Source organism: Streptomyces sp. NPDC048650 (assembly GCF_043199095.1).
Classification (GTDB): Bacteria; Actinomycetota; Actinomycetes; order Streptomycetales; family Streptomycetaceae; genus Streptomyces.
On the sequence record NZ_JBICVM010000005.1, the window covers coordinates 399,318 to 455,598 of the forward strand.

51 protein-coding genes and 3 pseudogenes (2 of these 54 only partly in view) are annotated in these 56,281 nt (G+C 69.9%); 26 read left to right on the top strand and 28 right to left on the bottom strand.

The window, feature by feature from the left end:
- From ACGFML_RS17010 to ACGFML_RS17040, 7 genes are all read left to right on the top strand, one after another.
- A protein-coding gene (locus tag ACGFML_RS17010; RefSeq protein WP_393544409.1) for an ABC transporter ATP-binding protein crosses the window boundary here: on the top strand, positions 1 to 806 show its 3' portion. 67 nt of this gene lie to the left of the window's left edge; only the last 806 of its 873 coding nucleotides appear in the window; its start codon lies beyond the left edge, outside the window; it ends in the stop codon at positions 804 to 806.
- Positions 803 to 1,789 carry an ABC transporter permease gene (locus tag ACGFML_RS17015; protein ID WP_393544411.1) on the top strand — a complete coding sequence of 329 codons (987 nt, stop codon included), beginning with the start codon at positions 803 to 805 and terminating at the stop codon, positions 1,787 to 1,789. The genes ACGFML_RS17010 and ACGFML_RS17015 overlap by 4 nt, the downstream gene beginning before the upstream one ends.
- A 43-nt stretch (positions 1,790 to 1,832) precedes the next feature.
- The gene (locus ACGFML_RS17020; protein WP_393544413.1) at positions 1,833 to 3,191 is read left to right on the top strand and encodes an LLM class flavin-dependent oxidoreductase; all 1,359 of its coding nucleotides are present in this window, start codon (positions 1,833 to 1,835) and stop codon (positions 3,189 to 3,191) included.
- Entirely contained in the window at positions 3,188 to 4,780 is a 1,593-nt protein-coding gene (locus ACGFML_RS17025; RefSeq protein WP_393544415.1) for an FAD-binding protein, read from the top strand. The genes ACGFML_RS17020 and ACGFML_RS17025 overlap by 4 nt, the downstream gene beginning before the upstream one ends.
- Positions 4,777 to 5,145 carry a 4Fe-4S dicluster domain-containing protein gene (locus ACGFML_RS17030; RefSeq protein WP_393544417.1) on the top strand — a complete coding sequence of 123 codons (369 nt, stop codon included), beginning with the start codon at positions 4,777 to 4,779 and terminating at the stop codon, positions 5,143 to 5,145. The genes ACGFML_RS17025 and ACGFML_RS17030 overlap by 4 nt, the downstream gene beginning before the upstream one ends.
- A 52-nt stretch (positions 5,146 to 5,197) precedes the next feature.
- Complete coding sequence (locus ACGFML_RS17035) at positions 5,198 to 6,097, top strand: TauD/TfdA dioxygenase family protein (RefSeq protein ID WP_393544419.1); 900 nt, start codon at positions 5,198 to 5,200, stop codon at positions 6,095 to 6,097.
- A gap of 311 nt (positions 6,098 to 6,408) precedes the next feature.
- A complete protein-coding gene (locus tag ACGFML_RS17040; protein ID WP_393544421.1) occupies positions 6,409 to 6,642 on the top strand; it encodes a hypothetical protein in 234 nt (77 codons plus the stop codon).
- Between the two features lie 33 nt (positions 6,643 to 6,675).
- Here the strand turns inward: ACGFML_RS17040 and ACGFML_RS17045 are convergent, their stop codons facing one another.
- Positions 6,676 to 7,827, bottom strand: a complete 1,152-nt coding sequence (locus ACGFML_RS17045) for an agmatine deiminase family protein (RefSeq protein ID WP_393544423.1) — start codon at positions 7,825 to 7,827, stop codon at positions 6,676 to 6,678.
- Positions 7,828 to 7,920: 93 nt separating this feature from the next.
- On the opposite strand from ACGFML_RS17045, the gene ACGFML_RS17050 reads away from it, so the two are divergent.
- Positions 7,921 to 8,496, top strand: a complete 576-nt coding sequence (locus ACGFML_RS17050) for a TetR/AcrR family transcriptional regulator (RefSeq protein ID WP_393544425.1) — start codon at positions 7,921 to 7,923, stop codon at positions 8,494 to 8,496.
- Positions 8,497 to 8,614: 118 nt separating this feature from the next.
- Here ACGFML_RS17050 and ACGFML_RS17055 read toward each other — a convergent pair whose 3' ends face one another.
- From ACGFML_RS17055 to ACGFML_RS17065, 3 genes are all read right to left on the bottom strand, one after another.
- Positions 8,615 to 10,702 carry a SpoIIE family protein phosphatase gene (locus ACGFML_RS17055; protein WP_393544427.1) on the bottom strand — a complete coding sequence of 696 codons (2,088 nt, stop codon included), beginning with the start codon at positions 10,700 to 10,702 and terminating at the stop codon, positions 8,615 to 8,617.
- Between the two features lie 481 nt (positions 10,703 to 11,183).
- Entirely contained in the window at positions 11,184 to 11,849 is a 666-nt protein-coding gene (locus ACGFML_RS17060; protein WP_393544429.1) for a TetR/AcrR family transcriptional regulator, read from the bottom strand.
- Positions 11,850 to 11,876: 27 nt separating this feature from the next.
- A complete protein-coding gene (locus tag ACGFML_RS17065) occupies positions 11,877 to 13,265 on the bottom strand; it encodes an MFS transporter (RefSeq protein ID WP_393544431.1) in 1,389 nt (462 codons plus the stop codon).
- Between the two features lie 571 nt (positions 13,266 to 13,836).
- Between ACGFML_RS17065 and ACGFML_RS17070 the strand changes: the two genes are divergently transcribed.
- A complete protein-coding gene (locus tag ACGFML_RS17070; RefSeq protein WP_393544433.1) occupies positions 13,837 to 14,433 on the top strand; it encodes a dihydrofolate reductase family protein in 597 nt (198 codons plus the stop codon).
- A gap of 516 nt (positions 14,434 to 14,949) precedes the next feature.
- Positions 14,950 to 15,369: a molybdopterin-binding protein gene (locus ACGFML_RS17075; protein ID WP_393544435.1), complete on the top strand. Its 420-nt coding sequence runs from the start codon at positions 14,950 to 14,952 to the stop codon at positions 15,367 to 15,369.
- A gap of 87 nt (positions 15,370 to 15,456) precedes the next feature.
- Here ACGFML_RS17075 and ACGFML_RS17080 read toward each other — a convergent pair whose 3' ends face one another.
- The 8 genes from ACGFML_RS17080 to ACGFML_RS17115 form a co-directional block, all read right to left on the bottom strand.
- Positions 15,457 to 16,095 (bottom strand): molybdopterin-dependent oxidoreductase, encoded by a 639-nt coding sequence (locus ACGFML_RS17080; protein ID WP_393544437.1) that lies wholly within the window; start codon positions 16,093 to 16,095, stop codon positions 15,457 to 15,459.
- A gap of 712 nt (positions 16,096 to 16,807) precedes the next feature.
- Positions 16,808 to 17,263: a hypothetical protein gene (locus ACGFML_RS17085; RefSeq protein WP_393544439.1), complete on the bottom strand. Its 456-nt coding sequence runs from the start codon at positions 17,261 to 17,263 to the stop codon at positions 16,808 to 16,810.
- A 167-nt stretch (positions 17,264 to 17,430) separates the two neighbouring features.
- Entirely contained in the window at positions 17,431 to 18,414 is a 984-nt protein-coding gene (locus ACGFML_RS17090) for a GNAT family N-acetyltransferase (protein WP_393544441.1), read from the bottom strand.
- A 69-nt stretch (positions 18,415 to 18,483) separates the two neighbouring features.
- A complete protein-coding gene (locus tag ACGFML_RS17095; RefSeq protein WP_393544443.1) occupies positions 18,484 to 18,831 on the bottom strand; it encodes a YciI family protein in 348 nt (115 codons plus the stop codon).
- Positions 18,832 to 18,938: 107 nt separating this feature from the next.
- Positions 18,939 to 19,832 (bottom strand): virginiamycin B lyase, encoded by an 894-nt coding sequence (locus ACGFML_RS17100; protein WP_393544444.1) that lies wholly within the window; start codon positions 19,830 to 19,832, stop codon positions 18,939 to 18,941.
- The gene (locus ACGFML_RS17105) at positions 19,832 to 20,488 is read right to left on the bottom strand and encodes a CatB-related O-acetyltransferase (RefSeq protein WP_393544446.1); all 657 of its coding nucleotides are present in this window, start codon (positions 20,486 to 20,488) and stop codon (positions 19,832 to 19,834) included. The genes ACGFML_RS17100 and ACGFML_RS17105 overlap by 1 nt, the downstream gene beginning before the upstream one ends.
- A 424-nt stretch (positions 20,489 to 20,912) precedes the next feature.
- A complete protein-coding gene (locus ACGFML_RS17110; RefSeq protein ID WP_393544448.1) occupies positions 20,913 to 21,797 on the bottom strand; it encodes a PhzF family phenazine biosynthesis protein in 885 nt (294 codons plus the stop codon).
- A 208-nt stretch (positions 21,798 to 22,005) separates the two neighbouring features.
- Positions 22,006 to 23,469 (bottom strand): MFS transporter, encoded by a 1,464-nt coding sequence (locus ACGFML_RS17115; RefSeq protein ID WP_393544450.1) that lies wholly within the window; start codon positions 23,467 to 23,469, stop codon positions 22,006 to 22,008.
- 64 nt (positions 23,470 to 23,533) lie between these two features.
- Here ACGFML_RS17115 and ACGFML_RS17120 point away from each other — a divergent pair, with 64 nt between their 5' ends.
- Positions 23,534 to 24,382, top strand: a complete 849-nt coding sequence (locus ACGFML_RS17120; protein ID WP_393544452.1) for an ArsR/SmtB family transcription factor — start codon at positions 23,534 to 23,536, stop codon at positions 24,380 to 24,382.
- 164 nt (positions 24,383 to 24,546) lie between these two features.
- Here ACGFML_RS17120 and ACGFML_RS17125 read toward each other — a convergent pair whose 3' ends face one another.
- Both ACGFML_RS17125 and ACGFML_RS17130 read right to left on the bottom strand, forming a co-directional pair.
- Positions 24,547 to 27,243, bottom strand: a complete 2,697-nt coding sequence (locus ACGFML_RS17125; RefSeq protein ID WP_393544453.1) for an ATP-binding protein — start codon at positions 27,241 to 27,243, stop codon at positions 24,547 to 24,549.
- A 325-nt stretch (positions 27,244 to 27,568) separates the two neighbouring features.
- Positions 27,569 to 28,312, bottom strand: a complete 744-nt coding sequence (locus ACGFML_RS17130; protein ID WP_393544455.1) for a hemolysin III family protein — start codon at positions 28,310 to 28,312, stop codon at positions 27,569 to 27,571.
- A 369-nt stretch (positions 28,313 to 28,681) separates the two neighbouring features.
- Between ACGFML_RS17130 and ACGFML_RS17135 the strand changes: the two genes are divergently transcribed.
- The 7 genes from ACGFML_RS17135 to ACGFML_RS17165 all read left to right on the top strand — a co-directional run bounded on the left by ACGFML_RS17135 (position 28,682) and on the right by ACGFML_RS17165 (position 35,853).
- Positions 28,682 to 29,920, top strand: a complete 1,239-nt coding sequence (locus ACGFML_RS17135) for a PP2C family protein-serine/threonine phosphatase (protein ID WP_393544457.1) — start codon at positions 28,682 to 28,684, stop codon at positions 29,918 to 29,920.
- Positions 29,921 to 30,271: 351 nt separating this feature from the next.
- Positions 30,272 to 31,027: a (5-formylfuran-3-yl)methyl phosphate synthase gene (locus ACGFML_RS17140; RefSeq protein ID WP_393544459.1), complete on the top strand. Its 756-nt coding sequence runs from the start codon at positions 30,272 to 30,274 to the stop codon at positions 31,025 to 31,027.
- Positions 31,028 to 31,035: 8 nt separating this feature from the next.
- On the top strand, positions 31,036 to 31,845 hold the full coding sequence (locus tag ACGFML_RS17145) for an aldehyde dehydrogenase family protein (protein ID WP_393544461.1): 810 nt from the start codon (positions 31,036 to 31,038) through the stop codon (positions 31,843 to 31,845).
- 2 nt (positions 31,846 to 31,847) lie between these two features.
- Positions 31,848 to 32,951, top strand: a complete 1,104-nt coding sequence (locus ACGFML_RS17150) for an NAD(P)-dependent alcohol dehydrogenase (protein WP_393544463.1) — start codon at positions 31,848 to 31,850, stop codon at positions 32,949 to 32,951.
- Between the two features lie 119 nt (positions 32,952 to 33,070).
- Complete coding sequence (locus ACGFML_RS17155) at positions 33,071 to 33,976, top strand: class I SAM-dependent methyltransferase (protein ID WP_393544464.1); 906 nt, start codon at positions 33,071 to 33,073, stop codon at positions 33,974 to 33,976.
- Between the two features lie 393 nt (positions 33,977 to 34,369).
- The gene (locus ACGFML_RS17160) at positions 34,370 to 35,182 is read left to right on the top strand and encodes a hypothetical protein (protein ID WP_393544466.1); all 813 of its coding nucleotides are present in this window, start codon (positions 34,370 to 34,372) and stop codon (positions 35,180 to 35,182) included.
- Between the two features lie 47 nt (positions 35,183 to 35,229).
- On the top strand, positions 35,230 to 35,853 hold the full coding sequence (locus ACGFML_RS17165; protein WP_393544468.1) for a class F sortase: 624 nt from the start codon (positions 35,230 to 35,232) through the stop codon (positions 35,851 to 35,853).
- Positions 35,854 to 36,217: 364 nt separating this feature from the next.
- On the opposite strand, the gene ACGFML_RS17170 is transcribed toward ACGFML_RS17165, so the two are convergent.
- From ACGFML_RS17170 to ACGFML_RS17190, 5 genes and pseudogenes are all read right to left on the bottom strand, one after another.
- Entirely contained in the window at positions 36,218 to 36,568 is a 351-nt protein-coding gene (locus tag ACGFML_RS17170; RefSeq protein WP_393544695.1) for a UBP-type zinc finger domain-containing protein, read from the bottom strand.
- Between the two features lie 12 nt (positions 36,569 to 36,580).
- Positions 36,581 to 38,023 (bottom strand): annotated as a pseudogene (locus ACGFML_RS17175) (ATP-binding protein); the annotation flags it as partial.
- Positions 38,020 to 39,696 carry an FAD-dependent oxidoreductase gene (locus ACGFML_RS17180; protein ID WP_393544470.1) on the bottom strand — a complete coding sequence of 559 codons (1,677 nt, stop codon included), beginning with the start codon at positions 39,694 to 39,696 and terminating at the stop codon, positions 38,020 to 38,022. The gene ACGFML_RS17180 and the pseudogene ACGFML_RS17175, both read right to left, overlap by 4 nt.
- A gap of 262 nt (positions 39,697 to 39,958) precedes the next feature.
- On the bottom strand, positions 39,959 to 40,708 hold the full coding sequence (locus ACGFML_RS17185; RefSeq protein ID WP_393544472.1) for an SOS response-associated peptidase: 750 nt from the start codon (positions 40,706 to 40,708) through the stop codon (positions 39,959 to 39,961).
- Between the two features lie 31 nt (positions 40,709 to 40,739).
- Positions 40,740 to 41,405, bottom strand: coding sequence for a TetR/AcrR family transcriptional regulator (locus tag ACGFML_RS17190; protein ID WP_393544697.1), 666 nt, complete (start codon positions 41,403 to 41,405; stop codon positions 40,740 to 40,742).
- A 110-nt stretch (positions 41,406 to 41,515) separates the two neighbouring features.
- Here ACGFML_RS17190 and ACGFML_RS17195 point away from each other — a divergent pair, with 110 nt between their 5' ends.
- The 5 genes from ACGFML_RS17195 (at position 41,516) to ACGFML_RS17215 (ending at position 49,385) form a co-directional block, all read left to right on the top strand.
- Positions 41,516 to 42,736 (top strand): cytochrome P450, encoded by a 1,221-nt coding sequence (locus ACGFML_RS17195; RefSeq protein ID WP_393544474.1) that lies wholly within the window; start codon positions 41,516 to 41,518, stop codon positions 42,734 to 42,736.
- 20 nt (positions 42,737 to 42,756) lie between these two features.
- The gene (locus tag ACGFML_RS17200; RefSeq protein WP_393544475.1) at positions 42,757 to 42,948 is read left to right on the top strand and encodes a ferredoxin; all 192 of its coding nucleotides are present in this window, start codon (positions 42,757 to 42,759) and stop codon (positions 42,946 to 42,948) included.
- A 362-nt stretch (positions 42,949 to 43,310) separates the two neighbouring features.
- Positions 43,311 to 46,685 carry a pyruvate carboxylase gene (locus ACGFML_RS17205; protein ID WP_393544477.1) on the top strand — a complete coding sequence of 1,125 codons (3,375 nt, stop codon included), beginning with the start codon at positions 43,311 to 43,313 and terminating at the stop codon, positions 46,683 to 46,685.
- Between the two features lie 691 nt (positions 46,686 to 47,376).
- On the top strand, positions 47,377 to 48,285 hold the full coding sequence (locus ACGFML_RS17210) for an SAM-dependent methyltransferase (protein WP_393544479.1): 909 nt from the start codon (positions 47,377 to 47,379) through the stop codon (positions 48,283 to 48,285).
- A 2-nt stretch (positions 48,286 to 48,287) separates the two neighbouring features.
- The gene (locus ACGFML_RS17215; RefSeq protein WP_393544481.1) at positions 48,288 to 49,385 is read left to right on the top strand and encodes a hypothetical protein; all 1,098 of its coding nucleotides are present in this window, start codon (positions 48,288 to 48,290) and stop codon (positions 49,383 to 49,385) included.
- A gap of 132 nt (positions 49,386 to 49,517) precedes the next feature.
- On the opposite strand, the gene ACGFML_RS17220 is transcribed toward ACGFML_RS17215, so the two are convergent.
- The 4 genes and pseudogenes from ACGFML_RS17220 to ACGFML_RS17235 form a co-directional block, all read right to left on the bottom strand.
- Complete coding sequence (locus ACGFML_RS17220; RefSeq protein ID WP_393544482.1) at positions 49,518 to 50,246, bottom strand: SDR family oxidoreductase; 729 nt, start codon at positions 50,244 to 50,246, stop codon at positions 49,518 to 49,520.
- A gap of 212 nt (positions 50,247 to 50,458) precedes the next feature.
- Positions 50,459 to 50,797: a hypothetical protein gene (locus ACGFML_RS17225; protein ID WP_393544709.1), complete on the bottom strand. Its 339-nt coding sequence runs from the start codon at positions 50,795 to 50,797 to the stop codon at positions 50,459 to 50,461.
- Positions 50,798 to 50,846: 49 nt separating this feature from the next.
- Positions 50,847 to 50,984, bottom strand: a pseudogene (locus ACGFML_RS17230) (SDR family NAD(P)-dependent oxidoreductase); the annotation flags it as partial.
- A 25-nt stretch (positions 50,985 to 51,009) separates the two neighbouring features.
- The gene (locus tag ACGFML_RS17235; protein ID WP_393544484.1) at positions 51,010 to 51,423 is read right to left on the bottom strand and encodes a PPOX class F420-dependent oxidoreductase; all 414 of its coding nucleotides are present in this window, start codon (positions 51,421 to 51,423) and stop codon (positions 51,010 to 51,012) included.
- 148 nt (positions 51,424 to 51,571) lie between these two features.
- Between ACGFML_RS17235 and ACGFML_RS17240 the strand changes: the two genes are divergently transcribed.
- A complete protein-coding gene (locus ACGFML_RS17240) occupies positions 51,572 to 52,111 on the top strand; it encodes a TetR family transcriptional regulator (RefSeq protein WP_393544486.1) in 540 nt (179 codons plus the stop codon).
- Positions 52,112 to 52,493: 382 nt separating this feature from the next.
- Here ACGFML_RS17240 and ACGFML_RS17245 read toward each other — a convergent pair whose 3' ends face one another.
- Positions 52,494 to 52,919, bottom strand: coding sequence for a DUF4267 domain-containing protein (locus tag ACGFML_RS17245; protein WP_393544488.1), 426 nt, complete (start codon positions 52,917 to 52,919; stop codon positions 52,494 to 52,496).
- Between the two features lie 62 nt (positions 52,920 to 52,981).
- Positions 52,982 to 53,272: a hypothetical protein gene (locus ACGFML_RS17250; RefSeq protein ID WP_393544490.1), complete on the bottom strand. Its 291-nt coding sequence runs from the start codon at positions 53,270 to 53,272 to the stop codon at positions 52,982 to 52,984.
- 159 nt (positions 53,273 to 53,431) lie between these two features.
- Between ACGFML_RS17250 and ACGFML_RS17255 the strand changes: the two are divergent.
- A pseudogene (locus ACGFML_RS17255) lies at positions 53,432 to 53,670 on the top strand (transposase); the annotation flags it as partial.
- Between the two features lie 103 nt (positions 53,671 to 53,773).
- Here the strand turns inward: ACGFML_RS17255 and ACGFML_RS17260 are convergent.
- Together ACGFML_RS17260 and ACGFML_RS17265 are read right to left on the bottom strand one after the other, a co-directional pair.
- Positions 53,774 to 54,124 (bottom strand): antibiotic biosynthesis monooxygenase family protein, encoded by a 351-nt coding sequence (locus ACGFML_RS17260; RefSeq protein WP_393544491.1) that lies wholly within the window; start codon positions 54,122 to 54,124, stop codon positions 53,774 to 53,776.
- A gap of 181 nt (positions 54,125 to 54,305) precedes the next feature.
- On the bottom strand, positions 54,306 to 54,752 hold the full coding sequence (locus ACGFML_RS17265) for an anthrone oxygenase family protein (RefSeq protein ID WP_393544493.1): 447 nt from the start codon (positions 54,750 to 54,752) through the stop codon (positions 54,306 to 54,308).
- Between the two features lie 91 nt (positions 54,753 to 54,843).
- Here ACGFML_RS17265 and ACGFML_RS17270 point away from each other — a divergent pair, with 91 nt between their 5' ends.
- A complete protein-coding gene (locus ACGFML_RS17270; protein ID WP_393544495.1) occupies positions 54,844 to 55,422 on the top strand; it encodes a TetR/AcrR family transcriptional regulator in 579 nt (192 codons plus the stop codon).
- A gap of 159 nt (positions 55,423 to 55,581) precedes the next feature.
- Here the strand turns inward: ACGFML_RS17270 and ACGFML_RS17275 are convergent, their stop codons facing one another.
- Positions 55,582 to 56,281 carry the 3' portion of a serine hydrolase domain-containing protein gene (locus ACGFML_RS17275; protein ID WP_393544497.1) on the bottom strand. It continues 419 nt past the right edge of the window, so only the last 700 of its 1,119 coding nucleotides appear in the window; the start codon falls outside the window, past its right edge — the gene reads right to left on this strand; the stop codon is at positions 55,582 to 55,584.

The window sequence follows — 56,281 nt, forward strand, 5'->3', positions numbered from 1 at the left end:
CCAAGAGTCCCGCCAAGAGGGGGAGGGCCCAGGGCCGCGGCTCGGCGCACGGCGACGGCGAGTTCACCGCCCTGGACGGTGTCGACCTGCGGATCGACGCGGGGGAGTTCGTCGTCGTGGTCGGTCCCAGCGGATGCGGCAAGTCCACGCTCCTGGACCTGCTGGGCGGACTCACCCGCCCGACCGGCGGGCGGATCCTTCTGGACGGGGAACCCGTGACCGGGCCCGGCCTGGACCGCGGAATCGTCTTCCAGCAGTACGCCCTGCTGCCCTGGCGCACCGCCCTGGGCAACGTCGAGTTCGGCCTGGAGGCGACCGGCGTGCCACGACGTGAGCGGGCCGCGCGTGCCCGCGAATACCTGGACCTGGTCGGGCTCACCGGATTCGAGAACCGTCACCCGCACGAGCTGTCGGGCGGCATGCGCCAGCGCGTGGCCATCGCCCGCTCTCTCGCCTACGACCCCGACGTCCTGCTGATGGACGAGCCGTTCGCCGCGCTGGACGCCCAGACCAGGGAGTCGCTCCAGGACGAGCTGCTGGGTATCTGGCAGCGCACCGGCAAGACCGTCGTCTTCATCACCCACGGCATCGAGGAGGCCGTCTATCTGGGCCGGCGGGTGGCCGTCATGACCTCCAGGCCCGGTCGCATCAAGCAGGTCGTGCCGATCGGCCTCGACTCCCGCACGGCGACGGACGACCTACGGTCCAGCCCCGAGTTCGCACGGTACCGACACGAGATCTGGACGCTGCTGCACGACGAGGTGACCAGAACCCAACTGCTGGAGAAGGAGGAGGTCTCCGTATGAGCCTCGCAAGCGGTCCGAGCACTCGACGCAAGACCCCGGACAATCTCAAGGACCGGGAGGAACCAAAGGCCCAGGAGGAACCCTCCGCGCCGACCACCGGCACGCCGTCGGCGCCCGTAGTGGAGGCCGCAGAGGGAGCCGCAGAGGGAGCCGCGACCGTCCTGCCGATCGCGCTGAGCAGGCCGCGGCTCCACCGCCCTCCCGCGCTGCCCCGCATCCTGCGCGCGGTACTGACCGGCGCCACCAAGTCGGTCGCGATCGTCGCCCTGCTGCTCGCGTGGGAGCTGGCGCCCCGCTTCGGCCTGGTGGACGGGACCTTCCTGCCGCCGTTCAGTGAGGTGGCCCGGGCATGGTGGGAGCTCGTCGCCAACGGCCAGCTCGCCGACAACGCGCAGGCGAGCCTGGTCCGTTCGTTCACCGGATTCGGCATAGCCGTCGCCGTGTCCGTACCGCTGGGCCTGCTCATCGGTTGGTACCGGCCCCTCGCCGATATCCTCAACCCGTTGCTTCAGGTCTTCCTCAACACCGCCGCCCTGGCCCTGCTGCCGGTGTTCGTACTGCTCCTCGGCATCGGCGAGACGTCGAAGATCTCCATCGTGGTGTACGCGTGCGCGTGGCCGATCCTGTTCAACACCATCAGCGCGGTACGCACCGTCGACCCCACGCTGCTGAGGCTGGCGAAGTCCATGGACCTGTGCGCCCCAAGGCTGTTCCAGAAGGTCATCCTGCCGGCCTCGGTGCCGACGATCTTCACCGGAATCCGGCTGGCCGGGGCGGTGTCCATCGTCGTCCTGGTCGCCGCCGAGATGATCGGCGCCAAGGCCGGTCTCGGCTATCTGATCAACGCCTCCCAGTACAACTTCGCCATTCCGCAGATGTATGCGGGCATCGTCACCATCTCCGTCATCGGCGTGGCCTTCAACCAGCTGCTGGTGGCCGTGGAGAAGCGGCTCAGCTCGTGGCGCGTCCCTGCGACGAGCTGACGCTCGCGTCCGCCCCTGCGCAACGAACCCAGAGGAGTCCTCCATGCCCGCAGCCGGCCCCCGCCGCCTCCATCTCAACGCCTTCCTGATGAACGCCGGTCACCACGACGCCGCCTGGCGCCATCCGCGTACCCGGCCCGAACACGTCACCGACCGGCACTACTTCCAGCACCTCGCCCAGACCGCCGAACGCGGCAAGCTCGACTCCATCTTCTTCGCCGACGGCTTGGCCCTACGGGGCCAGGCCACACACAACGCGCTCGGCGGTTTCGAACCGCTCACGCTGCTGTCCGCCCTGGCGACGGTGACCGAGCACATCGGCCTGATCGCCACCGTCTCCACCACCTTCAACGAGCCCTTCCACACCGCTCGGAAGTTCGCCTCCCTCGACCACCTCAGCGGCGGGCGCGCCGGCTGGAACATCGTCACCTCCGGCACCGTGGACGAGGCCCGCAACTTCGGGCACGACGAGCACCTCGAACACGGCCTGCGCTACGACCGGGCGCGGGAGTTCGTGGACGTCGCCACCAAGCTCTGGGACAGCTGGGAGGACGACGCGGTCCTGCTCGACCGCCAGCGCGGGATCTACGTGGACGCCGGCAAGGTGCAGCCCATCGACCACCGCGGGGAGCACTTCGCCGTACAGGGCCCACTGAACGTGCAGCGCAGCCCGCAGGGGCACCCGCTGCTGGTGCAGGCCGGTTCGTCCGAGGACGGCAAGGAGTTCGCCGCCCAGTACGCCGAGGCCGTGTTCACCGCGCAGCAGACCCTCGCCGACGGGCAGGGCTTCTACAAGGACGTCAAGAACCGCCTCGCCCGCTACGGACGTGCCGAGAACGACCTGAAGATCCTTCCCGGGATCTGCCCGGTCATCGGCGCGACGGAGGCGGAGGCCCACGCTCTGGAGCAGGAGCTGACCGATCTCCAGGTGCCGGAGTACGGACTCGCCCAGCTGTCGGGCATGCTCGGCACCGACCTGACCGGACTGCCGCTGGACGGCCCGCTGCCCGCGCTGCCCGAGGAGCGGGACATCAACGGCAACAAGAGCCGCTTCACGCTGGTCGCCGAACTGGCCCGGCGCGACGGACTGACGCTGCGCGAGCTCATCGCGCGCCTCGGCGGCGGGCGCGGCCACCGGGTCTTCGCCGGGACGCCGGAGCAGATAGCCGACCAGCTCGAAGAGTGGTTCACCCAGGGAGCCGCCGACGGCTTCAACGTCATGCCGCCGCATCTGCCCGGCGGCCTGGAGGACTTCGTCGACCACGTCGTGCCGATCCTCCAAGGCCGGGGCCTCTTCCGCACCGAGTACACCGGTCGCACCCTGCGCGAGCATTACGGCCTGCCCCGCCCCGCAGGCCGGCTCGCCCCCTCCGTCACCGCCGCCGAGGGACAGCCGGCATGACCGGGCTCGACCTCACCACGGACGTCCTGGTGGTGGGCGGCGGCCCCGCCGCCACCTGGGCAGCGCTCAAGTCGGCCCAGGCCGGTGCGGAGGTGATCCTCGCCGACAAGGGCTACTGCGGCACCAGCGGCGCGACCGCGTCGAGCGGCACCGGGGTCTGGTACGTCCCGCCGGAGCCCGCCGCACGGGAGGCGGCCATGGCGAGCCGGGAGAAGCTCGGCGGACATCTCGACGACCGACGCTGGAAGGAACGCGTCCTGGACCAGACGTACGCGGGCATGAACGAGCTGGCCGCGGCGGGCCGGTACCCCTTCCCCACCGGGCCGGACGGGACACCGCTCAGAAACGGCCTGCAAGGGCCCGAGTACATGCGCCGGATGCGTATCCGCGTCCAGCGGGCCGGGGCGCGCATCCTCGACCACAGTCCGGTCACCGAGCTGTTGACGGACCCGTCCGGGGTGGTCGCCGGGGCCCGCGGCTACCGGCGGCAGGCGGGTGGGGCGTACCGGGTGCGCGCGGGGGCGGTGGTCCTGGCGACCGGCGGCTGTGCGTTCCTCAGCGGAGCGCTCGGCTGCAACGTCAACACCGGAGACGGCGCCCTGTTCGCCGCCGAGACGGGTGCCGAGCTGTCCGGCATGGAGTTCTCCAACGCCTACGGCATCGCGCCCGAGGGCACCTCGGTCACCAAGTCTGCGTTCTACTCGTTCGCGACCTTCTCCCACGAGGACGGAACTCTCCTGGAAGGCGCGGCGAGCCAGGGCGGCCGGTCGGTGATCGCCCGCGCCCTGCTGCACGAGAAGGTGTACTGCCGTCTCGACCGCGCCGACCCCTCGGCCCGGCGGGCGATGCGGCTGGCCCAGCCGAACTTCTTCCTCACCTTCGACCGGCTCGGCATCGACCCGTTCACCCAACGGTTCGCGATCACGCTGCTCGCCGAGGGCACGGTGCGGGGCACCGGCGGCATCCGCATCACCGGTGACGACTGCGCCACCACGGTCCCCGGGCTGTACGCGGCCGGGGACGCCGCCACCCGCGAGCTGATCTGCGGCGGCTTCACCGGGGGCGGCAGCCACAACGCCGCCTGGGCCATCTCGTCGGGCACCTGGGCGGGCCAGGGTGCGGCCCGGTACGCCCTGTCCTTCGGGCGCCGGGCCGCCGGCCGCCGACTGGCACCGACGGGCGGGGCGGGCCTCCGGCCGACCCGGGCACCGGGCCCGCCAGGTGCCCACCGTGACGTGATCGCGGCGGTTCAGGGCGAGGTCCTGCCGTACGAGAAGAACTACCTGCGCCACGGCGCGGTTCTCACCACCTCGCTGGCAGCCCTCGACGCCACCTGGGACGAGGCCCGCGCCGCACTGCTCGGCAGCGGGCCGGATGTCGTAGGGGCCCGCGAGGCCGCGGCGATGACCGCACACGCCCGCTGGATGTACGCCGCCGCGCTCGCGCGCACCGAGAGCCGCGGCATGGCACGACGCCTCGACTTCCCCGATCGGGACCCCGCGCAGCGCCACCGCATCGTCACCGGCGGACTCGACGAGGTGTGGACCCGGCCCGAGCCCGTGGCCGCACTCCTGGAGGCAGCCTCGTGATCGAGTTCGTCTCCGCGGAGCGGTGCATCGCCTGCGACAAGTGCATCACGGTCTGCCCGACCAACGTCTTCGACCGAGGCGAGGACGGCATTCCGGTCCTGGCCCGCCACACGGACTGCCAGACCTGCTTCCAGTGCGAGGCGAACTGCCCCGCCGACGCCCTCTATGTCGCCCCGCAGACACATCCCCTGCCCGACGAACCCACCGTCCGGGACGCGGCCGGTCTCGACCGAGCCGGCCTGCTCGGTGGCTACCGCCGCCGCATCGGCTGGGGGCGAGGCCGCACCCCCGGCGCCCGTCTGGCCATAGGACCGCACCTCAACCCACCCGACCCCAACGGAACCTCCCTGCCCATCACCTCCTGAGAGTGACGCACCACCTCCTGAGATCGCCGAAACTCCCGAAAGGAACACGCACATGAGCACCAGCACAGGCTTCGACATCCGCCGGATCGGCGGACGCATCGGTGCCGAGATCGTCGGCGTCGACCTCTCCACCGACCTCGACCCGGCGATCGTCGCCGAGATCAACGCGGCACTGCTGGAACACAAGGCGCTGGTCTTCCGCGGCCAGCAGCTGGACGACGCCGGGCAATTGCGCTTCGCCGCCCTCTTCGGCGACCTCACCACCGCCCACCCCACCGTCCCGTCCGTGGACGGGCAGCCCAACATCCTGCCCGTCGACGGGGACGAGGGCATCCGCGCCAACCACTGGCACACCGACGTCACCTTCGTCCGCACACCCCCGAAGGCATCGACCCTGCGCAGCATCGTCGTCCCGCCCTACGGCGGTAACACCCTGATCGCCAACTCGGCCGGGGCCTACCAGGATCTGCCCGAGCCGCTGCGCGAGCTGGCGGACAAGCTGTGGGCGGTGCACACCAACGACTACGACTACGCCGCCCCGAAGAACGACAAGGCGGCCGAGCACCGCAAGCGCTTCGTCTCGCGCAAGTACCGCACCGCCCACCCGGTGGTACGCGTGCACCCCGAGACGGGGGAGCGCGGCCTGTTCATCGGCGGCTTCGCGCAGACCGTCGAGGGCCTCGGCCCCTCCGAGTCCCGGGACCTGCTGCGCATCTTCCAGTCGTACGTGACGCGGCCGGAGAACATCCTCCGGGTGGCCTGGACACCGGGTGACCTCGTCCTGTTCGACAACCGCATCACCCAGCACTACGCCCCCGACGACTACGGCGACCTTCCGCGCCTGCTGCATCGGGTGACCGTGGCCGGGGACGCTCCGGTGGGCATCGACGGCACCGCCAGCCGGGTCATCGAAGGCGGTGACACCGACCACTACACACCCGCCGTGGCCTGACGCCCACGGGACCTTCGGCCGCCGGGCCCCTCTGGATCGCCTCCTGGGGCACCCCCCAGGAGGCGCTCGGAGTACGCCGGCCGTGCCGAGCCGAAGGAGATCATCCCTGTCGTATGTCGCGAGACCCATGGCGACCTCATGCGCCGCAAGCCGGTGGCCGCTCTCACCGCGGCCGCCGCCCCGGCCGACGGCGGCGGTCTGCACCGCAGGGTCGGCACCCCGGCATCGGGTGAATTATCACCTTGTTCCCAATTGGGTGGTTGCGTGTACTGTCCTCAGAGGTAGTTCCCCACGCGATGGAGCTGGGAGTCATGATGAAGAAGATCATCGCGATAGCGTTCGTGACCGCACTGATCGGCGCCGGAAGCGCCGGCATCGCCTCCGCGGCCACCGCGTTGCCGGGGTCCCCGCCGGGCCGTGACACCGTCACCACGACGTTCCACTGCCCCGCCCCGCGCGGCACCTTCACGATCACGTCGGACCCGTGGGTGATGGGTCAGTACGAGCGGTATTACGGCGAGCAAGGCTGCACGTACGCCTCGTAGCCGGCGGCGCCATGGTGTTCATGGCCGGTGGCCTCACCGACGTGCTCGCCCCGCGGTCTTGGGGAGTTGCTGGGTGGAGCAGTGGATGCCGCCCCCTCCCTCGCCGAGGGTGTCGACGGGCAGTTGCACGACCTTCCGCCCCGGGTACAGCTCGCGCACGATGGACCTGGCATCGCTGTCGGCCTTCTTGTCGCCGAAGCCGGGCAGGATGACCGCACCGTTGACCACGTAGTAGTTCACGTAACTGGCCAGGAATCCGTCCCCGCGGCGGCCGATGTCGACCGGTTCGGGCAGCTCGACGACTTCGAGCCGTTTGCCCCGGGCGTCCACGGCCCTGTCCAGGACCTTCCGGGCCTGGTCGTAGGCGTCGGTCCAGAGGTCCTGCGGGGCCTCCTCGTCCGGTGTGCTCATGACCACGACGCCGGGTTCGGAAAACCGAGCCAGCGCATCGACGTGGTAGTCCGTGATGTCCTTGCCCCTGACGCCGTCCACCCAGATCACCGCGGTGATGCCGAACAGAGCCTTGAGCGCCCGCTCGATCTCGTCGCGGGATTTTCCGGCATTGCGATTCCCGTTGACCAGGGAACTCTCGGTCGCCAACAGGGTGCCCTTGCCGTCGACCTCGATCGAGCCGCCCTCACCGATGATCGGCGCCTTGATCCTGGTGATGCGCTCGTCGTCCAGGATCGCCGCTGCGACCTGACCGTCGCGGCCGTGCGTCTGCTTGCCACCCCAGCCGTTGAAGTTGAGGTCCACTCCGGCGATGCCGTCGGGCCCGAGCACGAAGGCCGGCCCGATGTCGCGCATCCACAGGTCGTCCACCGGAATCGGTACGACCTCCACCCCGGAGCCGCAGGCCCGCCGAGCCGCCTTCACATCCTTGTCATTGGCCAGGAGGGCCACCGGCTCGAACTCGGCGATGGTCCGCGCGATCCGCGCGATGTCCTCACGCACGCCGTAGATGTCCGACTTCCAGATCTGCCGGGTGGGCCATGACATATAGGTCAGCTCGTGGGGGTGGGCCTCGTCGGGCATCCGCCACCCACCGGCCGGCGTCGCCCCCACGGAAGCACCGCCGCCGCCCTGTGCCGGCCGGCTGCTCTCCTGGGTGCTGCAGGCACTCAGCGCCGCACCGAAGGCGGCCAGGGCCCCGGCCTGCAGGGTCTGGCGTCTGGATATGCGCACGATCGACCTCCTGACTGAAAATTTAGTCAACACGATGGTACGGCATGATCGGACCCAGCCACATGTTGATCCTCCAGGCAGTGGGAGCACTCGATGCCGGACAGGCCCGCCCAGATCCTCGAAGCCGCAGCCCGGTTGATCGCCCGACGCGGCGTGCGCGGGCTGCGCGTCGAGGAGGTCTCCGCGGAGGCCGGCGTCTCGACGGCACTGATCTACTACCACTTCAAGGACCGCGCCGGGCTGCTGCGCCGCACGCTGGAGTTCATCAACCAACGCGCCGTGCGCTACACCGACGCCGCCATGGGCCTCTCCGACGATCCGCGTACCCAACTCACCGAACTGCTGCTCCTGGAACTGCAGGACACCCCCCAGATCAGGGAGAACAGCGCCGCCTGGGGCGAGTTCCGCGCCACCGCAGTCTTCGACCCGGACCTGAGGGAACAGCTCGCCACCTCGACCAGGGAGTGGGTCGAGGACCTCACACACCTGGTGCGCCAGGCCCAGGCCGCCGGCCTGGCCGGCCCCGAGGTCATCCCGAGTGCCGCTGCCGAACGCCTCACCGCCCTGGTCGAGGGCCTGAGCGAACGATGGCTGAGCGGGACCACACCACTCGATCGCGCCCACGAGCTACTCCGTGACGCCATCGCCATGGAACTCCGCCGGCCATGACCTGCGGCTGCGCCGCGGACCTCCTCCTCCGACGCCGGTGCCGTCGGCCAAGGGCGGCCCACCACGTCGGGCAGTCGCTTTGCGCCTGGCCGGGAGCGGGACGACTACGCGGAGCGTGTCACTGACGAGCCGGCACTCCGCAGGCCCGGACGGTCAGCAGGGCCACGTCGTCGTGTTCCCAGGGGCTGCGCAGTGTGTACAGGAGTACGTCGCAGGTCTCCTCCAGAGACCGCTCCGGTCCGGTGAGGAAGGCGAGGAGGGCATCGAGGCGTTCGTCGATGGGTTGGTCGCGGGTCTCGACCAGGCCATCGGTGTAGAGGACCAGTTCGTCGCCCGGGCTCAGGGTGAGTGTGGTGGTGTGGAAGGGGACGTCGCCGACGCCGAGGGGGGCGCCGGTGGGCAGGTCGAGCAGTTCGGCGTCCTGGCCGGGGCGGACCAGGGCGGGGGGCAGATGTCCGGCGTTGGCGATGCGGCATTGGTGATGGTGGGGGTCGTAAATGGCGTAGATGCAGGTGGTGATGGTCTGCCCCATGCGATCGGCGAGGTTGTCGAGATGGTGCAGCACATGGGCGGGGTCGAGGTCGAGTTCGGCGAAGGCGCGCGTCGCGGTGCGCAACTGGCCCATGGTGGCGGCGGCGTTGACGCCACTGCCCATGACGTCGCCGACGACGAGCGCGGTCTTGTCGTCGGCGAGGGGGATGACGTCGAACCAGTCACCGCCGATCTCGCTGGCGATGGAGGCGGGCTGGTAGCGGTTGGCGATCTCCAGCCCGGGCCGCGGCTCCGGGTGCTCGGGCAGCAGGCTGCGCTGGAGGGTGAGCGCGGTGTGGCGTTGGCTCTCGTACCAGCGTGCGTTGTCGATGCACAGCGCCGCCCGCGTCGCGAGTTCGCCGGCCAGCACCTCGTCGGCGCGGTTGAACGGGTGGGGATTGTCCGTGCGTTTGAGGTCGAGCGCGCCGAGGACTTTGCCACGGGCGATCAGCGGCACAACCAAGTAGGAGTGGAGCCCCGACCGGGCAAGGAGGTCGGCGGCCTCCCGGCTGCCGGCGATGCGCGGCAGGTCGCCGGCCTCCACATGCGGCACGAGGACGGCGCGGCCGGTGCGCACACACTGAGTGACCAGCCGGTCGGCGTCGTACTGGCTGAGTTCGCCCGACGGATCGGCGGCAGCGGCAGGCTCCGTCGTCGACGCAGCCGCGACCGCCAGGACACGGAACAGTACCGGGCCGTCGGGTGAGATGAGGGGCGAGCGATGGGTCAGGACGCCGTCGAGCACGTGGGTTGCGGCCACGTCGGCCAGCGCCGGCGCGGACATCTCGGCGAGTTCCTTCGCGGTCTGGTCGACGTCCAGGGTGGTACCGATCCGCAGGGAGGCTTCGGCCACGAGCGCCAGGCTCCGCCTGGCCTGCACGGCCTCGACCGTGGCGCGGTACCGCTCGGTGACGTCGACCACGGAGACGGCCACTCCCAGTACCGTCCCGTTCGACGCCTCCAGTCGGTAGTAGGACACCGACCACGCGTGCTCAGCGTCCGGGGCGGCGGCGGTGCGCCCGACGGACTGTTGGTCAACTATGGGGGTTCCGGTGGTCAGGACCTTCCGCATCGCGGACTCGATGGCCTCGGCGTCCAAGAACGGAAGTGCCTCTCGGACGCTGCGGCCCACATGCGCGGCCGCGGGCAGACCGTTGATGCGCTCCAGCGCCGGGTTGACGCTCACGTACCGAAGATCGGTGTCCAGCACCGCCAGACCGATCGGGGACTGGGAGATCAGCCGGGTGGACAGCGCCAGATCCCGCTCCACCCCGCGCAGCGTCGCCTGGCCGGTCGCCAGTCCCAAGGCGTACAGGTCCTTGTTCTGGTCTTCCAGCCGCATGTTGCGGAACTCCACCAGCCTGGTGCTGCCGTCCTTGTGCCGCACCGGAAAGACCCCCGCCCAGTGCCCTTCTCCCGCCATGACCTGGGTGAACAGATGGATGACCAGTTCCAGGTGCTCTTCGTTCACCAGCAGCCGCCCCGCGAACTGGCCGAGGGCCTCGCCGGCCCGGTAGCCGAAGAGGTCTTCGGCCTGCGGGCTCCACAGGACGATCCGCCCCTCACCGTCGAGCACGACCGCAGCGACGCTGAGCACGTCCAGCAAGCCGCCCGGCTCGGACGTCACGCCCTGTTGCAGGCCGTCTCCGGCGGAGGAGGAATCAGCTGCGCTCATCGCTGGGCTCCTTCCGGGCGCAGCGGCCACGGCTCCCGCACAGGGCGTTGGTCGGGTGCATCGGTCGCCCACCTCCGAGGGGTGCAGCTCAGGCGTGGTTGCCGAAGCGTGAGGGAGGGGTCTTGGCAGATCATCCCCTTGGGCTCGGGGCTCCGTGGGGCGGACACGATGGTGGGGGACTGCACGATGGTGGGGGACTGAGGTGGCCTCCGGTCGGTACGCGGTCGCGATGGCGGCGGTCCGCCGTCCGCACCGTCCACGCGGGGGAGGTCACGTGTGGGCGGTGCCTTCTCACAGGCTAGCCTCTTTGTCGATATTGAGGTGTTGTGGACGGATCGAGCGGGCATTGCCGGATACCTGGCCGGAGCTGTCCGCGTCGCCGGCCGGCTCGGGGCATCCCCACCGTGCGGCCCGACGTCTGAGTGGGCTCGGGTCACATCACGCCCGGCATACCTATGCAGCCACTTCCGATGGGATGTGGTCAGAAGCGCTGCGGTGTCTCCGGCTGATCGGGGGAGTCCTGGACGGAAGTCGTCGAGTCGTTCGCCGGTGACACGGGCGGTGTCGTCGAGGTGGGTGCTTGTGCGGCGGACTCGAGGATGGTGCCGATCGCCTCGGGGCTCATGGCCGACAGGCCGTCGAACTGGCCGCTGGAGCGCAGGGCGATGACGCCGACCAGGCAGGAGATCAGGACCTCGGCCCGAGCGACCGGATCGTCGGCTCCCTCGGCGGCCAATCGGGTGGCGAGCGGTGAGATCAGGCGGGTGCGCAGCTCGTCCGCGGCGGAGGCGCGCACCTCGGGGGCAGTGCCCTGGGAGAGGACTGCCTGCACGAGCGGGCCCGGCGCCCCCCTCTCGTCGGCCCGGCGCAGCGCGTGGGCGGTGAAGGCGTCGAGATCGAAAGGCTCGGGCGACACGGTCACTTCGCGGCTGTCCTCGGCTACCGCCGACTGGTACAGAGCGGCCTTGTTGCCGAAGTACCGTGCGACCAGTGAGCCGTCCGCACCGGCACGCTCACCGATGTCCCGCAGTGTCACCGTGTTGTATCCGTGGCGGCCGAACAGGTCGCGGGCGGCGTCGAGCAGTGCGGCCCGAGTGGCGTCCGAGTCGCGCTTCCTGCCTCGCGCGTGTTCCGTACGCGGGCCCATGGCTGGTCCTTTCCGGTCCGGATGTTCTCAGCGACCGGAGCCGCGGCGGACAATACCGGACTCGTTTTCCACCGACCGCGGGCCGGCTGCCGGGGCCTGTGCCGCGACGCCGCGCGCCGCCTTCGTTGCGGTCCCGCGGCGTGGCGGGAGCAGGAGAGCGCAGATCACCCCCAGGAAGGCCGCCGCGGCGGTGGCCAGGAAGGCCGTGGTGTAGGCGCTGCCCTCGGGGAGGTCTCTGCCGGCCGGAGTGAACGCAAGCATGATCGCCGAGATGGCGGCACTGCCGATGGAACCCCCGACCGTACGCAGTACCTGGTTGAAGCTGGTGGCGCTACCCGTCTCGGACGGCGGAACGTGCCGGACGATGAGCAGGGGCATGACGGCGTACGCGGCCCCCACCCCGGCGCCGAGCAGGAACGTGCCGAGGACGAGCACGGCCAGGTGATCGCGCCACAGAGAGAGCATGACCAGGTCGAGGGTGATGACGAGGGAACCCAGGGGAAGTATCTGGTGGAGCCCGAACCGGGACACCAGTGCTGAGGCGAGACGGTTCGCCATCAGGCTGCCCAGAGACATCGGCAGCAGGACGAGCCCCGCAGCGGTGAGCGAGAGGTGGAAGCCGTACCCGGCCCGTGCGGGGACCTGCGTGTAGAGGTTGACCAGCGACAGCACACCGTACATGCCGATGCCGGCGAGCAGGGCGGTCGCGTTGGCGGCCAGTACCGCTCGGTTGCGCATCAACCGGATGTCGACCAGGGGGTTCGGGGTGCGCAGGGCCTGCATGATCCAGAGGACGAGAACCACGGCTCCGGCGCCGAGGCACCCAAGGGTGGCGCCCGACATCAATCCCCATGTCACACCCTGGCTCACGGCCAGCAGGAGCAGAGTCAAACCCGAGCAGAGCAACACCGCCCCGGTCACGTCCAGCGGACGCCGCGGGGTTGACGACCCCACCGGCACCACCGACTTCACGACGAACAGCGCCCCGGCGCCGAGCAGCGCGGCGAACCAGAACCCGGCGCGGTAGTCGAGGTGCTGGGCGATGACGCCCGTCAAGGGGTAACCGATTCCCGCGCCCACTGACGTGGTGATCGAGAGCGCCGCGATCCCCGACCGCATCCGCTCGGCCGGAAGGTGTTCACGGGCGACGGCGATGGTCAGCGGCAACAGGCCCATGCCCGCACCCTGCAGGATGCGTCCCACCAGCAGCAGTGCGAGGTTCGGCGCGAGCGCAGCCAGCACGCTTCCCATGAACACACAGGTCAGAGCCCCCTGGATGGCCGCGCGTCGGCGCGGCCCGTCGCCGAGTCGACCCAGTACAGGGCCGGCGATCGCGCCGGCCAGCAAGGTCGAGGTCAGCACCCACTGGGCGGCGCTCAGCGAGACATGCTGCTCGCGGGCGATGGTCGGCACCATCGGGGCTCCGAGCGTACTGATCACGGACACCGTCAGGGCCGTGAACATCAACGAGGGCAGCAGTCCTCGCGGTCGATCGGCCCTGCCCCGTCGATCGTCTTCCGCACGCGTATCGGCATGGGTCTCGGCCACCCTGCGATGTCCTTTCGCGGACGTTTGTCATCAATTGGTGTCATCGACCAATGTCAATGGTCAATGACATACGGTACGGCAGGATCTGAGGCCGGTAAAATGGCGCCGGCGTGCACGTCCGATCGCGATCCCGGCCGCCTCTTGTTCAACGCAGCCGCGAGGGCGCAGCCATGGCCCCGGCCGCAGCGCTGTCCGGGGCCGGGGCCACGTCGACATCTCCGCGTGCATCGGCTCGCCGCAGCGGGCGCAGCGCGCTCGGCCCTCTTCGCCGTCAGGTGGTACTCGTACCGTGCGTGCCGGTCGTCGGGGCGGCGCCCACGCACGCTGTGTTCGACGAGGTGGTTGAGCCGCTCGGTCAGGACCCTGCGCGAGATGCCGAGGTCGGCCTGGATCTGGTCATGGAATCTCTTGACGGAACCTCAAAAAAAGGAGTCAGGTGATGGGCAAGGTGTTCAGCGCTTTGGCGGTCTCGGTCGACGGATACATCACCGGCCGTGACCCGGGCCCGGGCCGTGGGCTCGGCGACGGTGGCGCGCTCTTCGACTGGTACTTCAACGGCGATGTCCCCAGCCGGGTGTTCGACGGCTTCCGGCTCAGTGAGCCCAGCGCCCGGTTCTTCGATGCCGTGGCCGGTCGCGTCGGCGCATGTATCGCCGGCCGTCACACGTATGAGGACTCCGACCGATTCGGCGACGGCGGGTCCCCGCACCCGGCGGCGCCGCTGTTCGTGCTCAGCCACCGGCCGGCGCCGCAGATGACCGGCCGTCAGAGGCTGATCACCACCGGGCCGGCGGACGCCGTTGCGGCCGCCCGGGACGCCGCCGAGGGCAAGGACATCGCCCTCATGGGCGGAGTCCTGGTGACCGAAGCCCTCAAGGCGGGGCTGGTCGACGAGCTGATCCTGCACCAGGTGCCCGTCCTGCTCGGTGCCGGCCGTCCCTACTTCCACAGCCTGCCCGAGCACGTTCGGTTGCGGCTGCTGGAGGCCGTCCCGGCACCCGGCGTGACCCACCTCCACTACGAGGTGGTCCGTTGATCCTCAGGTGCGTATCGGCGCCGACGGCCCACGGCGGTGGGCAACGGGCGGGGGAGCGTTGTCGGCCGAGCCTTGTCGGTCGAGCCTTGTCGGCCGAGTGCTGTCGGCCAGGGCGACGTCCGGCAGAGTGTGGGACGCCCGTGTGGGACGCCCGTGCGGGCGGGGGCATCTGACGCACCCTTACCCAATCGGTCTACAAGGGGGGCGTGCGAAGGTGCCGGGTGCGTCACTTTAGGCAAGGCTGCCAGTACGCAACCTTCTCCGGTGCGTTCTCCCCGCCTCTGCGGACCCTGAGCTGGGGCGGGGAGAAAACCGGCGCCCGAAGGCATCCCGCGGCGAGCAAGCCCACGGCCGGAGGTTCGCAACCTGGGCTTCTCTCATGTGCCAGGCGTACGGTTCCGGCGGTCTGGCAGATGGGAAGCCCTGTGGGACGCGCTCGGGTCGCGCGATTACTGTGGGGAACACCGCAGGCGCAAAGCCTGACTTTTCGCATGATTTCCCGGTGAGGCGCATTCCATGAGTCTGAGCATCCGCAACCAGATCCCCGGCACGATCACCGCCGTCACCTCGGGCGAGGTCATGGCGACGGTCAAGGTCCGTCTCGCCGGCGGTCAGGACGTCACCGCCGCGATCACGCTGGAAGCGGTCAAGGAGCTGGGCCTCACGGAGGGTTCCGCGGTGCGCATCCTCGCCAAGTCCACCGAGGTCTCGCTGGCCACTGCCCCCGTAGCGGGCTTGTCCATCCGCAACCAGATCCCCGGCACCGTCGCCGACATCGCCACCGGTGGCGCCATGGCTTCGGTGAAGGTCGCGATCGAGGGCGGCGAGCTGACCGCCGCGGTCACCAAGGAAGCCGTCACCGATCTCGGCCTGGCCGCCGGCTCCACCGTCGTCGCCTTGATCAAGTCGACGGAGCTGTCTCTCGCCGCCGCCTGACCGCAACAGGCCGGTCCCGGCACTCCGCCCGGTGCCGGACGCGGCACTGTCTGCCGGAAAGAACCGTCCCCTGTCGGCCGTCGCGCCTTACAGCGGCGGCCCGTCGCCCTCTTCCTCCTGGTAGGAGTGGCGCCGGCCGCGCCAGACCTCGCCGATGTTGTGGTAGCCGCGCTCTTCCCAGAAACCGCGGCGGTCGGCGGTCATGTACTCGATGCCGCGCAGCCACTTGGCGCTCTTGTAGCCGTAGAGGTGGGGGACGACGAGGCGCAGGGGGAAGCCGTGCTCGGCGGTGAGCGACTCTCCGTTGTGGTGGGTGGCCAGCAGGGTCTGGGCGGAGGTGAAGTCGTTGAGCCGGATGTTGGCGCTGTAGCCGTACTCCGCCCAGGCCATGACGTGTGTGACCTGGGGCGAGGGAGGCGCCAGTGCCAGCAGCGTGGTGGCAGCGACGCCGAACCACTCGTGGCCGGTCGAAGTGGGCCCGGTCCCGCAGTGCAGATCGGCGACGACTTCGACGGTCGGCAGGGCCATGAACTCGTCGAGGACCCAGGTGTGGTTCTCGCCTGTGGCGGTGGCGCCGAAGACCTTCAGGTCCCAGCGGTCGGGCCGGAACCTGGGGACGGGGCCGTAATGCGAGACGGGCCAGCCGCGGGCGAGCCGCTGCCCGGGGGGAAGGAGTCCGTCGGTGGCGTACGGGCCGCTGCCCGGTCCGGGCTCGTCACTTCCCATCGGGTCATCCTCCCTGCTGGTCGACAACGCGGTATCGGACGCATTCTCCTATACGACGGTTCGGCGGATTCGGTCCGTACCCGCGTTGCGGGCGCCTGTCAGCCGGCTGGTGGGCCCACGCTGTTCCGAAGGCCGGGGGCGCTCCACCGACCCCTTCCTGTGGGCCGCGGACGCCTGGCCGGTGTTGACCCAGCGGCGGCCACTTATGGGACTCGCCGACACGGCACCTGCGCCGACCAGGCGGTTCACGGTGCCGAAAGCCCGGAACGAGGAGGGCCGCGATCATGCGCGAGCCGGCAAACACCGCCCAGGCGCGGAGGGCACAGGGCCGCTCGGCCGTGCCGGCCCGACCCATCACCGAGCAAGGCTTCGGGCCCCGCCATCCGGCGGACGCCCTCACGCCGGCTGTCGAGAGCAGGAGGTGGCCGACGCCGGTCCCGGTCTTGACCTCGGCCCCGCTCCCGGTCGTCGTCGGCCGCTCTGTCCCGAGTGGCGCACGGTGGTGCCACGCCCGCGGGTCGGCGCTGACCGAACGACACAGCGCGACGACCCGGCCCTGATGACACCCTGACGCCCCGGGCAGGTGATCTCGTGACGCCCAAGAGCCAGCGGACGGGCCGCAGTTCCTCCGGGTGCGGAGGGTGTCGGCAGCCGAGCCGTCGGGGCAGACCACCTTCCGGTGGGTGTCCCGGCCACGGCCGTACCGGATCCGTTACGTGCCCACCGAGGCCCCGTAGATCGAGAGGGCTGCGATCCCGACCACGCAGGCGACTATTACCCAGTAGCCGAAGCCCCTGCCACCCGTGCGTCGACCGGTTCGCGCGGCCGAGTCGATCGGCTGACGAGGTGCCGCCGGCCTGGATGCAGCTGGTGTGGGACCGGCGGCAGCTTCGGCGAGCAGACGGCGGCAGGTCGCCGCAAGCTGGTCGGTTTCGGTGGAGAGCGACACCACAGCCTCTGAACGCGCCGGGGCCGTGGTCCCACCGTCGAGGATGCGCCCCGCCCGGACGAGGATCTCGTCCCTGCCGCCGGCAGGCGCGAGACTGATCCAGCGCTGTACGTGCTCGCCCCGGATGACCACTCCGCCGGACCGCTCGCGGTAGACGGTGTGCTCCCGCCACAGAGTCTGCGCTAACGCCTGTGCGGTTTCTCGCAGTTGGACGCTCACGATCTCCCCTTCCGCCACCTGGCGAATCGAACAAAGATCGCACTCTAGCGGTAGGTCGCAGCTCTGGACCATTCCGTCGGACCCTCACCCCCGCGCGGGTTCGACGCGAGTTCCGCAGCTGCGCAGGAGGAGAGGGCAGACTCCCGGCGAGGGCTTGCCGAGGTGGGTCAATCCCAGACAAAGTTGAGGGTGCGTTCGAAGTTGACGTATCCGGCGCGGGCGAAGGATTTCGCCATCGGGACGTTGCGGAGGTCCGTCGACGCCCTGATCCGGTCGACGCCCTCTGCGGCCAGGATGCGAGTGCCCTCGGCGAGGATCTCGTCGATGTGGCCGTTGCCGCGGTGCGCGGGCAGGACCCCGATGTACGCGATGATGGGGTGGTAGTTGTTGCGGGCCGGGATGACGAAGCCCACCGGGCCGCCCCCGTCCGGGAGTTCGGCGATGCGCCACCACTCCTGCGGGCTCTTGAACCCGGCGAACTCTCCGTCGTAGTGCCTCTCCGCCGCTTCACGCGGACTCCGTCCGGACGCCTGGTCCGCCCGACCGTGGGCGTCGAGGGTGCCCTCCATGACCGGGGTCATCAGTGCGAGGAGGTCCTCGCGGTCGGCCACCGGGCGGAAGACGAGACGCCCCCTGGGCTCCGGGAGCGGAGACGCCGGAGTCCATTGCAGCCGCAGCCGCTCGACCAGCAGCCGCGCGCCCGTGCCCTCCAGCACGCGCGTGCGGGACTCGACCACGTCGCGGGCCGCTGGGTCCTCACGCCAGTCGGGCGGGACGAAGCGGCCGTACTCCGGGAGCTTCGCGCCCGCCGGAAAGACGGCCGCCGTCGCCGTCTCGAACAGCCGCAGGCCGATCTCGTCGCGTTCGGCCGAGGGCAACGTGTCGTCGATGTCGAAGAAGTCGCACTGCAGCGGAACGTCGCCGCCGGGGGCCGTCCACCAGGCGAGCCGGCCGAGCAGCCGGTCACCGTCCAGGGCCACCCAGGTCCACTCGGGGCGGCGACGGCCGTCGGCGAAGTCGTCGGCCAGCTCGTGGTCGAGGACGTAGGAGAGGCGGCAGAAGAGGCCGATCTCCTCGGGTCCGGTCAGCGGGCGATAGCTCACCGATACCGGTGTCACGTCAGCTCCTGCGAAGGGGTAGGCCGCTCGCATCCCTCCATACGGCGCCGGCCGGGGGCACCGGGTGCCCCCAGCAGACGGTCGTCGAGGGCTGCCTGCGGCTCAGGCGGACTCGAGGATGGGGCGGAGTTCGAGAGCCTCCGGGGTGGGGAAGCCGCGGGCCAGTTCAACGGCCTCGGCGTGGTCGGCCACCTCCAGTACGAACCAACCACCGAGGGTCTCCTCGCCACCGTGGACGGGCCCCTCGGTCACCACCGGAGCTCCGCCCACGGTCTTGCGCACGGTGACCGGGCCCTGGTGCTCGGTGTCGAGGGCGTCGCCGCCTACCAGCTTGCCGGCGGCTGCGATCTCGCCGATCCAGGTCTCGTACGCCTTCCGGTAGGCGTCCCGGTCGGCTTGGATCCGGGCGCGTGACGCATCCGTCTCGAAGATCACAAGTGCGTACTTCATGAGCTGTTCCTCGGTTCCTGAGTTCGCTGTCGACTTTCGGGGGTGGTGCAAGGGGCCTTCACGCCTGGTGCGTCGGCCGGGTGGTGCGTCAGGCGGGTGGTGGTGCGTCAGCCGGTGCTGTCGACCGACGCGATGCGGGCGAGTGCGCCGGTCTCCAGAGCCGTCCACAAGGCGCCGTCCGGGCCCAGGGTGATGCCGTGCGGCTCGGAGGCCGGGGTGGGCAGGTCATGGACCGCGAGGGTGCCGTCGGGGGAGACCGAGCCGACACGATTGCCGCCCCATTCGGTGAACCACGGCCTGCCATCGGCGCCCGTGGTGACGGCGTGCGGCCGGGCGGAACGGTCGGGCAGTGGGTACTCGGTGATCCGGCCGTCGGGAGCCATCCGGCCGATCTGGCCGGCGGCGATCTCGGTGAACCAGACACTTCCGTCCGGGCCGACGGTGATCCCGACCGGTGCGGCAGCCTGGGTGGGCAGGTCGTGGACCGTGATGTGACCGTCCATGCCGATCCGGCCGAGGGCGTTGGCCTGGTTCATGGTGAACCACATCGCGTCCCCCGCGGCGGCGATCGCGGAGGGGAACGCACCGGCGCGCGGCAGGGGGTACTCGGTGACCGCCCCGTCGGTGGTGAGGCGTCCGATGCGGTCGGTGGCGGTCTCGGTGAACCACAACGCGCCGTCCGGTCCCGCGGCGATGCCGAAGGGGCCGCATTCCGCGGTCGGCAGCCCGAACTCCGTCACCTGGCCGGCCGTCGTGATCCGCCCGATCCGGTGTGCCCGGTACTCGGTGAACCACAGTGCGCCGTCCGGCCCGTTCGTGATGACGGTCGGCCCGCTGTCGGGGTCGAGCCGGTGGCTGGTCGGCTCCTGCCCGGGGACCAGCCGGCCGATCCTGCCACTGTGGACCATGGTGAACCACAGTGCGCCGTCCGGGCCCGTGGTGATCGCGTACGGGCCGCTCTCACGGTCGGACACGGGGTATTCGTCGATTTCCGGGGGCATCAACGGTCCTGCTCCAGACCTTGGGAAGCGGCGATGTGCGCGATGTCGTGCGGGGAGCCGGACATGATGGTCCGGGCATGCTCGGTGACCAGGGCGACGGGCCAGTCCCACCAGGCGGCCCGCACGAGCCGTTCGATGTCGCCGTCGTCGAAACGCCGGCGGATCGGCCGGGCCGGATTGCCGCCGACGATGGTGTACGGCGGCACGTCGGCGGTGACCAGGGCACCGGCAGCGACGATGGCGCCGTCGCCGATCCGCACCCCCGGCATGACGGTGGCCCCGTACCCGAACCACACGTCGTTGCCGACCACCGTGTCCCCGCGACTGGGCATGCCGGTGACGAGATCGAGGGTCCGCTCCGCCCACTCCCCGCCGAACATGGTGAACGGGAAGGTGGACACACCCATCGACGGGTGGTCCGCGCCCGCCATCAAGAACCGGGTGCCCGTGGCGATCGCGCAGTACTTGCCGATGATCAGCCGCTCCGGCCCGTAGGCGTACAGGACATTGCGCTGCACGAAGTCGGTCGCGCCGTCGGGGTCGTCGTAGTAGGTGAAGTCGCCCACCACAACGGCCTTCCCATCGACCAGCGGCTTGAGGAAGACGACCCGCTCGTGGGCCGGCAGTGGGTGGACGGTGGTCGGATCAGGTGTCACGCGGGTGTCTTTCCGTGCGGTCGTCAGCGGGTCGGTAGGTGTCGGTAGGCAGGGGAGGGGCCACGAGGACAGGTTCGGGCGGTCCGGCGGTGGTCGCCCAAGGCGTGAGCCGGAGACGGGAGCGGACCAACGCCCCTCTGCGGTAGCCCTTCCGGTGATGTCATCGACGGTAGGGCCATCCGCATGACGCAGGCATCGGTCACCCCGACTTAACGTGACCGGTCAGGTCCGACCGAGCCCCGGCCGGGTATGTGCGCAGCCGCACCACCGCACCACCGCACCACCGCACCACCGCACCACCGCACCACCGCACCACCGCACCACCGCACCACCGCACCACCGCTTCCGGGGCCGGGCTCGGTGCGGCGTGGAAGACCGCCCGCAGTCGCGCGCGGTATGCAGGGTACGTCCGGGCACGCTGCGGTCAGTCGGACTCCGGAATACGGGTCCCCGTGCCGCCGACCCGTACCCGTGCGTCGTCGGCGAACAGCTCGACCCGTAGTTCGCCCGGTCGGCCCATGTCGGCGCCCTGGTGCAGGACGAGGACCGACTCCTCGGGGACCAGGCCGAGTTCGCGCGCGTACGCGCCGAAGGCGGCGGCCGCGGCACCTGTCGCCGGGTCCTCGACCACCCCGCCGACGGGGAAGGGGTCTCGCACATGGAAGACCGTCTCGGACTCGCGCCACACCAGCTGCACCGTGGTGAGGTCCAGGGAGGTCATGAAGTCCTTCAGGCGCTCGAAGTCGTAACTGAGGTCGGCCAGCCGGGATCGGGTCGCGGCCGCCAGGATCAGATGGCGGGCGCCGGCGTAGCCGATCCGCGGTGGGAAGGCCGGGTCGAGGTCGGTGGCGGACCAACCGAGTGCATCGAGGGCCTCGGAGACGTCCTTCCCGGAGACCTCGTGGACGGCGGGCTCGACGCTGGTCAGGGTCGCGCGCAGGGCCCCGTCCGGCGTCTCGGTCATCGTCACCGGGACAGTGCCGGCAGATGTGGCGAGGACCAGGTCGCCGGAGCCATGGCGTTCCGCGTAGGCGATGGCTGTGGCGATGGTGGCGTGTCCGCAGAAGGAGACCTCGGCCTTGGGGGAGAAGTAGCGCACGGTGTAGGCCCGTTCCCGGCCCGCGAGTTCCGCCGGCGGTGCGGTGAGGAAGGCGGTCTCGCTGTAGCCGAGCTCCGCGGCGATCGCGAGCTGCTCGTCGTCGGACAGGCCCGTGGCGTCCAGCACGACACCGGCGGGGTTGCCTCCGGCGGGGTCGGCGGAGAATGCGGTGTAGCGGAGGATCTCGGGGCGGCGGGGCTGTGTCGTCATGCTGGTAACTCCTTGTGGTCAGCGGACCATTGGTGGTTGTGGTGCTGGTGGTGATTGTGGTGCTGCCGGTATCGCGGCCGTGTACTCGGGGGTCAGCACGGTGATCGACGTGGTGACTTCCGGGCGGTACGCGCATTCGGGCCGGCGGGTGGCGGTCCGGCGGTTGGTGGTTGTCGGTGTCAAGGACTGTGCCTCTCACCGGGGCGCGTCAAGTGCACGTTGAGCCGGCCCGCCGCCGGGCCGACAAGGCGAGCAGGGCACCGATGGCGAAGGCGGCCGCTGCGATGCCCGCCGACAGGCGCAGGCCGGAGGTGAAGTCGTCTGCCGTTGCGGCGAACGTGCCGAAGAGTGCCACGCCCATGGCGCTGCCGACCTGCCGCGAGACGTTGAACACGGCGGTGGCGATACCCGCGTCGGAAACCGGAGCGGCTTCGACGATGGCGGCGGTGGCGGCAAGCGCGGTCATGGTCTGGCCGAGGCCGGTGGCGATCAGTGCGAGGAGCAGGACTGGGTAGGGGGTGCCGGGCCGGGCGAGCAGCCAGCCGAGGAAGCCGATGGTGCCGAGCACGAGACCGGCGGCCATCGGGACGTACGGGCCGGTGCGGGCCGCGACCCGGCTGAACAGCGGGGCGGCGACCAGCCCCATGCATACCGAGGGCAGCAGAGCGAGGCCGGTGTCCAGGACGTCCAGGTGGCGCTCCTGCTGGAAGTAGAGCGTGGCGAGGAAGAGCATGCCGTAGTAGCCGAGACTGATCAGCATCCCGATCAAGGTGGTCGAGGTGAAGGCAGCGGAGCGAAACAGGGAAGGGCGCAGCAGCGGATCGCGCTGGGTGCGACCCCGCGCCGAGCGTGACTCCACGGCGCGTTCCACCAGTGCGAAGGCCACCAGGGCCGCAGCGCCGACGCCGAAGGCCGACAGGACCAGAGGCGACGTCCAGCCGCGCGAGCCCGCTTCATTGAGGCCGCCGGCCACACCGACGAGGCCGACAATGCCGAGTGCCTGGCCGATCGGATCCGTCTTTCGCGTACGCGGCTTGGGCGCGGAGGAAGGGATGTGTCGCAACGTCAACAACATGGCCAGTGCGCCGATGGGCAGATTCAGCCAGAACACCGAGCGCCAGTCCGTACCGGAGATGAGCAGTCCGCCGACGGCGGGACCGGCGCCGAAGGCCACCGATGCGACGGCTCCCCAGAGCGCGATGGCCCGGGCCCGCACCGCGCGGTCGGGGAAGGTCGCTCGGAGCAGCGCGAGCGAGGCGGGTACGAGCAGTGCGCCACCTGCGCCCTGGGCGAGACGTCCGGCGATCAGCGAGCCGGAGGTCGTGGCGAGGCCGCAGGCCGTTGAGGCGGCGGTGAAGACTCCCAGCCCGGCGAGGAACACGCGACGATGCCCGAACCGGTCGGCGAGACCTCCTCCGAGCAGCAGCAGCGCGGCGAAGACGGTGCTGTATCCGTCGACGATCCACTGGAGTGCGGAGGGACCGGTACCCAGCGAGGTCCGGATGTCGGGGATCGCGACGTTCACGACGGTGACGTCCAGCATGACCAGGAAATAGCCGAGGCTGAGTGCGATCAGCGGGGGCAGGGTGAGGGGCTTCGCGTTGCCGCCGGCCGGTGCGGGCGCTCGGCCGGCCGGGCCGCGGACGCTGGTGGGAGTCGCTGCGGTGGTCATGGGAAGAGCATCGGCGTCAGACGCTTCGCTGTTCGACGAAGTGTCGTTGTTCTACGCTGAGTCCATGCCGAACACCAGCCGCACCGCCGGCTCCTCGTCGGCCGATGCCTCGTCGGCCGATGCCGCGTCGACCGAGCGCCGGGGCGAGCCACTCAAGCACCAGACCGATATCGCGCGCGCCGCCGCCCTCATCGCCGATCCGTCGCGTGCCCGCATCCTCAAGTGTCTGGCCGACGGCCGCGCGCTGCCCGCGAGCGCCCTGGCCGGCGAGGCGGGCATCAGCGCCGCCACCGCCAGCGTGCATCTCGCCAAACTCGTCGAGGGAGAACTCGTCACCGTCGAACAGCGCGGAAGGCACCGCTATTACCAGCTCACCGGTCCGGACATCAGCGCCGCACTGGAGTCCCTGGCCCTGATCGCGCCGCCGCTGGCCATCACCTCGCTCAAGCAGAGCAACCGCGCCAACGCCCTGCACCGGGCCCGCTCGTGCTACGACCACCTCGCGGGTCAGCTCGGTGTGGCGCTGATGCGCGGCCTGTTGGAACGTGGCGTGCTCACCGGTCACGACGGCGTCCACCGGCCCGAAGAGGCGGTACGTGACCGGCCGTCGTCGTACGGGCACGACATCGAGTACGAACTCACCCGCCCGGGTCGCGAGAAGCTCGCCGAACTGGGCGTCGACCCCGACCGGCTACCGCCCCGCCGCCCTGCGGTCCGCTACTGCGTCGACTGGAGCGAACAACAGCACCATCTCGCCGGAGGGCTCGGCGCCGCGCTGACGGCGCGCCTGTTCGCGCTGGAATGGGTGCGCTGGGGACCGAGCCCGCGGGTGGTGCACCTGACCGACGAGGGCGCGCACGGCCTGGAGCGCGCGCTCGGAGTCACCCTCACCGGGTCACCGGGTTCCCCGTAGCGCGCCGATGACCGTTGCCTTCGCCCGGGCCGGCCACCGGCGGGCTGCTCGGCTCCGGATGATCTGCTCGGCGCCGGAGTCACGGGACCGCAGGAGTCAGGGGACCGTCGAAGTCATGGGACTGTCGGGGTCATGGGATCGCCGGCGTCATGAGGCCGCCGGAGTCATGACGCCAGTAGCGTGGCAAGTTCGGTGCGGGAGCTGACGCCGAGTTTGGGGAAGGCGCGGTAGAGGTGGTGACCGACCGTGCGGGGGCTCAGAAACAGCTGTGTGGCGATCTCACGGTTGGTCGCGCCGGTGGCGGCCAACCGTACGACCTCGCGCTCCTGCGGGCTCAACCGGTTGATCCGCCCGTCCGCAAGGCCCGTCAGGCCCGTAAGGCCGGCGCTCTCGCCCGCAGCCTGCAGTTCCGCCCGAGCCCGGCGAGCCCAGGGCTGGGCACCGAGCTTCTCGAAGACCTCCAGTGCCTCGCGAAGATGATCGCGGGCATCGATGCTGCGCCGCAGGCGACGCAGCCATTCCCCGTAGAGCAGTTCTGTGCGGGCCCGTTCGAAGTCGCCGTAGCCCTCATGGAGGTGCACGGCCGCCGCGAAGTGCTCCTCGGCCGCGTCATCCGGACCGGTCAGGGCCAGGCAGCGGCGGGCCAGGGCGTTGAGGGGCGGCTCGGGTGCAGCGGCCGCCCATTCCCTGAGCAGACGAGTCGGCTCCTTCGCCCGCTCCGGCCGGCCGGCGCGAACCGCCGCCTCGACGAGATCGGGCAGCAGGAAGTGGGCCAGCAGCGGATGGCCCACTTCCTGCTGCGCCGATTCCAGCAGCTCCAGCGCTGCCTCCGCCCGCCCGAGGCCGAGCTCGAGCAGGCCCAGCGCCCACAGGGCGTCCGCGGTGCCCCGTCCGACATCGCGCGGGCGCGTGTAGTGGAGGGCTTCCGCCGCCAGGCTGCGGCCGTGCTCCTCCTGTCCTTGGACGGCGGCCAGTGCGGCCAGGACGGCCCGCAGATGGGCTGCTCGGTGGTCCAGGTTGTAGTACTCGGCCAGCCGCAGTCCCTCGGCGGCATGTGCGGACGCCTCTTCGTGTCGGCCGAGCGCCAGCTCCGCCTGGGAGAGGAGGTGCAGCGCGGTGGGCAGCCATCCGCCGATTCCGTGGTCGCGGCAGTGGGCGACAGCCGTGGCGGCGATCTCGCGCGCGTCCGCGTGACGGGCGACCACATGGCAGTAGACCCCGGTCATCAGCCCGTCCATGAACGCGGTACCCGGCTCGTGGCTTCTGCGGACAAGTTCGCCCAGGGCGTCGAGCGAACCGGAGACATCCCCGGTGAACAGGCGGGCGGGCACCTTCAGCACCAGCAGGTCCGGGGCGCGGAGCCCTACCTCGACGATCAGATCGACGTTCCCCGAGGAGAAGGCCGAGTGCATGGCGTCGACCAGGAGCGAGGCGAGCTTGTCGGGACGGCTGCGGCTGATCCGGTCCGCGCAGTCGACGAGGATACGGCCGGCGGTTGTCGGTCTGCCGTATCCCAGCTCGACGACGGCTCGCACCCGGGCGAAGTCCGCTGCCATGCCCGAGTCCTGGAGGGGCAGCGACACCTGGTCGGCCAGGAGGCCGCACCGCTCGTCCTGACCGGCGTCGCCGGCCCTCTGAGCCGCGCGGATGAGGCGGTGCGCGCGTCTTTGCGGGTCGGCCGAGAGCTGGGCCGCACGTTCGTAGGCGGCGGACGCGGATGCCATCGCCTGTCGGCGGTCGGCCCACTCGGCGACCCGCTCCAGTTCGTCGGCGACCCGTTCGTCCGGGCCCGTCGAGGCGGCGGCCAGATGCCAGGCGCGCCGGTGCGCGTGCCGGGAGTTGTCCAGCGTCTCCGCCAGTGCCTTGTGCGCGGCAATACGTCCGGCGAGCGGGGCTCCTTGGTAGGCGGCGTATCTTACCAGCGGGTGCCGGAAGCGAACCGCCTCCCCGGACAGGAGGACGAGCCCGGAGCGTTCGGCAGGTGCGAGGTCCTCGAGCGAGGCACCGAGCCGGTCGGCTGCGCTGAGCACCACGGCGAGATCTCCGGTGTCGTCCGCGGCGGCCAACAGCAGCATCGCCTGGGTGGCTTCGGGAAGGCGGCGAATCTGCGCCAGAAAAGCCTCCTGGATCCGGCTCGTCAGCCGGGGCGTCGCCTCAGGCAGCGCCAGCGGGCTCAGGTGCCCGGCCCGCTGTGCCGGTGTGAGCGTGGCCGACAGCTCGATGAGGGCCAGCGGGTTGCCTTGGGCCTCCTCAATGACCCTTTCCACGACGTAAGGAGGCAGGCCGGGGACCAGTGTCGCGGCCGCCGCCCGGTCCAGGCCTTCGACGAGCAGCCGAGGAAGTCCCTTCATGTCGGCCCCGCAGGCTTCACCCCGGACAGCGAAGAGCATGACGACACCCTCGGCCCGCAGCCTGCGAGCGGCGAAGGTGAGCACATCCACTGACGGCTGGTCGAGCCACTGCGCATCATCGACCAGGCAGAGGAGCGGACCCTCATCCGCGATTTCCGACAGCATGGAAAGCACGGCAAGGCCGACGGTGAGGCGATCACGCACCACGTCGTCGGTGAGCCCGAAGATCGCCCTCATCGCCGCAGCCTGCGGAACGGGCAGCAGGTCGAGGACGTTCAGTACGGGCAGGAAGAGCTGGTGCAGCCCGCCGAACGCGAGCTCCGTCTCCGACTCGATGCCCTCGACGCGCAGCACGCGCAGGGCGTCCGCCCGCTCGGCGGCATAGTCGAGCAGGGCCGTCTTGCCGATCCCCGCCTCACCGTGGAGCAGCAGGGCGCTGCTTGTTCCCCGACGGCTGCCGGCGAGCATCTGGTCTATTCGGTCCCGCTCTGCGGTTCGCCCCTGCACCACTCGCCCCGTCCGCTCGCACTTCGGTCAACCCTCCCTCGGAGTCCGGCAAGACCGTGCGGCAGCATGCCGGCGAGGGCCGCGCTGATCTTCTCATCAGGCACGCTTCCGAACCGCACCAACTCCCTGCGGGGTTGGCGCGGGCCTGCACATCCGGGTCATGAGCGCTCGGCCGAGCCGACGTACAGGGCGGCGGTCCGGTGCTGTGGTGGTGCCGTGCCGGCGGCCGGCTCTCGTCGTCCAGCGTGCCGGATTTCATCGGCGCGCGGAGGGGCGGGCGGTGGTTCTCCTGCCATCTGCCTCGACGGTGGCGAACGGCTGCTGTGGGTCAGCGGGCCGCAAGGAGAACGGCTGCGTAGTGAGCGGCGAAGGCCTTGACGGTGAAGGCGTGGAAGACCTCGTGGAAGCCGAACCAGCGGGGAGAGGGATCGGGGCGCTTGAGTCCGTAGGTCACTGCGCCCGCGCTGTACAGGAGACCTCCGGTGACGATGAGGATCATCACGGCCGCTCCACCGGTGCGCAGGAAATCGGGCAGGTAGAAGACCGCCGCCCAGCCCAGCACGATGTAGCAGAGGGTGTAGAGCCAGCGTGGGGCGCCGATCCAGACGATGCGGAAGGCGATGCCGGCCAGCGCGCCGGCCCAGACCCACCAGAGCAGGACCGAGCACTGTCGGGAGGGCAGAAGGAGCACGCCCAGGGGGGTGTAGGTGCCTGCGATCATCACGAAGATGTTGCTGTGGTCCAGGCGGCGCAAGATGGCCTCGCCGCGCCGTCCCCATGCTCTGCGGTGATAGACGGCACTGGTGCCGAAGAGCAACCAGGAGGAGACCGAGAAGACCGCGCACGCGAGGGTGGCCTGGGGCGAGTGGGCGAGGTGGATGAGGACGACGCCGGCGACGAGCGAGGTGGGGAGTATGCCTGCGTGAAGCCATCCGCGCAGCCTCGGTTTGAGCGATTCCAAAGCGTCGGCAGCCTGCTCCACGGCGTCTGTGGCAGAGGCGCGCGGGGTGAGGGCTGGAGAGGATGAAGGACCCCGTCCCTGCTCACGCTCCAGGGGGTCTTCGGCAGTCATGCGGCCATGCTAGGAACCCGATGGCCATGGCTTTCGGAGGCGCGGGCGGGTGAAGAGCAGGAACATGAACGCGACGTGGTCGGATTGCTCATACTCCCGAGAGCGCGAACGAAGGGCGATCGGTTGAGTTGATTGCCGCACCCGCTCTCCGCCTCGGCGAATTGTCCGGTGAAGCGAGTCGACGGAGGCGGCCTGCCGACGTTCTTGAAGGAGGGCGCGGGCGGCACTGCGGTGAATTCGGGGGCAGGCGCACCGGAATGACGGGTCCGGAATGACGGATAACGGACGTCTTTTATGGTGCCATAGGCGCTCAAAGCCTGGCGCATAGCTGATTCGTCAGAGGAATGGCTTGCCTGAAGGAGGGTGTCCGTGGCGCACGGCAATCGGCTTCCGTCGGACCGAGCCGAGGGGTTCGGCGAGCGACTGCTGGGCCAGCTGTTGGACCGCGCGCATGAGATGCCGCCGCAGCTCATCGCCCCTCTCGTCGCGGAGGAGGTCCGCCTGATCGGGGGCCGCGATGTCATGATCCTTCTGCAGGATTACGGTCAGCTGCTGTTGGTTCCACTGCCGGGCCAGGGGCTGATGATCGGCGATCCGCTTCCTATCGACAATTCCCCCGCCGGTGAGGCATTTCTTCATGTCACCGCGGTCGAACACCCACAGGCCGACGGTGTGAGGATGTATCTGCCCCTGCTCGACGGCAGCGACGAGGTCGGGGTGATGGCACTCACCATTGACAGCGTCGATGATGATGATCGGCGTTTGCTGCGACGACTCGCCGGCCTGGTCGCCGACATGATCGTCACCAAGAATGGCTATACGGACCAGTTCTTCTTGGCGCGGCGGCGTCAACCGATGAGTGTGGCCGCCGAGATCCAGTGGTCACTTCTGCCTCCACTGACGATGGTCACCCCACAGGTGTCTGTCGCCGGAATCATGGAGCCCGCATACAACGTGGCCGGCGACAGTTTGGATTACGCCCTCAACGACGACCTCTTGCACTTGGCCATTATCGATGCCATGGGGCATGGCCTGAACGCCGCCATGCTGGCGACCGCTGCCGTCGGCGCCTATCGCCACGCCAGACGTGCCAACGTCGGAATCGCCGGTCTCTACGCCTTTATGGACCGGGTCATCGACGAACAATTCGGCCCGGACAACTTCGTCACCGCGCAGATGGTGCGCCTTGACGTGCGTACCGGCCACTTGGAGTGGGTCAACGCCGGCCACCCGGCCCCACTGCTCATCCGTGGCCACCGTGTCATCACGTCACTGGAAGGCCCAGGAACCCTGCCCGTGGGGTTTGGTGGAGATACTCCACAGATCAGCACGCGGCAGCTTCAGAAGGGTGACCGGCTGCTGTTCTACACGGACGGTCTTGTCGAGGAACACAAACATGGGGGAGAGCTCTTCGGTGAGGAGCGCCTGACCGAAACCGTCGAGCGTGTCGGACCGACCAGCCACAGTGTGCAACACATGGTGCGCGCCCTCTCCCATGCCCTGATACAGGAGAGGGAGGGAACCACAAGCGATGATGCGACGCTCTTCCTGGTGGAGTGGAACGGCGGCAGTGCGGGCCACCTCGCCAAGCCCGACTTCGACGTCTGATCTGCAGACCACACCCCGGCCCTTCCGTCTCGACCGGGTCGGGGAGGGTGCGCCCACGGTTCGAGCGCAACCGCGATTCGCCGGCTCAACACACCCCAAGACACCGAGAAGTTGGTGGCAGTGACCGAGAAGGTCGCAGAGCTGACACCAATACTCGAAGGCCCCCAGGGCCGAGGCAGCGTGGACGGCGTGTTGAGGGGGCGTGGCCAGATCACGGCAATGACCCGTTCGCACTCCGCGCGCTCTGCCGATGGCCACGGGCCGCAGTAATGATGAGCAGACCGCAGGTGATCGAGACGACTCCGCACACTTGACCTCCGTCAGGTGGACATGCAGTGGAAGGACTCCGCCATGTTGCTGCTCATTTCCCCGGACGGTGTCGAGGAGGCCCTCGACTGCGCGAAGGCGGCGGAGCACCTCGACATCGTCGACGTCAAGAAGCCCGACGAGGGCTCGCTCGGCGCGAACTTCCCATGGGTCATCAGGGCGATCCGCGACGCGGTCCCGGCGGACAAGCCGGTGTCCGCCACGGTGGGAGACGTCCCGTACAAGCCCGGCACGGTCGCCCAGGCGGCGCTCGGTGCGGCTGTCTCCGGAGCCACCTACATCAAGGTCGGACTCTACGGATGCGCGACGCCGGAACAGGCCATCGATGTGATGCGAGGAGTCGTCCGGGCGGTGAAGGACTATCGGCCGGACGCCTTCGTCGTCGCCTCCGGCTACGCCGACGCCCACCGGATCGGCTGCGTCAACCCGCTCGCGCTGCCCGACATCGCTCGCCGCTCCGGCTCCGACGCGGCCATGCTCGACACCGCGATCAAGGACGGGACGCGGCTGTTCGACCACGTTCCGCCCGACGTCTGCGCGGAGTTCGTCCGGCTGGCCCACGAAGCCGGTCTGCTCGCCGCCCTCGCGGGCAGCGTCAAGGTGGGCGACCTCGGCGCGCTGACCCGCATCGGCACGGACATCGTGGGGGTGCGCGGAGCGGTCTGCGAGGGGGGCGACCGCACCACCGGCAGGATTCAGCCGCAGCTGGTGGCCGCCTTCCGGATGGAGATGGACCGGCATGCCCGGGAATACGCAGCCGCTGCTGCCGCCGCGAGCTGACCGCCGGCATGCCGACGCGTCGGTCCCGTCGCGCGCCCGAGACCCTTGGCGAGCGCTTCGCCGTCCTCGATCCGGCAACGGGCCAGCCCTTCGACGACGCTCCCGACCAGCAGCCGGACGTGGTGGACGCCGTCGTCGGCCGGGCCCACGCGGCCTGGCGCAGCTGGCGGGCCGACCCCGTCGCCCGCGCCACCGCGTTGCTCGCGGCGGCCGACGCCGTGGAGGCGGCCGGGGCCGACGTCGCTCCGCTGCTCACCCGTGAACAGGGCAAACCCCTGGCCGAGTCGTACGCGGAGGTCGCCCACGAAGTCCGCCGTCGGAGCCGGGCTCGACCCGGGCACGCAGCTGAGGCCGGTCAACAACGCCCCCCAACTGGCCCGAGTCGAGCGCTGCACAGCCCAGGCCCTGGCGGACGGCGCCCGAGCCGTGGCCGGCGGCCACCGGCTGGATCGGCCGGGCTACTCTTCGCCCCGACGATCCTGGCCGATGTCCCGCCCGAAAGCCCGGTGGTGACGCAGGAGCAGTTCGGTCCGGTCCTGCCGGTGCTGCCGTACGAGAGCCTCGACGAAGCCGTCGAGGCGGCCAATGACACCGGCTTCGGGCTGGGCGGCTCGGTATGGGAGACCGACCTCGACCGGGCCGAGGCGGTTGCCGATCGGCTGGAGTGCGGGACGGCGTGGATCAACCACCACGCCGAACTGTCCCTCGCCCAGCCCTTCGCGGGCATCAAGCAGAGCGGGGTCGGCGTCGCGGGCGGGCCGTGGGGGCTCTACGGGAACCTCAGGCCGTTCGTCGTGCGCCGTCCGCAGGAGGGGTGACGATGAGGTTCGGCGCGGCGGTACTGCGCTCGTACGAGAGCCGATTCGCCCTCGAGGACGTGATCTTGAGTGCGGGGCCGGCCGACGGCGAGATCCTGGTCGAGATCGCGGGCTGCGGGATGTGCCGGACCGATCTCGCGGTCCGGCGTTCGGCGGGCCGCACCCCGCTGCCGGCGGTGCTCGGCCACGAGGGGGCCGGGGTCGTGGCGGAGACGGGTGGCCCGGACACCGGCCTGAGCGTCGGCGACCATGTCGTGTTGAGCTTCGACTCCTGCGGGCACTGCCGGAGCTGCATGGGCGCGGCCCCCTCCTACTGCGACTCCTTCGCCTCGCTCAACCTCTTCGGAGGGCGCAAGGAGAACGCGGCGCGGTTCACCGACGCGGCCGGCGGCGAACTGGCCCCCCGGTGGTTCGGCCAGTCCTCGTTCGCCGAGTACGCGATGGTGCCGGCCCGCAACGCCGTCCGGGTCGATCCTTCGCTGCCCCTCGAACTGCTCGGACCGCTCGGCTGCGGCTTCCTCACCGGCGCCGGGGCGGTCTTCCACTCCTTCGGCGTCGGCCCCGGCGACACCCTCGCGGTCTTCGGCGCCGGAGCGGTGGGCCTGTCCGCGGTGATGGCGGCCACCGCCGCCGGCGCGGTGACCGTGGCCGTCGACCGGCACCCCGAACGGCTGGCCCTCGCCGAGCGATTCCGCGCGATCCCGCTGCACGCCGCATCGGCCGACCTGCCCGACCGCATTCGGCAACTGACCGACGGCGGCGCGCAGTACGCGCTGGACACCACGGGCTCCGCCCGGCTGATCAACGACGCGCTCCGGTCCCTGCGCCCGAACGGCCACCTCGGCCTGGTGGCACGACTCCACACCGCGCTGCCGCTCGAACCGGGGGCACTGGACCGGGGCCGAAGGATCTCCCACCTCTGCGAGGGGGACGCGGTGCCGGGACTGCTGATTCCGCGGCTGACCAGGCTGTGGCAGGCCGGGCGGTTCCCCTTCGACCAGCTGATCCGTACGTACCCGCTCGCCGACATCAACGAGGCCGAACGCGACTGCGACGCGGGCCGCGTGGTCAAGCCCGTCCTGGTTCCGGAGGGGAGGGGCCGATGAGCGAGGCGTGCCACGCCGCTGTCCATCCGATCGACTGCCGTGGCGCCGGCTGTTCACCGCGGATCCCTCATCCGTATTCCTCGCTGTTCGTGGTCTCGACTCGCACCAAGGGAGAACACATGATCGGCACAGCGCATCGGAACACCGGTGGGGAGGACGTGGCAGGGGGAGTCGGCCTGACCGCTCTCCTGGTCGCCGCGGCACGGGCGATCGAGACCCACCGCCACGACAGCCTGGCACAGGACGTCTACGCGGAGCACTTCGTGCGCGCCGCACCGGCGTCCGCGGGCTGGCCGGTCCGCATACAACAGGTACCGGACGGGGACGCGAACCCGCTGTGGGGGCGGTTCGCGCGCTACTTCGGTCTACGGACGAGGGTCCTCGACGACTTCCTCCTCCGGTCGATGCACGCGGGCGCCCGCCAAGTGGTCCTGCTCGGGGCGGGGTTGGATGCGCGAGCGTTCCGACTCGATTGGCCTCCCGGCTGCGTGATCTTCGAGATCGACAGGGAAGGCGTGCTGGCGTTCAAGCACGAGGTGCTCGGCGGACTGTCGGCCACCCCGAAGGCGGCGCGCGTACCGATCCCGATGGATCTGCGCGCCGACTGGGTCGGCGCGCTGGCCGACGCCGGCTTCGACGCGGCCGCACCGAGCGTCTGGCTGGCCGAGGGGTTGCTGTTCTACCTGCCCCACGCCGCCGAGACGTACCTCATCGACACGGTGGATCGCCTGAGTACGGGGGGAAGCGCTCTGGCTTTCGAGGTCAAGCTCGAAAAGGACTTGCTGGCATACCGCGGCAGCCCGCTCTACACCTCGACGAAACACCAGATCGGCATCGACCTGCTCAACCTGTTCGACGGCGAGCCGCGGCCCGACTCCGCAGGTGATCTGGCAGAAAAGGGCTGGTCCACATCGGTCCACACCCCCTTCGACTTCACCCGCCGGCACGGTCGCGGACCGCTGCCCGAGCAGAACGACGCGCTGGAGGGCAACCGGTGGGTGTTCGCGAGCAAGCCCCGGCCGTGACGCTGCCGTCAGGCGGCCGCGGTCGCTGACCGTATGGCGGGCCTGGCCGACGGCCGACCGTCCTGGTCGGCACGCCATGAACCCACGGCGAGAAGTGCCGTCGGCGGCACAGCGCCTCGGACACGGCCGCCTGCCACCACCCCGGCGCCGCCGGAGAACGTCTCCTGTGTGCGCACAGGAGAGAGGTACCTGTCAAGAAAATCCGTCGATTTTAGACAAGGCGACATATCGAGCGGTGTGCTGAGCGCGGCGTCACTGGGCCTCGTACTACGGACCACTTGCGCCCGGGCAACGAGAGGCGGTCCCCAGCCGTGAGAAGCATCGTTGTACGGGCCTTTCGGACGAGACCACGGCGATCCCAGACGGGAAACCGCCGGAAGGGAACGAACGACCGTGACATCCCAGCGCACCGCTCGCCTCGCCGCCCTCCTTGCTCTGCCTGCCGCCCTGGTCCTCTCGGGTGCCGCCGCCGCTCCGGCCACCGCCGGGCAGAAGGCGTACCAGATCAACCTGGACCAGCTGAACGACTCTCAGGGCAAGGGCACGGCGCTGCTCAGCCTCAACGGCACCCGGCTGACCGTGAAGATCGAGTCGGAAGGGCTCGTGCCGGGCCAGCCACACGCACAGCACCTCCACGGCTCCACCGACGGCCATGACTTCCAATGCCCGGACGCCAGCGCCGACACGGACGGCGACGGGATCATCAACAACACCGAAGCCACGGTGCATTACGGCGACATCAACATCTCGCTCACCACCGACGGCGACACCAGCCCGAACAGCGGGCTCGCCGTCGACCGCATGCCCAAGGCGGACGCCCAGGGGAACCTCTCCTACGAGCGCACCATCCCCGTGTCCCAAGACGTGGTCGAGCACATCAAGGACCTCCACATCGTGCAACACGGCATCGACCCGAACGGCAACAAGAAGTACGACTTCGGCGCGGGCAAGAGCGAGCTCGATCCCAAACTGCCCCAGGAGGCCACCGCTCCCGCGGTCTGCGGAATCGTGGAGGGCGCGGCGGTCGGATCCATTCCGGTGGGAGGCGTGGAGACGGGCGGCGGCACGGCCACGAGCGACGGGGTCCCCGGGGCACTGGTGGGCGCCGGCGGCCTCACCTTCGCGGCGGTCGCCGGAGCGCTGGTCCTGAACCGCAGGAGGCGCTCGACCGCCTCTGCCGAGCCGACCGGACGGAGCGCCGCGTGAGGGGCTGGGGCAAGCGCGAAGCCGTAGCCTGTGCCGCTGCCGCGGCGATGGTGCTGCTCGGCGGATGCGGGGGCCAGACGCCGGTCTCGCAGTCGCCCTCTGCCCAACAGCAGCCCACGCGGGGCGGCCAGGCCGCCGCGGAAACGGGAACCGGAACGGGAACGGGAACGGAGGCTGGGAGTGGTCAGGACGGTGGGCGGGAAACGGGGGGTGCAGCGGGGAAGTCGGCGCCACAGCGGATCTCCGTCCCGTCGCTCGACATCTCGTCCGTCCTTGAGCCCTTGGGCCGGAAGAAGGACGGCACGATGGAGACGCCCGCCGACCCCGACCAGGCGGGCTGGTACACGCCCGGCCCGGCTCCCGGCGAAAAGGGCCCGGCTGTCATCGCCGGCCATGTCAGCTGGAACGGCAAGCCGGGGGTGTTCCATCGGCTGTCCTCGTTGAAAGCCGGCGACACGATCGAGGTCGCGCGGACGGACGGGAAATCCTCGAAGTTCACGGTCAGCCGCATTGCCCAGTACCCGAAGAACAAGTTCCCCACCATCGAGGTCTACAAGAACATCGATCATGCGGGGCTGCGTCTGATCACCTGCGGTGGCCAGTACGACGCAGCGCAGCACTACTACCCGGACAACGTGGTGGTCTTCGCCGAGCCGGCCGGGGCGGAGTAGCACCGCCGTAGATTCAGACGGCAGATGGCGGATGGCAGATGGCCGGGCTCCGGTTCCGGGTGACCGGCGACCGGAGCTGGTGCCGTGTACCGCCTGGAGGGCGTCGGCGGGCCGGCACCCGGTGGCCGCGGTCGGCGTGCGGGGTCGTCATCCGGGTGCGCACAGTGCCAGCGGCTGAACTGCCCGCGACCAGCCCTTCCCACCCTCGCGGGCCCGGATGACGCCCTGACGGCTGAGACGGCGAGCCCCTCTCGGGCCCGAGACGGCACCCGCCACGGGATTCGCACGTTCCACAGGCGGATCACCCGGTCCTGTCCACCGCTGGCGAAGGTGCGGCCCGGCACGAGTCCCCGAGGTTCTCCGTCTATCCCAGAAGGTCGGCCCAGTCCTGCGGGACGCGTCCCGCAGGGCCGGGGGTGGGCTGATCGGCCGGGTGACTCTCAGGGGGAGCCAGGTGCGGGCCCGAGGCGTACATCTCCGAGGTCTCGAAGTTGAAGAACCAGGCTTCGCCCGGTTCGAAGCTGCGGATCACCGGGTGCCCGGTGGCCCGCGCATGGGCCGTCGCGTGCTTGGCGAGCGAGTCGTCGCAACAGCCGATGTGGCCGCACTGTGCGCAGCGTCGCAGGTGGAACCACCAGCCGCCGCCGGCGTCGCACTCGACGCATCCGGTTCCGCTGGGTGGGACCAGGGGGTCGATTCCGTTCGGAGAACTCATGAGGGCTCCTGTGGGGGTGGGGGGGTCGGCGGAGGCCAGCGGGAGGCGTACCTGGAAGCGGGTGTCGCCGGGGACGGAGTGGCACCGCAGGTCCCCGTTGTGTTTGTTGACGACGATGCGCCATGAGATGTCCAGGCCGAGACCGGTACCCTCACCCACCGCTTTGGTGGTGAAGAACGGGTCGAAGATGCGGTCGCGGATCTCCGCGGGGACTCCGGGGCCGGTGTCGCGGAACTCGACGAGGAGATGGTCCCCGTCGCGCGCGGTGCGTACGGTCAACGTGCCGTCGCCCTCGGTGCTGTTCATCGCCGAGACGGCGTTGTCGATCAGATTCGTCCATACCTGGTTGAGCTCGCTGGGATAAGCCGGGATCCTCGGCAGGCTGCGGTCGTAGTCCTTGACGACGGTGATGTGGGCGCCGATCTTCGCGGAGACCATCAGCAGGGTGCTGTCGAGCAGTTCATGCACGTCTGCGACCTGGTGGGGCGCTCGATCGAGTTGCGAGTACTGCTTGGCTGCGGTGACGAGGGCCGAGACGCGGTTGGTCGACTCCTCGATCTCGTTCATCAACAGTTCGGTCTCGACGGTGTAGTTGAGCCACCGCACGGCACCTTCGAGGGTGTCCCCGTCCACGGTTGCGGCGATCTGGTCCAGCCAGTCGGTGTCCAGGCCGGCCTGCACGAAGGTCGGTGCGAGCTGCCATCCGTCCCCGATGTCGTGGTCGTCCAGCCAGTCGGAGAGGGTGTCCTCCCGGTCCGAGGCTTCCAGCGGGCTCGGGGTGGTGGACTTGGTGACCCGCTCGGCCGTGCGTTCCTGGACCTCGATGAGGGTCTCCAGGCTGTCGCGCCGGTAGGGGCGTGCCGCGATCATGCGGAGCTTGTGGCGCATCCCGGCAACACGGTCGCGGAGCGCGGACGTGGCTCGCACGGCCGCGGTGGCGGGGTTGTTCAGCTCATGGGTCAGCCCTGCGGACAGCGACCCGAGAGCCAGGAGACGTTCGCGCTGGCCGACGGCCTCCTGGGTGCTCTTGGCGCCGAAGAAGAGACCTTCCAACAGGTGCACGGCCATGGGAAACCACTCGCGCATGATCGCGGCGAAGGTCTCCGCGGGCAGCACGAAGAAGCGTGCGGGCTCGATGACACGCAGGGAGCTGTTGTACACCTGCCGCAGGCGGTCACCCAGGTAGGCCTGGAAGGCTCCCGCGTACACCCCACGGCTGGAGCTCCGGTTGATCTCCACGTCGTAGTCCCCGATGCGGCGCGAGAGCACGAGGGTCCCTTCGAGCAGCACGTAGAAGCACGTGGCATCGTCGCCTTCCTCGTACACGGGCCCGGGGGCGAACTCCTCCACACGGCCTTCGCGGCAGAGCCGGGCGATCTGGTCGGGGGTCAGCTTCTCGAACAGGAACAGCGAGCCGAGTTCCTCCTGACTGCACGGCATCGGCCGGCCGTTCACGACTGCTCCAGATACCGGTGCACGAGCATGACAGCCATGGCTCCCTCTCCAACGGCGGAGGCGACACGTTTGGCGGACTCGGCACGCGCGTCTCCGGCCACGAACACACCCGGGACGTTCGTCTCCAGGTGATAGGGCGGCCGGTCCAGCTCCCAGTCGGCCGGCGGGCGTCCCTCCGCGGTCAGGTCGGGGCCGGTCAGGATGAACCCGCGGGAGTCCCGGAGCACCGTGCCCTCCAGCCAGTCGGTCAGCGGGGCCGCGCCGATGAAGACGAACATCCACTGGGCGTCGACGAGTTCGGTGTGGCCGGTCGCCGTGTCGCGCAGGGTGATCTGTTCCAGTTGATGCGAGCCGTGGGCGGCATCGACGACCGTGTTGGTGCGCACGGAGATCGTGGCCGCCTCCTCGACCTGCTGGACGAGGTAGTGCGACATCGACGTGACCAAGGAGGGCTTACGCACCACTACGGTGACCGACTTTGCGCTCCGGGCCAGATATATCGCGGCCTGGCCGGCGGAGTTCGCGCCGCCGACGATGTACACGTCATGGCCTTGGCACGCGGCCGCTTCGGTCAGGGCCGAGCCGTAGAACACTCCGCAGCCGGTCAACTCGGTCACGTGGGGTGCGTCCAGCTGCCGGTAGGACACGCCGGTCGCGAGAATCACGGAGTGCGCGGCGACAGCGGAGCCGTCCGAGAACCGGACGACGCGCGATGCGCCGTTGATCTCCAGCCCGGTGACCTCGCGCGCGGTCAGTATCTCGGCGCCGAACTTCGCCGCCTGACGCCGGGCCCGGTCGGTGAGCTGCGCCCCGGACACTCCGTCCGGAAAGCCGAGATAGTTCTCGATACGCGAGCTCTGGCCCGCCTGGCCTCCGGTCGCGGACCGCTCCACGAGGACGGTCCGCAGGCCCTCGGAGGCCCCGTACACCGCCGCGCCCAGACCGGCCGGTCCGCCGCCGATGACGACGAGGTCGTAGAAGTCGGTTGCCGGGGTCGTCGCGAGGCCGACCTCCGTGGCGAGCTCCTGGTCCTCGGGCTCGACGAGGGCCGTGCCGTCCGGAGTGATCACAAGCGGGAGCCGCAGGCCGTCCTGGCCCGCGGCGCACAGCAGCCGCCGGCCTTCCGGCTCGTCGGACGAGTACCAGCGGTACGGCACCTGGTTGCGGGCCAAGAACTCCCGTACGGCCGACGAACGCGCCGACCAGCGGTGCCCGACGACCTTGGTGACGGCGACCGGCCGGTGGTCGGTGGCCCGCCAGGCCTGCAGCAGATCGTCGAGGACGGGGTAGAGCTTCTCCTCGGGCGGCTCCCAGGGCTTGAGGAGATAGTGGTCGAGGTCGACGACGTTGATCGCGTCGATGGCCGCGCTGGTGTCCGCGTACGCGGTCAGCAGCACCCGCCGGGCGCCCGGGTAGATGTCGAGAGCCTGCTCGAGGAACTCGATGCCGTTCATCTTCGGCATGCGGTAGTCGGCCACGATCACCGCGACGGGACCGCCGCGCAGCTTCAGCTCGCGCAGGGCGTCAAGGGCGGACTCGCCGGACTCCGCGCGGACGATACGGTACGACCCGCCGTAGCGTCGCCGCAGATCGCGGGCGACGGCCCTCGACACGCCCGGATCGTCGTCCACAGTGAGGATGACGGTCCGCGCCGGAGCGGCGGCCTGGTCCATAGGCACCCATCCCCGAGTCGATCGCTCTTCCGCACCGACTTCACACGCCGTCTGCACGCCAGTGCGCCAGCAACGCCCATTTTATGAGTGATTATCGCGCTTTGCTATGCAAGGCAGGAGGGCGGCACCCTGCCGACGACTGCCGACGGCTTCCGGGGCGTGCCGTCTGCACTGTGCACTCATTCGCCGCTCATTCGCCGCTCATCCGCCCCAGTCGGTCGTCGACGTCGCGGCGACGGCAGCACAGCACCGACCGTCGCCGTCAGCCGCCGGAGGGGGCCTCGGTGATCTCGTCCAGAAGGTGAGGCCCGTTGTTGCGTACGTTGTTGACCGCGGTGGAGACGGCGCGGGCGTCCAGGTGTCCCGCGGCAGGGGTGGTGAGGAGCGCGCGGAGCTCGGCGGGGTCGTGGTGGGCGGGATCGAGCCAGGCGTTCCAGTCGTCGGGGGCGATGGCCAGCGGCATACGGGGGTGGATGCGTCCGGCCGCGTCGGTGGCCTCGGTGGTGATGATCGTGCAGGTGGTCCACCACGCCCCCGGCGCATCGTCGTCGGAGGCGTCGGGGGCGCGCCAGAACTCGTACAGGCCGGCGAGTGCCATGGTCCGGCCGTCCTCGGGGCTGATGAAGTACGGCTGCTTGCGGGCCTTGGTCGTCCCGGCCGCAGCGATGGCCTGCCATTCGTAGAAGCCGTCCGCCGCCAGCAGGCACCTGCGCTTGGCGAAGGCTCGGCGGTAGGCCGGCTTCTCCGCGACCGTCTCCACCCTGGCATTGATCATCTTCGCGCCGACGCTCAGGCTCTTCGCCCACGACGGCACCAGCCCCCAGCGCAGCGGCCGCAACTGCCGGGTGACCTCGCCGGTGTCGTGCTCGACGCGTTCCAGTACCGACCACACGTCATCGGTGGGGGCCACGTTCCAGCTCGGGTCGAGCGCCCGGTCGGAATCCCAGCGTGTGACGTCGAACAGGTCGACCAGATCCTGCGGACGGCGGGTGGAGACGTATCGACCACACATACCGTCCACCCTGCCACGCCACCGGCCCGGCCTACCCGGCGCCGCCGGCGGAATCGGTGCCGCCGGCCCGTTTCGGGGCCGGGCTCAGGACCAGCGGCAGGTACACGTCGTCGACGATGTCCGTGATGATCGTGTCGTCCACGGGTGCGCCGAACAGCAGGAAATGGTTGCGCAGCATGTCGGTCGCGACCGTGGCCCGCCGGGAGTCCGGGATCCAGGGCTCGACCTCGCCACGCTCGATGGCCCGCTCCAGGATGACGTGGAGCGTCGTGGGCCCGACGGTGTGGACCCGTTCCCGGATCAGTCTGGCGAAATCCGGATCGCGCGTCATCTCGGTGAGCAGGCCGCGCAGGATGCCACCGAGCGGGCTGGCCATCTTCGCGGAGATCTGCCGCAGCAGGGCGATGACATCCGTGCGGAGCGCACCGGTGTCGGGCAGTTCGACGTCGGTGATGCCGCGCAACTTGCAGGCGTCCATGACCAGTTCGGCGCGGCCGGGCCAGCGGCGGTAGAGGGCGGCCTTGCTGGTGCGGGCCCGGGTGGCGACCCGTTCCATGGTCAGCGTGGTGTAGCCCCCCTCGGTGAGTTCCTCCAGGGTCGCCGTCAGGATGGCGTTTTCCAGTTCCTCACCGCGGCGGCGGGGTCCTTTGCGGTGGTCAACGGCCGAATCGGCCGCCTTACCGGCGTTCAGTGACAGCGTGACTCCTGTGGGTTGATGGAGAGGCCGTTGCGTTCCCTATCTGTCCAGCCTATCCTCCTCATTAGAGAACTTGCCGTTCTTTAAACGCGAGAGACTCGAGGGGAACGATGACAGAGACCGCTGCGACGCCCCGCCCACAGGACGCCCCCGCCTTCCCGAGCGACCGCACCTGTCCTTACCAGCTGCCGGAGGAGTACACCAGGCTGCGGGACGAAGAGGAGGCGCTGCAGAAGGTGACCCTCTACGACGGTCGCCGGGCATGGGTGGTGACCACACATGAAGCGGCGCGAAAGCTGCTGGCCGACCCTCGACTGTCCTCCGACCGCACCCATGACGCCTTCCCCGCCACCTCGCCGCGTATCACGAACCTCCGGGACCGCCGCCAGGCGTTCATCAGCATGGATCCGCCGGAACACGGCCCCAAGCGGCGGATGACGATCAGCGAGTTCACCGTGAAGCGCATCAAGGGCATGCGCACGGACATCGAGCGGATCGTGCACGGTTTCCTCGACGAGATGATTTCCGCGGGCCCGCCCGCCGACCTGGTCAGCCGGTTCGCACTACCGGTGCCCTCCATGGTGATCTGCCGACTGCTCGGCGTGCCCTACGCCGACCACGACTTCTTCCAGGACGCGAGCAGGCGGCTGGTGCAGTCGATGGACGCGGCGACTGCGGCCACCGCGCGCGACGACCTTGCGGGCTACATGGACGGACTGATCACCAAGCTGCAGGCCGTGCCCGGGTCGGGGCTGCTCGGCAGCCTGGTGGCGGAGCAACTGGCCAACGGCGAGATCGACCGCGAGGAGCTGATCTCGACCGCGATGCTGTTGCTCGTCGCCGGCCATGAGACCACGGCCTCGATGACCTCGCTCAGCGTGATCACCCTGTTGGAGCACCCCGACCAGCATGCCGCCCTGCGGAGCGACCCGGCCCTCGTTCCCGGCGCGGTCGAGGAGCTGCTGCGCTACCTCGCCATCGCCGACATCGCGGGCGGCCGCGTCGCAACGGCCGACATCGAGATCGACGGGCAGTTCATCCGGGCGGGCGAGGGCGTGATCGTCACCAACTCCATCGCCAATCGCGACGGCTCGGTGTTCAAGGACCCCGACACCTTCGACGTGCACCGCTCGGCCCGCCATCACATCGCCTTCGGCTACGGCGTACACCAATGCCTCGGCCAGAACCTGGCCCGCCTGGAACTCGAGGTGATCCTCACCGCGTTGTTCGATCGCCTTCCGACGTTGCGTCTGGCCGTCCCGGTCGACCAACTGACGCTGCGCCCCGGCACGACGATCCAGGGCGTCAACGAACTCCCGGTCACCTGGTGACTGCGGCGAAAGGAGTGGTCATGCGGGTGACCGCCGACCGAAACGTCTGCGTGGGCGCGGGTATGTGCGCGCTGAACGCACCCGACGTCTTCGACCAGGACGACGACGGCCTCGTCACAGTGCTCCGGTCCGCCCCAGAGGGCGACGACGAGCCCGCCGCGCGGGAGGCCGGCCACCTCTGCCCGTCCGGGGCCATCCAGATCTCCGGCTAGGCCGATGCATTCGGAGCATCGTGCGGTCCGGATCCGGACGGCCGCGAGCTGGAGTGCCGCTCGGCCGATGGTGACGGTCCCGTCGTAGCGGGTGGCGAGCCGGGCGAGGGGCGTGCTGCGGGGGCGTCCACGCGGCTACCCCTGCGCGGGCCGCCTGGGGGGGTAGCGCGGGGGCCCGGGCCCTGTCCGGCGAACCCGGCCGTCGGCCATCGCGGCTATTGCCACCTCTGGCAGGGTTCCTGCTCACCCATTGCTGGGTTACATGGAGCCTGGTCGGGTGACACGTTATTGCGAGCCCGGCGTCTGATCTGCCCCCAGCGGACACCGTGGTGTCCGTCAACGGCAGGCTGAAGGGATCGTGAATGTTCCGCAAGGTACTGGTCGCCAATCGTGGTGAGATCGCGATTCGCGCCTTCCGCGCCAGCTATGAGCTGGGCGCGAAAACCGTTGCCGTCTTCCCGCACGAGGACCGCAACTCACTGCACCGGCTGAAGGCCGACGAGGCACACGAAATCGGCGAGCCGGGACACCCGGTGCGTGCCTACCTCTCCGTGGAGGAGATCGTCAGGGCCGCGCGCCAGGCGGGGGCGGACGCGGTGTACCCGGGCTATGGATTCCTGTCCGAGAACCCCGACTTGGCGCGTGCGTGCGAGGAGGCGGACATCACGTTCGTCGGGCCGAGCACGGACACGCTCGAACTGACCGGGAACAAGGCGCGCGCGGTGGCCGCCGCGCGCGCGGCCGGCGTACCCGTGCTCGGGTCCTCCCAGCCCTCCACCGACGTGGACGAACTGGTCCGCGCCTCCGAGGACATCGGCTTTCCCGTGTTCGTCAAGGCGGTCGCCGGAGGCGGAGGACGCGGTATGCGCCGCGTCGAGGACCCCGCGACGCTGCGCGAGTCCATCGAGGCGGCGGCCCGCGAGGCCGCGTCCGCGTTCGGCGATCCCACCGTCTTCCTGGAGAAGGCCGTCGTGGACCCCCGCCACATCGAGGTGCAGATCCTCGCCGACGGGCACGGCAACGTCATCCACCTCTTCGAGCGCGACTGCTCGATGCAGCGCCGACACCAGAAGGTGATCGAACTCGCGCCCGCGCCGAACCTCGACCCGGCGCTGCGCGAGCGGATCTGCGCCGACGCCGTGACCTTCGCGCGGCAGATCGGCTACCGCAACGCGGGCACCGTGGAATTCCTGCTCGACCGCGACGGCAACCATGTCTTCATCGAGATGAACCCGCGCATCCAGGTCGAGCACACGGTGACCGAGGAGGTCACCGACGTCGACCTCGTACAGGCGCAGCTGCGTATCGCCGCAGGTGAGACGCTGGACGATCTCGGCCTCACGCAGGACACGGTCGCCCTGCACGGCGCCGCGCTGCAGTGCCGTATCACCACCGAGGACCCCGCCAACGGCTTCCGCCCGGACACCGGCCGGATCAGCGCCTACCGGTCGCCGGGCGGCTCGGGGATCCGTCTGGACGGCGGCACCACGCACGCCGGTACGGAGATCAGCGCGCATTTCGATTCGATGCTGGTCAAACTCACCTGCCGGGGCCGGGACTTCAACACCGCCATCGGCCGGGCTCGGCGCGCCGTGGCAGAGTTCCGCATCCGCGGCGTGGCCACGAACATCCCGTTCCTGCAAGCCGTTCTGGACGACCCGGACTTCCGGGCCGGGCGGGTGACCACGTCGTTCATCGAAGAGCGCCCGCACCTGCTCACCACGCGCCACTCCGCCGACCGCGGCACGAAGCTGCTGACCTACCTCGCGGACGTGACGGTGAACAAGCCGCACGGCGCACGGCCCGAGCTGATCGCCCCGAGCACCAAACTGCCACCCCTGCCCGCCACCGAACCGCCCGCCGGCTCCCGGCAGCGGCTCGCCGAACTCGGCCCGGAACGGTTCGCCCGGTGGCTGCGCGAGTCACCGGCCATCGGAGTCACCGACACCACCTTCCGCGACGCCCACCAGTCGCTGCTCGCCACCCGGGTCCGTACCAAGGACATGCTCGCCGTCGCCCCGGTGGTGGCGCGGACGATGCCGCAACTGCTGTCCCTGGAGTGCTGGGGCGGCGCCACGTACGACGTCGCCCTCCGCTTCCTCGCCGAGGACCCCTGGGAGCGCCTGGCCGCACTCCGCGAAGCCGTGCCGAACATCTGCCTGCAGATGCTGCTGCGCGGCCGCAACACCGTGGGCTACACGCCGTACCCGACCGAAATGACCGACGCCTTCGTGCAGGAGGCCGCCGCCACCGGTATCGACATCTTCCGGATCTTCGACGCGCTCAACGACGTCGGGCAGATGCGGCCCGCCATCGACGCCGTACGGGAGACCGGAACGGCCGTCGCCGAGGTCGCCCTCTGCTACACCTCCGACCTGTCCGACCCGTCCGAGCGGCTCTACACCCTGGACTACTACCTCCGCCTGGCCGAGCAGATCGTGGAGGCCGGCGCGCATGTCCTGGCCATCAAGGACATGGCGGGACTGCTCCGGGCGCCGGCCGCCGAGACGCTCGTCTCCGCCCTGCGCCGCGAGTTCGACCTGCCGGTGCACCTGCACACCCATGACACCGCGGGCGGCCAGCTGGCCAGCTATCTCGCCGCGATCCGGGCCGGCGCGGACGCGGTGGACGGTGCGGTGGCGTCCATGGCCGGCACCACCTCGCAGCCTTCGCTGTCGGCGATCGTGGCCGCGACCGACCACTCCGAACGGCCCACCGGGCTGGATCTGAAGGCGGTCGGGGACCTGGAGCCGTACTGGGAGAGCGTCCGCAGGATCTATGCGCCGTTCGAGGCGGGCCTGGCCTCGCCGACCGGCCGGGTGTACCACCACGAGATCCCCGGCGGACAGCTCTCCAACCTGCGCGCGCAGGCCGTCGCGCTCGGCCTGGGCGACCGCTTCGAGGAGATCGAGGCGATGTACGCCGCCGCCGACCGGATTCTCGGCCACCTGGTGAAGGTGACCCCGTCGTCCAAGGTGGTCGGGGACCTGGCCCTGCACCTGGTGGGCGCCGGGGTGAAGCCGGAGGACTTCGAGGCGACGCCGAACGAGTTCGACATCCCCGACTCCGTCATCGGCTTCCTGCGCGGCGAGTTGGGCAACCCGCCCGGCGGGTGGCCGGAGCCGTTCCGCGCCAAGGCGCTGGAGGGCCGTGCCGAACCCAGGCCCGTGCAGGAACTGACCGCCGACGACCGTGCCGGACTGGAGAAGGACCGGCGCGCGACGCTCAACAGGCTGCTCTTCCCCGGGCCGGCGGGCGACTTCGACGCACATCGCCAGGCATACGGCGACACCAGCGTGCTGGACAGCAAGGACTTCTTCTACGGGCTGAGTTCCGGAACGGAGTACGCCGTCGACCTCGAGCCGGGCGTACGGCTCCTGATCGAGCTGGAGGCCGTCGGCGAGGCCGACGAACGCGGCATGCGCACCGTGGTGTCCACCCTGAACGGCCAGCTGCGGCCCATCCAGGTACGTGACACCGCGGCGGCCGCCGACGTACCGGTGACGGAGAAGGCCGACCGGGGCAACCCCGGCCACGTCGCCGCGCCGTTCGCCGGGGTGGTGACCCTCGCGGTGGCCGAGGGCGACGAGGTGGAGGCCGGCACCACGGTGGCCACCATCGAGGCGATGAAGATGGAAGCCGCGATCACCGCCCCGAAGACCGGGCGGGTGGCCAGGCTGGCCATCAACCAGATCCAGCAGGTGGAGGGAGGCGATCTCCTCGTCGACATCGGGTGAATCGCCACTCGCCGCGGGCGTCGCCCAGCCGGGATGAGGCGCTCACCTGAGGGATTCCGATGAGGCGCCTCGGCTCGGGGTAATTCGGCCTGCCCCGGCGGCGCTTCGTCGCGGTAGAGCCTGCGCCGGTCCTCCAGCACCGGGCGAACGCCGGCCCGGTCTTCCGCGCGCGCGACGCCCGTGCCGAGGCGAGATGGGCTGTCGCGACGAGGCGAGGCGAGATGGGCTGTCGCGACGAGGCGTCCCAGTGCGGTGTGCGCGCGTGGCCCCGGGTCGGCTGGCCTCCGGGGCGACGCCGGACGGCTGCCCTTCCGACGAGGATGCCGCCGAGGGCGCGCCCGCCCCTCCGCGAGCCCCGCCCAAGGTCGAGTACGCCGGGGCCGGTTGGCAGCCGCCATGGAAGCGGTCGATGGCGCCGTCCGGCATCACCAGCCATGGGGCGGCGAGGCCGCAGCCGGGGCACGACCAAGGCGTGGCCGACGGGCGGCTGCTGCGGGCAACCTTTCACGCGGGTCCCTCGGGGCTTCCAGATTCGACAGCAATGTGGCGTGACCGGAACGTAGAGAGGATCGTTGCTGATCACAACTGAATATCAACGGCCGGATACGCGCGGCGTGATGGCATCATTCCGGCCAGTCGCGGGCAGTCCGGCCCGGCCCCCGAGTGGATTCGATGACAATCCGGAGAACCGATGAACGCTCACCCTGTCACTCATTCGCGCGCAGACGGTCCGGCGTTCGATGACACGGAAGTGCCGCGTTACTACGCACGCAAGACCCAGGACATACTCCACAAGTACGGTCCTGGGCCCCGGGTCCACTTCCACGTGGGCCTGTTCGATCCGGCAGACAAGCTCAACACGACCGTCTCCCAGCGGGTCCTCAAGAGCCGGATCATCAGCGCCCAGGAAGCGATTCTCGACCGCGCCGCGCGCACCTGGGCGGTCGGCCAGTCCTTTCCCGCGCACCTGCTCGACATCGGTTGCGGGCTCGGCGGTGGCAGCCTCTACTGGGCGCAGGAACATGGCGCGAAGGTCACGGGTCTCACCGTCGCGAGCGACCACATACCGGTCATCAGGGAGCTCGCCCGGCAGGCAGGTGTTTCCGGCCGCGTAGCCCCTCGCGTCGGCGACATCCACGACCTGACCCACGAGGGTCGCTACGACGCTGCCTACGCCATCGAAAGCTCAGGCTATATGGACCGCAAGCGGCTGTTTCAGGTGGTGGCGAAGGCCCTGCGGCCCGGGGGTTGGTTCGGTATCCAGGAGCACTTCATCTGCCGTCCCGAATGGATCGACTGGATCGACGACTACTACAAGACGCGGCTCGGCACCCTCACCGAGTACATCCGCGCTGCTGAGAGCGCCGGCTTCGAGCTGGAGCAGGATGAGGACGTCACGGACGGCGTCAGCGAGTTCTGGCTGCAGTCCATGGCCTGGAACACGGCCGAACTGTCTCGTCTGGAACGGGGTGGCGATCGGGCATCCTGGTCTCGGGAGCGGCTCCAACAGAGCGCCATCGCCCACGGCAAACTGTTCCGCATCTGGCGCGACCACGCCGTGGAAACCCGCCTGCTGCATTTCCGGCTCGGAGGCAGCTGACCGTGATCGCCGAACACGGCCACGCGTCACGAATCGGCTGGCAACTTCCGCCGTTCTTCTGCCCGTTCGCCGCCACCCGCCACCCCAGGGCAGCGGAGATCGAGAGGCACGCCACGGAATGGATCGATGCCTTCGGGATCTACCCCGACGCCACCGAACGTGCCTGGGGCCTGGCCACGCACAGCGCCGACTTCTCCTGCAGGATCATCCCCAACGGCAACGTCGACCACGTGCTGACGTTCACCTTGTGGAACTACTGGGCGAACGCCGTTGACGACTGGCAGGACTCCGGACCGGCCGCCACCAGCACCGCGTCCATCACCGACCACGGCGCCCGACTTGCCCGGTCCCTGGAGATGCCCGGCTGCGCCCTCCTCCCCCCGGGGCCCCTCACCTCGGCGCTGGACGACCTGGTGCGCAGGACACACGACCTGCTCACGCCATTCCAGCTGCGCAGGTTCGCGGAGGGAGCAAGGGACTGGTTGACCGGGGCGGGCTGGCGCACGGCTCAGGCCGAGCGCGGTCGCATGCCCAGCCTCACCGATTACGCCGGCCTCGGCGCTCTCGCGAACGGCACCCGGTTCAGCCTCACATGGGCCGACTCCGCGAACGGGATCGACCTGCCGCCGGACACCCTCTACGCGGCCCCGGTCCAGGCCGTGACCGACGCAGCGGGGTGGATCGTCGCCGCCGACAACGATCTCTTCTCCTACAACAAGGACGACGATCAAGAGCCATGGGAGCAGAACCTGATCAACGTCTTGGCCCACGAGCGAGGATGCGCCCCCAGAGAGGCGGTCCCTGAGGCAGTCGCCCTGCGGGACCGGGTGATGACCCTCTTCCTCCGTCTACGCGCACAGCTCGCTCGGGGGGCGGACGAGCAGCTCCAGCGATACCTCGATTCCCTGGAGAGCTACATCGCCGGCAGCATCGCGTGGCAGAACGTCGCTCCCCGCTACGCGAGCCCCCGCAACCGCAACGCCTGGCCGGTGGAGGGGGCGACCTTCGATGTGGTCCGGAGCGATTCCCCGAGTGACCCGAGCCTCGCGCCGCCCGCCGTACCGTCCTTGAACTGGTGGTGGCGGCAACTGGAGCAGTGACCGGCCGGCGACGGCTCGGCGCACCTGGGGCCTGGGCCGAGCGGGCAAAGGGCCCGCAGCGAGGTGCTGCGGGCCCTCAGCGCCGCCCCCGACCGCGGTGTCAGTCGCCTGTGTGGACGTGCCAGGAATCGGTCAGACCTGTTCGAAGTGGAATGCCTTGATGAAGCAGTCGCGGGGCTGGGCGACGGCGAAGAGGATGCACTCCACGAGTGACTGCGCGGTGAGGGCGTTCTTGGCCTCGCGTGGTGTGGTCTCCCATTCCTCGGAGAGCGGGTCAGGGTTGTCGAAGTCGGGCGGGTAGAGGGAGATCACCCGGACTCCCCGCGGCCGCAGGCGCTTGGAGAGGATCTCGGCGAACCCTGCCTGGGCGCTCTTGGCCGCGTAGAAGGCTTCGTGCGCGTCCGAGCGGTGATGACCGCCCGTTCCGCAGGCGGAAACCATCGTCACCACGTCCGGCTTGGCCGAGTTGAGCAGGAGAGGGAGGAAGTTCTTCACGGTCAGGACGGTGCCGGTGGCGCCGGATGCGATGGTGTCGACGACGTCGGCGTCGGAGGCGGATGGGAGATCTGGGCTTTCGAGGTAGCGGGAGCCGTTGTTGATCAGCACGTCGATGTGGTCGGTGCGCTGGGTGACGTCGGCAGCGAAGTCGCGGATCGAGGCGGGGTCCGTCAAGTCGCAGGCGAAGGCGTGGACCTGTTGGTGCCCTCGGCCGCGAATCTCGTCGCGGACACGCTCAGCGGCGGCGAGAGTGCGCGCGGAGAGGAAGACCTCGGCGCCGAGGTCCGCGAGATGGATGGCCAAAGTGCGCCCGAAATCGCGGCCGGCGGCGGTGATGACCACGCGGTGATCGTCGAATCTCACGTCGGTGCTCCTGGTTCATGGATCGGATGGTGTGGTGAAGTGCGGCGGCTGACCTCGGCGGTGTAGGCGGCCCAGTCTCCAGCGGCGGCTCGCCCGGTCGGCCATGACTTTGCGCAGGTGCCAGTGGTAGTCGAGCTGGGTGGCCATCGCCGGATCCCTCCTCGTCAGGCCCCGTGAGATCCGCCACCTCAGCCCCCCGTCGTTCCTGTTGCTCAGTCAGCCAACAGCCCGTTGGTGTGCAGGTGTAGTCGCCGTGCTTCCTCGACCGTGAACCCGGGACCGTGTGGGCTGAGTGGTTCGTCCCGCACGAAGGCGCTGAGCGGCGCGTCGGGTGGGTCGTCCAGCGTCCTGAGGATCGGGATTATGGCTTCCTGGACCGGCTGGGCGGTCCGGCGGATGGCGTTGATCTGCGCCATGACGTCCGGGGCGTACTGCCCTGAGAAGCTCGTGCTGACCGTTCCCGGGTGGAGCAGGACGTACCGCACCTTCGTCCCCGGTCGGCCGTCGGTGAAGCTGACGGCGAGCAGGTCGTTGAGCCGCCCGCCTTGCATGAGCGCCCGTATGTATGAAGTGCGCGCGCTCGGCTGCGCCACGTTGTCGCGCGGCATCGAGCCATGCCCGGCCCTTCTGCGCGCTGCGCCCGACGACCACCACCTCCTGCCCCCGTTCCAGGTACCTGTGGGCGACAGCCTTGCCGATGCCGTCCGTGCCGCCTGTGATGACGTAGGTCTTCGTCACAGTGCTCCTTTGTTGCTCCAACGGCTCACAGGAAGCGGGCCGCGATCTTCTCGGGGGTGAGGTGGACGGTGACCAGTTCCGGGAGGGTGGCGTAGGACTCCGGGTGGTGTTCGGCGTAGGTCTTGTCGGTGTACTTGACGGCCAGTTCGTCCATGCGCCGACGGCTGCCCGCGCTTTCGAACCGGGCGGTGCCGCTGATCACCGCGTACCCGTATGGCTCGTCCGGCGGGTTGACCGCCACGCTCAGCCGTGGATCGCGCCGCAGATTGCGCACTTTGAGCTTGTCGACACCGGTCACGAAGAAGAGGTCGCCGCCGTCCCTCCCCATCCAGACCACTGACTGGTGCGGGCTCCCGTCAGGCTGAAGGGTTGCCACGGTGACGAAGACCCTGGCATCGAGGGCTTCTTTCAATTTCTCGGACATGTGGATCGGGCTCACGCATGACTCCTGGAATGAGGATGACGCGACGGTAGACGCGCCGAGCAGGGCAACCGCCACAACTATGTGACAGTTCTATAGGAACTCGCAATAGCTATGCGGCTCTTACTGGTTCATCAGCCCCACCCCTGCGTATGCTTCGGTCACGATGAGAGCTGACGCGGCACGCAACCTGGACGCGGTCCTGCAGACCGGAGCACGCCTACTGGCGCGCGACCCCAGCACGAGCATCGCGGCGATCGCGGCGGCGGCGGGCGTCGACCGACGTACCGTCTACCGCCGCTTCAAGACCCGCGAGGCGCTGATGGCCGCTGTCCACGCGGCCAAGCTCGACGCCTGCGAGAAGGTCATCGCCGACGCGCGGCTGACCGAGGCGCCCGTGATGGTGGCGCTGCACCGGTACGCGGAGGGCATCATCACCGTCAGCAGGCGGTGGCCGGTGGATGTGCAACAGGTACAGGACGAGGCGGCAGCCGCTCGCCTCCGCCGGCTGATCGAGCAACTCGACACTTTCATGGCTCGCGCGGTGCGCCAGGGTGTCATCCGCGCCGGCCTTCCGGATCGGTGGGCCCGCTCGCTGCTCATCCACCTCACCAACCTCGCCTCGCACGAGATGCCGGAGCTGTCCGCTGCTCAGGGCGCCGACATGATCGCCCAGTCCCTGATCACCGGACTCGCGCCCGCCTGACGTGGCCAGGCCACGTGCGTTCCGGCCTGCAGGCCGGCCGGCCATCTGCCGGTGGGGATGGTCAGGTCGGGCTGGATCTGCTCGACTGACTCACCGTTCGCCCGGCGTCGGAGCACGGTGTGCAGCATGTCGTCGGTGATGAAGGGGGCCGGCCGCCGTGCTTGCCCTTGCGGGCTGCCGCGTCGAGGCGGCGCACACGCCCAATACCGGCCAGTCCAGGTGGCCGTGGCCGCTGCGGTGCAGCAGGCCGCCTCGGCCGTCAGGTCGTCGCTCACTGGAAGAAGATCGTCTGCCTGGCCGTTCCCGGCGGGTGCTGACACGCGAATACCGGCACGTGCCAAGGTGGCCCGGCCGGGGTCCGGGCCACCTTGGACCGATCGGATCAGGCGGGCTGCGGGGCGGGTGTCGCCGGAGCGGCCGCGACCTTGCGGGTCTCGTGCATCATCAGCAGGCCGTTGACCACCATCAGCGTCGCGGTCAGGCCGTGGACGCCGAGTGCGGTGGCCACGGAGCCGTGGTGGGCCAGCACGTTGGTCATGTCGCCGTACGCGGCGAGGGCTTCCACCAGCAGCACCCAGCCCAGCGCCCGGCGGTGACCCGTCACCAGCAGGATGCCCAGGACCAGGGCCAGGACGACGTCGCGGATTCCCTTGATGACCAGGAAGCCGTCGCCGTCGCCGGACGGCCGGTTCGGCAGGCCGTAGCCCGGCGCCGTCGTCTCCGGGCTCAGGATGAACTTCGTCCCGAACCAGAGGATGAAGAGGATGAAGGCGGCGGCCAGGACGGTGTTGATCTTCTTCAGCGGCATGGTTCTTCTCCTTGCGAGTCTTCGTGAGCTTGGTGGAGCCTGGTGAGTCGTAGGGGGCCTGGTCAGGCGGCGCGGCGCGGCTGATGTGGCGGGCGTAGCGAGGGCGGCCGATGACGTGCCAGATGTCGCGTACCGGCGCGGGGAGGGCGGACAGGAGCGTGGCGCGCTCGGCGGTTCGCGTCCTCCAGGACGAGGCCGAAGAGGGTGAGCTTGGGCGTGTTGGCCACCAGGTGGTCGCCCAGGGAGGCCCATTCCTTTTCGGTGATGTGCTCGGCTGCGAGCGGAAGGAGGGTGGCCGCTTCGTCGCCGAGGTGTTCGAGCGGGACTGCCCGGTGATCGGCGAGGGTCGCCACGAGGGTGTCGCGCTCGTCGGCTCCGGCGGTGGCCGCCCACGCCGGGACCGCGGCCTCCAGCCTGGTCAGCGTGGCCTCAACACGCTCGTGCCGGGCGGCATGCGCAGGACGATGTCCGCCTCCGCATCGACCCGGGACCGGAGCGGCGGCCACCGCAGTTCGGGCCGGCCGCGCACCCGCCCGGACCATGTGCTGGGCGACCAGGGCTACAGCACCCGTGCCATCCGTTTGCACCTGTGTGCCCGCGGGATCGGGCACACATTCCCGAGCGGGCCGATCAGGTGGCCGACCGGGCCCGGCGGGGCCGAGCGGGCGGGTGCCGACCAGCTTGTGACCGCGAGCGCTACAAGCAGCGCAACGTGGTCGAGCGGTGCTTCAACCGCTTCAAGCAGCGGCGCGGTGCTCGGTGGCCTTGGCGACCCGGCATGGTGCATGGATGCGTGACCGCCCGGGGGAGGGCAGGGCTTCTCCGGCTGCCCTACCCCGGCTGCAGCTGCCGTGTCATGCGTCGATCTGCTCGAAGATGTGCGGGTACGACACGATGTCGTCGGGGAACTCGGCCGCCATGCGCTGGAACTCCGGGCTGCCGAACGCCGTGGCGAGCGCCTCGGTCGACTCCCAGACCGCGACGTTCATCAGGAGCCGGCTGTCCGCCGTTCCCTTGTGCATCTGCAGGGAGACGAATCCCGGCTGAGCCTTCATGAACTCGGCCTGCCTCCGAAAGAGGGCCAGGAACGATTCAGTCCTCCCCTTCGGGACGAAGAAGGTGTTGGCCAGGACGATGGGCCCGGTCTTCTCCTTGAACTGCGCGAACATCGGAGTGTGCGGGTCGAGACTCTGCAGCTTGGTCATTTGCGGTACGTCCTCTCGCTGTCGGTCAATGGGTGTCGCTGGGGCCCGCGTCCTGCGAATAGCAGCTGATTTCAAGGGTGTTGGTGTCCGGGTCCTGGATGCGAATGGAGGTGGCGGTGCCGCACTTCGGGCGCACGGCCGAGCGGTTGCGGCTGACGACCGGGCGGGTGAGCCCGCGGGCTCAGACGAGGGCGGTGACCAGCAGGGTGAAGGCGGCGATGATGACGGCGACGCGGACGTAGTGGAAGCGGTCCCAGCGGTTCATCTGCTCCTTCCAGTCGGCGGGCCGGTTGTCAGGGGCCCACGTCTTGCCCCGGTTGTTGATCGGGACGAGCAGCAGGAGCGACATGATCACGCTGAGGATCAGCAGCGCGCCGGCGGTGACGACGAGGCCGGTGCCGTGGTGGTGCCATCGGGCGATGGCCCAGACCGCGACGAGGACGAGCGAGCCGATGTACCAGACCGGCATCACGGCGCCGAGCATCCGGCCCCCATGGGAGCGGCCGAGTTGGCCGCTGTCCTCGGGGAGGGCGTTGAGGATCGGGTTGATGACGAAGGCGACGGAGAACTCCACCCCCACCATCAGGCCGACGACCACGGTGGTGATGACCTGAAGTGCGTTGAGCATGACGCCCTCTCCTGGAATCTAGCGGCGCTAGGTGATGTGGCCACGCTAGTACTGCTGCCGCTTGAATGTCTAGCGATGCTAGGATCGAGTGATGTCGGTACAGGAACGCAAGCAGCGCGAACGGGCGGTCCGCGAGCGCCTCATCGTGGCGACGGCCCGCGAACTCGCCGAGCAGCAGGGCTGGGACGCGGTCACCACCCGCCGGCTCGCCGAGCGCATCGAATACAGCCAGCCCGTCCTCTACAGCCACTTCCGCGGCAAACGCGAGATCATCGGCGCCGTCGCCCTGGAGGGTGCTGCGGAGATGGCCGCGGCGGTACGGGCCGCGGCCTCCAGCGCGAACGGCCCGCGCGAGCGGGTCGCCGCCCTCGCGCGCGCCTACCTCGACTTCGCCGCACGCAACCCGGCGGTCTACGACGCCATGTTCCAGCTCGACGGCGGCCTGGCGTTCGCGCAGGAGGACACCCCGGAACCTCTCAAGGACGCTTTCGCCGCGCTGCTGGAGAGCCTCGGCGAGGTCGCCGGGAACGGCGTCGCCCCGGGGCTGTTCACCGAGGTGTTCTGGGCGTCCCTGCACGGCCTTGCGACCCTGACCCGAGCCGGGCGGCTGCCGGCGGAGGACACCGAGCAGAGGGTGGAGCTGCTGGTGGACCGGCTCGCCATGGTCTGACACGCCATCCCGGCGGGCACGTGGCCGGGGCCCTCGTCGTCCTCGTCGAGGTGGACGGTCGCCGGGTCACGCAGTGGGCGCAGGTCCTCGCGTGGCGGGCGGCCTCGACGATGGACGACGACGAATGAGAGCAGCCAACGGGTTCAGCAGGCGGCCCGGTCAGCCGTACATCGCCACGCGGTGAAGAGTCGCAAGCGCGTCGTCGATGGGGTGAGGCTGCGGCTTGCCGGAGGAGTCGAGCCTGTTCCACCGCTGGAGGTTCACCGCGGCTGCCATCTGCCGCTTGCCGTCGGCACGGGTCATGGCCAGCGCTCCACCACCCCAGACCGTGCCGCCATGGCCCCAGAAGGTGCCCTGACCGGGACCCTCCATCGGGTGCAGGCCGAGACCGTAGTCGATCGTCTTTCCCTCTTGGGAGATGACCGGGCCGGTGCGTTGCATCTGCGCCAGCGACGACGGGCTGACGATCTCCCCGGCCAGCAGCATGCGGTAGAAGCGGTTGAGGTCCGCGACGGTCGATATCAGCGAAGCCGCCGGCCGCACCCATGCCATGTCGTAGACGCTGTAGTCGCGCGGCGGGTCGATCATGCCGAACCACGCCTCGTAGAGCTGCGAGTGCGGCCCGTCGACGTACGGTCCGGTGGGGAGTGCGGTGTCCCGGAGTCCGGCGCGCTCGATGACGTTCCGGGTGATGTACCGCTCGGCCGTCGTGCCGGTCACCTGTTCCAGGAGCCGGCCGAGGAGCAGGTAGTTGGTGTTGGAGTACACCCCCGGTGCACCGCCCGGGGCACCGACGGCGGGTGCGGTGACTCCCATCTCGATCAGTTCAGTGGGGTCGAACCGCGTGAACCGGTGGTCG

What these genes read in the sequence shown, in the direction of transcription:
- ACGFML_RS17055 (WP_393544427.1), bottom strand. Translation starts at nt 10,702, where the DNA reads ATGAGCGCAGCTGATTCCTCCTCCGCCGGAGACGGCCTGCAACAGGGC.
- ACGFML_RS17205 (WP_393544477.1), top strand. Translation starts at nt 43,311, where the DNA reads ATGTTCCGCAAGGTACTGGTCGCCAATCGTGGTGAGATCGCGATTCGC.
- ACGFML_RS17260 (WP_393544491.1), bottom strand. Translation starts at nt 54,124, where the DNA reads ATGACCAAGCTGCAGAGTCTCGACCCGCACACTCCGATGTTCGCGCAG.
- ACGFML_RS17065 (WP_393544431.1), bottom strand. Translation starts at nt 13,265, where the DNA reads ATGGTGCCGACCATCGCCCGCGAGCAGCATGTCTCGCTGAGCGCCGCC.
- ACGFML_RS17025 (WP_393544415.1), top strand. Translation starts at nt 3,188, where the DNA reads ATGACCGGGCTCGACCTCACCACGGACGTCCTGGTGGTGGGCGGCGGC.
- ACGFML_RS17080 (WP_393544437.1), bottom strand. Translation starts at nt 16,095, where the DNA reads ATGGGAAGTGACGAGCCCGGACCGGGCAGCGGCCCGTACGCCACCGAC.
- ACGFML_RS17145 (WP_393544461.1), top strand. Translation starts at nt 31,036, where the DNA reads ATGCCGACGCGTCGGTCCCGTCGCGCGCCCGAGACCCTTGGCGAGCGC.
- ACGFML_RS17040 (WP_393544421.1), top strand. Translation starts at nt 6,409, where the DNA reads ATGATGAAGAAGATCATCGCGATAGCGTTCGTGACCGCACTGATCGGC.
- ACGFML_RS17245 (WP_393544488.1), bottom strand. Translation starts at nt 52,919, where the DNA reads ATGCCGCTGAAGAAGATCAACACCGTCCTGGCCGCCGCCTTCATCCTC.
- ACGFML_RS17270 (WP_393544495.1), top strand. Translation starts at nt 54,844, where the DNA reads ATGTCGGTACAGGAACGCAAGCAGCGCGAACGGGCGGTCCGCGAGCGC.
- ACGFML_RS17095 (WP_393544443.1), bottom strand. Translation starts at nt 18,831, where the DNA reads ATGAAGTACGCACTTGTGATCTTCGAGACGGATGCGTCACGCGCCCGG.
- ACGFML_RS17035 (WP_393544419.1), top strand. Translation starts at nt 5,198, where the DNA reads ATGAGCACCAGCACAGGCTTCGACATCCGCCGGATCGGCGGACGCATC.
- ACGFML_RS17180 (WP_393544470.1), bottom strand. Translation starts at nt 39,696, where the DNA reads ATGGACCAGGCCGCCGCTCCGGCGCGGACCGTCATCCTCACTGTGGAC.
- ACGFML_RS17265 (WP_393544493.1), bottom strand. Translation starts at nt 54,752, where the DNA reads ATGCTCAACGCACTTCAGGTCATCACCACCGTGGTCGTCGGCCTGATG.
- ACGFML_RS17225 (WP_393544709.1), bottom strand. Translation starts at nt 50,797, where the DNA reads ATGCAAGGCGGGCGGCTCAACGACCTGCTCGCCGTCAGCTTCACCGAC.
- ACGFML_RS17090 (WP_393544441.1), bottom strand. Translation starts at nt 18,414, where the DNA reads ATGCGAGCGGCCTACCCCTTCGCAGGAGCTGACGTGACACCGGTATCG.
- ACGFML_RS17115 (WP_393544450.1), bottom strand. Translation starts at nt 23,469, where the DNA reads ATGACCACCGCAGCGACTCCCACCAGCGTCCGCGGCCCGGCCGGCCGA.
- ACGFML_RS17120 (WP_393544452.1), top strand. Translation starts at nt 23,534, where the DNA reads ATGCCGAACACCAGCCGCACCGCCGGCTCCTCGTCGGCCGATGCCTCG.
- ACGFML_RS17140 (WP_393544459.1), top strand. Translation starts at nt 30,272, where the DNA reads ATGTTGCTGCTCATTTCCCCGGACGGTGTCGAGGAGGCCCTCGACTGC.
- ACGFML_RS17185 (WP_393544472.1), bottom strand. Translation starts at nt 40,708, where the DNA reads ATGTGTGGTCGATACGTCTCCACCCGCCGTCCGCAGGATCTGGTCGAC.
- ACGFML_RS17060 (WP_393544429.1), bottom strand. Translation starts at nt 11,849, where the DNA reads ATGGGCCCGCGTACGGAACACGCGCGAGGCAGGAAGCGCGACTCGGAC.
- ACGFML_RS17075 (WP_393544435.1), top strand. Translation starts at nt 14,950, where the DNA reads ATGAGTCTGAGCATCCGCAACCAGATCCCCGGCACGATCACCGCCGTC.
- ACGFML_RS17165 (WP_393544468.1), top strand. Translation starts at nt 35,230, where the DNA reads ATGGTGCTGCTCGGCGGATGCGGGGGCCAGACGCCGGTCTCGCAGTCG.
- ACGFML_RS17240 (WP_393544486.1), top strand. Translation starts at nt 51,572, where the DNA reads ATGAGAGCTGACGCGGCACGCAACCTGGACGCGGTCCTGCAGACCGGA.
- ACGFML_RS17210 (WP_393544479.1), top strand. Translation starts at nt 47,377, where the DNA reads ATGAACGCTCACCCTGTCACTCATTCGCGCGCAGACGGTCCGGCGTTC.
- ACGFML_RS17050 (WP_393544425.1), top strand. Translation starts at nt 7,921, where the DNA reads ATGCCGGACAGGCCCGCCCAGATCCTCGAAGCCGCAGCCCGGTTGATC.
- ACGFML_RS17015 (WP_393544411.1), top strand. Translation starts at nt 803, where the DNA reads ATGAGCCTCGCAAGCGGTCCGAGCACTCGACGCAAGACCCCGGACAAT.
- ACGFML_RS17100 (WP_393544444.1), bottom strand. Translation starts at nt 19,832, where the DNA reads ATGCCCCCGGAAATCGACGAATACCCCGTGTCCGACCGTGAGAGCGGC.
- ACGFML_RS17195 (WP_393544474.1), top strand. Translation starts at nt 41,516, where the DNA reads ATGACAGAGACCGCTGCGACGCCCCGCCCACAGGACGCCCCCGCCTTC.
- ACGFML_RS17200 (WP_393544475.1), top strand. Translation starts at nt 42,757, where the DNA reads ATGCGGGTGACCGCCGACCGAAACGTCTGCGTGGGCGCGGGTATGTGC.
- ACGFML_RS17110 (WP_393544448.1), bottom strand. Translation starts at nt 21,797, where the DNA reads ATGACGACACAGCCCCGCCGCCCCGAGATCCTCCGCTACACCGCATTC.
- ACGFML_RS17070 (WP_393544433.1), top strand. Translation starts at nt 13,837, where the DNA reads ATGGGCAAGGTGTTCAGCGCTTTGGCGGTCTCGGTCGACGGATACATC.
- ACGFML_RS17155 (WP_393544464.1), top strand. Translation starts at nt 33,071, where the DNA reads ATGATCGGCACAGCGCATCGGAACACCGGTGGGGAGGACGTGGCAGGG.
- ACGFML_RS17020 (WP_393544413.1), top strand. Translation starts at nt 1,833, where the DNA reads ATGCCCGCAGCCGGCCCCCGCCGCCTCCATCTCAACGCCTTCCTGATG.
- ACGFML_RS17170 (WP_393544695.1), bottom strand. Translation starts at nt 36,568, where the DNA reads ATGAGTTCTCCGAACGGAATCGACCCCCTGGTCCCACCCAGCGGAACC.
- ACGFML_RS17150 (WP_393544463.1), top strand. Translation starts at nt 31,848, where the DNA reads ATGAGGTTCGGCGCGGCGGTACTGCGCTCGTACGAGAGCCGATTCGCC.
- ACGFML_RS17130 (WP_393544455.1), bottom strand. Translation starts at nt 28,312, where the DNA reads ATGACTGCCGAAGACCCCCTGGAGCGTGAGCAGGGACGGGGTCCTTCA.